The sequence below is a fragment of the Flavobacterium sp. genome, from assembly GCF_027484205.1.
In the GTDB taxonomy this organism is placed as follows: domain Bacteria; phylum Bacteroidota; class Bacteroidia; order Flavobacteriales; family Flavobacteriaceae; genus Flavobacterium.
Genome location: NZ_JAIXUB010000012.1, coordinates 1 through 57,671, shown reverse-complemented (window position 1 = coordinate 57,671; position 57,671 = coordinate 1). Strand labels below are relative to the sequence as shown.

The 57,671-nt window shown below is 29.8% G+C and carries 48 protein-coding genes; 27 read left to right on the top strand and 21 right to left on the bottom strand.

What is annotated here, in order from left to right:
- Window positions 1-413 precede the first annotated feature (413 nt).
- Window positions 414-1,031 (top strand): hypothetical protein, encoded by a 618-nt coding sequence (locus Q0049_RS04090; RefSeq protein WP_298116849.1) that lies wholly within the window; start codon window positions 414-416, stop codon window positions 1,029-1,031.
- A 311-nt stretch (window positions 1,032-1,342) separates the two neighbouring features.
- Here Q0049_RS04090 and mdh read toward each other — a convergent pair whose 3' ends face one another.
- From mdh to Q0049_RS04045, 9 genes are all read right to left on the bottom strand, one after another.
- Window positions 1,343-2,275: a malate dehydrogenase gene (gene mdh / locus Q0049_RS04085; RefSeq protein WP_298116847.1), complete on the bottom strand. Its 933-nt coding sequence runs from the start codon at window positions 2,273-2,275 to the stop codon at window positions 1,343-1,345.
- A gap of 28 nt (window positions 2,276-2,303) precedes the next feature.
- The gene (locus Q0049_RS04080) at window positions 2,304-3,296 is read right to left on the bottom strand and encodes a DUF6588 family protein (RefSeq protein ID WP_298116845.1); all 993 of its coding nucleotides are present in this window, start codon (window positions 3,294-3,296) and stop codon (window positions 2,304-2,306) included.
- A gap of 2 nt (window positions 3,297-3,298) precedes the next feature.
- On the bottom strand, window positions 3,299-5,239 hold the full coding sequence (gene gyrB, locus Q0049_RS04075) for a DNA topoisomerase (ATP-hydrolyzing) subunit B (protein WP_298116843.1): 1,941 nt from the start codon (window positions 5,237-5,239) through the stop codon (window positions 3,299-3,301).
- A gap of 439 nt (window positions 5,240-5,678) precedes the next feature.
- A complete protein-coding gene (gene asnB / locus Q0049_RS04070) occupies window positions 5,679-7,352 on the bottom strand; it encodes an asparagine synthase B (RefSeq protein ID WP_298116841.1) in 1,674 nt (557 codons plus the stop codon).
- Between the two features lie 191 nt (window positions 7,353-7,543).
- Complete coding sequence (locus Q0049_RS04065) at window positions 7,544-8,266, bottom strand: RloB family protein (RefSeq protein ID WP_298116839.1); 723 nt, start codon at window positions 8,264-8,266, stop codon at window positions 7,544-7,546.
- 2 nt (window positions 8,267-8,268) lie between these two features.
- On the bottom strand, window positions 8,269-9,483 hold the full coding sequence (locus Q0049_RS04060) for an ATP/GTP-binding protein (protein WP_298116837.1): 1,215 nt from the start codon (window positions 9,481-9,483) through the stop codon (window positions 8,269-8,271).
- Window positions 9,484-9,586: 103 nt separating this feature from the next.
- The gene (locus Q0049_RS04055) at window positions 9,587-10,030 is read right to left on the bottom strand and encodes a hypothetical protein (protein WP_298116835.1); all 444 of its coding nucleotides are present in this window, start codon (window positions 10,028-10,030) and stop codon (window positions 9,587-9,589) included.
- Window positions 10,031-10,209: 179 nt separating this feature from the next.
- Window positions 10,210-11,973, bottom strand: coding sequence for a TonB-dependent receptor (locus Q0049_RS04050; protein ID WP_298116833.1), 1,764 nt, complete (start codon window positions 11,971-11,973; stop codon window positions 10,210-10,212).
- A gap of 83 nt (window positions 11,974-12,056) precedes the next feature.
- Window positions 12,057-15,071, bottom strand: a complete 3,015-nt coding sequence (locus tag Q0049_RS04045) for a tetratricopeptide repeat protein (protein WP_298116831.1) — start codon at window positions 15,069-15,071, stop codon at window positions 12,057-12,059.
- A gap of 257 nt (window positions 15,072-15,328) precedes the next feature.
- Here Q0049_RS04045 and Q0049_RS04040 point away from each other — a divergent pair, with 257 nt between their 5' ends.
- Window positions 15,329-16,012, top strand: coding sequence for a cell division ATP-binding protein FtsE (locus Q0049_RS04040; protein WP_298116829.1), 684 nt, complete (start codon window positions 15,329-15,331; stop codon window positions 16,010-16,012).
- On the top strand, window positions 16,012-16,893 hold the full coding sequence (locus Q0049_RS04035; RefSeq protein ID WP_298116828.1) for a glycosyltransferase: 882 nt from the start codon (window positions 16,012-16,014) through the stop codon (window positions 16,891-16,893). Before Q0049_RS04040 ends, Q0049_RS04035 begins: the two co-directional genes overlap by 1 nt.
- Here Q0049_RS04035 and Q0049_RS04030 read toward each other — a convergent pair.
- The 3 genes from Q0049_RS04030 to Q0049_RS04020 are packed head-to-tail and all read right to left on the bottom strand — an operon-like array spanning window position 16,890 to window position 19,482.
- Window positions 16,890-17,987: a glycosyltransferase gene (locus tag Q0049_RS04030; RefSeq protein WP_298116826.1), complete on the bottom strand. Its 1,098-nt coding sequence runs from the start codon at window positions 17,985-17,987 to the stop codon at window positions 16,890-16,892. The two genes, Q0049_RS04035 and Q0049_RS04030, sit on opposite strands and share 4 nt — an antisense overlap.
- Window positions 17,984-18,376, bottom strand: coding sequence for an FdtA/QdtA family cupin domain-containing protein (locus tag Q0049_RS04025; protein WP_298116824.1), 393 nt, complete (start codon window positions 18,374-18,376; stop codon window positions 17,984-17,986). Before Q0049_RS04025 ends, Q0049_RS04030 begins: the two co-directional genes overlap by 4 nt.
- The gene (locus Q0049_RS04020) at window positions 18,373-19,482 is read right to left on the bottom strand and encodes a glycosyltransferase (RefSeq protein WP_298116822.1); all 1,110 of its coding nucleotides are present in this window, start codon (window positions 19,480-19,482) and stop codon (window positions 18,373-18,375) included. The genes Q0049_RS04025 and Q0049_RS04020 overlap by 4 nt, the downstream gene beginning before the upstream one ends.
- 35 nt (window positions 19,483-19,517) lie before the next feature.
- On the opposite strand from Q0049_RS04020, the gene Q0049_RS04015 reads away from it, so the two are divergent.
- From Q0049_RS04015 to Q0049_RS04000, 4 genes are read left to right on the top strand one after another with little or no spacing between them, the layout of a single operon-like run.
- Complete coding sequence (locus Q0049_RS04015; RefSeq protein WP_298116820.1) at window positions 19,518-20,654, top strand: glycosyltransferase; 1,137 nt, start codon at window positions 19,518-19,520, stop codon at window positions 20,652-20,654.
- On the top strand, window positions 20,642-22,273 hold the full coding sequence (locus Q0049_RS04010) for a hypothetical protein (RefSeq protein ID WP_298116818.1): 1,632 nt from the start codon (window positions 20,642-20,644) through the stop codon (window positions 22,271-22,273). Before Q0049_RS04015 ends, Q0049_RS04010 begins: the two co-directional genes overlap by 13 nt.
- Window positions 22,257-23,126 carry a decaprenyl-phosphate phosphoribosyltransferase gene (locus tag Q0049_RS04005; protein ID WP_298116816.1) on the top strand — a complete coding sequence of 290 codons (870 nt, stop codon included), beginning with the start codon at window positions 22,257-22,259 and terminating at the stop codon, window positions 23,124-23,126. Before Q0049_RS04010 ends, Q0049_RS04005 begins: the two co-directional genes overlap by 17 nt.
- A 1-nt stretch (window position 23,127) precedes the next feature.
- Window positions 23,128-23,694 carry an HAD family hydrolase gene (locus Q0049_RS04000; RefSeq protein WP_298116814.1) on the top strand — a complete coding sequence of 189 codons (567 nt, stop codon included), beginning with the start codon at window positions 23,128-23,130 and terminating at the stop codon, window positions 23,692-23,694.
- On the opposite strand, the gene Q0049_RS03995 is transcribed toward Q0049_RS04000, so the two are convergent.
- From Q0049_RS03995 to Q0049_RS03985, 3 genes are read right to left on the bottom strand one after another with little or no spacing between them, the layout of a single operon-like run.
- Complete coding sequence (locus Q0049_RS03995; RefSeq protein WP_298116812.1) at window positions 23,683-24,960, bottom strand: O-antigen translocase; 1,278 nt, start codon at window positions 24,958-24,960, stop codon at window positions 23,683-23,685. The two genes, Q0049_RS04000 and Q0049_RS03995, sit on opposite strands and share 12 nt — an antisense overlap.
- Complete coding sequence (locus tag Q0049_RS03990) at window positions 24,961-26,085, bottom strand: DegT/DnrJ/EryC1/StrS aminotransferase family protein (protein WP_298116810.1); 1,125 nt, start codon at window positions 26,083-26,085, stop codon at window positions 24,961-24,963.
- Window positions 26,082-27,059, bottom strand: coding sequence for a GNAT family N-acetyltransferase (locus tag Q0049_RS03985; protein WP_298116808.1), 978 nt, complete (start codon window positions 27,057-27,059; stop codon window positions 26,082-26,084). Before Q0049_RS03985 ends, Q0049_RS03990 begins: the two co-directional genes overlap by 4 nt.
- 150 nt (window positions 27,060-27,209) lie before the next feature.
- Between Q0049_RS03985 and Q0049_RS03980 the strand changes: the two genes are divergently transcribed.
- The 8 genes from Q0049_RS03980 to Q0049_RS03945 all read left to right on the top strand — a co-directional run bounded on the left by Q0049_RS03980 (window position 27,210) and on the right by Q0049_RS03945 (window position 37,065).
- Entirely contained in the window at window positions 27,210-28,979 is a 1,770-nt protein-coding gene (locus Q0049_RS03980; protein WP_298116806.1) for a gliding motility-associated C-terminal domain-containing protein, read from the top strand.
- Window positions 28,980-29,011: 32 nt separating this feature from the next.
- The gene (locus Q0049_RS03975; protein WP_298116804.1) at window positions 29,012-29,821 is read left to right on the top strand and encodes an RNA methyltransferase; all 810 of its coding nucleotides are present in this window, start codon (window positions 29,012-29,014) and stop codon (window positions 29,819-29,821) included.
- Window positions 29,822-29,975: 154 nt separating this feature from the next.
- The gene (locus tag Q0049_RS03970) at window positions 29,976-31,520 is read left to right on the top strand and encodes a serine hydrolase (protein ID WP_298116802.1); all 1,545 of its coding nucleotides are present in this window, start codon (window positions 29,976-29,978) and stop codon (window positions 31,518-31,520) included.
- Between the two features lie 157 nt (window positions 31,521-31,677).
- Window positions 31,678-33,897 (top strand): RelA/SpoT family protein, encoded by a 2,220-nt coding sequence (locus tag Q0049_RS03965; RefSeq protein WP_298116800.1) that lies wholly within the window; start codon window positions 31,678-31,680, stop codon window positions 33,895-33,897.
- Window positions 33,898-33,973: 76 nt separating this feature from the next.
- Window positions 33,974-34,438, top strand: a complete 465-nt coding sequence (locus Q0049_RS03960) for a Fur family transcriptional regulator (protein WP_298116798.1) — start codon at window positions 33,974-33,976, stop codon at window positions 34,436-34,438.
- A 47-nt stretch (window positions 34,439-34,485) separates the two neighbouring features.
- A complete protein-coding gene (locus Q0049_RS03955; protein WP_298116796.1) occupies window positions 34,486-35,757 on the top strand; it encodes an adenylosuccinate synthase in 1,272 nt (423 codons plus the stop codon).
- 98 nt (window positions 35,758-35,855) lie between these two features.
- A complete protein-coding gene (locus Q0049_RS03950) occupies window positions 35,856-36,371 on the top strand; it encodes a hypothetical protein (protein ID WP_298116794.1) in 516 nt (171 codons plus the stop codon).
- A gap of 16 nt (window positions 36,372-36,387) precedes the next feature.
- Window positions 36,388-37,065, top strand: coding sequence for a hypothetical protein (locus Q0049_RS03945; protein WP_298116792.1), 678 nt, complete (start codon window positions 36,388-36,390; stop codon window positions 37,063-37,065).
- A gap of 77 nt (window positions 37,066-37,142) precedes the next feature.
- Here the strand turns inward: Q0049_RS03945 and Q0049_RS03940 are convergent, their stop codons facing one another.
- Window positions 37,143-38,447 (bottom strand): T9SS type A sorting domain-containing protein, encoded by a 1,305-nt coding sequence (locus tag Q0049_RS03940; RefSeq protein ID WP_298116790.1) that lies wholly within the window; start codon window positions 38,445-38,447, stop codon window positions 37,143-37,145.
- Between the two features lie 211 nt (window positions 38,448-38,658).
- Window positions 38,659-40,533 carry an alpha-amylase family glycosyl hydrolase gene (locus Q0049_RS03935; protein ID WP_298116788.1) on the bottom strand — a complete coding sequence of 625 codons (1,875 nt, stop codon included), beginning with the start codon at window positions 40,531-40,533 and terminating at the stop codon, window positions 38,659-38,661.
- A 130-nt stretch (window positions 40,534-40,663) separates the two neighbouring features.
- Here Q0049_RS03935 and Q0049_RS03930 point away from each other — a divergent pair, with 130 nt between their 5' ends.
- The 6 genes from Q0049_RS03930 (at window position 40,664) to hemN (ending at window position 48,775) form a co-directional block, all read left to right on the top strand.
- Complete coding sequence (locus Q0049_RS03930; protein WP_298116786.1) at window positions 40,664-41,056, top strand: lysozyme inhibitor LprI family protein; 393 nt, start codon at window positions 40,664-40,666, stop codon at window positions 41,054-41,056.
- Window positions 41,057-41,064: 8 nt separating this feature from the next.
- Window positions 41,065-42,249, top strand: a complete 1,185-nt coding sequence (locus Q0049_RS03925; RefSeq protein WP_298116784.1) for an aspartate aminotransferase family protein — start codon at window positions 41,065-41,067, stop codon at window positions 42,247-42,249.
- 159 nt (window positions 42,250-42,408) lie between these two features.
- Window positions 42,409-43,803 (top strand): tetratricopeptide repeat protein, encoded by a 1,395-nt coding sequence (locus Q0049_RS03920; RefSeq protein WP_298116782.1) that lies wholly within the window; start codon window positions 42,409-42,411, stop codon window positions 43,801-43,803.
- Window positions 43,804-43,965: 162 nt separating this feature from the next.
- Window positions 43,966-44,709 (top strand): shikimate dehydrogenase, encoded by a 744-nt coding sequence (locus tag Q0049_RS03915; RefSeq protein ID WP_298116780.1) that lies wholly within the window; start codon window positions 43,966-43,968, stop codon window positions 44,707-44,709.
- A gap of 275 nt (window positions 44,710-44,984) precedes the next feature.
- Window positions 44,985-47,150 (top strand): DUF349 domain-containing protein, encoded by a 2,166-nt coding sequence (locus tag Q0049_RS03910; protein ID WP_298116778.1) that lies wholly within the window; start codon window positions 44,985-44,987, stop codon window positions 47,148-47,150.
- Window positions 47,151-47,410: 260 nt separating this feature from the next.
- Window positions 47,411-48,775, top strand: coding sequence for an oxygen-independent coproporphyrinogen III oxidase (hemN, locus tag Q0049_RS03905; protein ID WP_298116776.1), 1,365 nt, complete (start codon window positions 47,411-47,413; stop codon window positions 48,773-48,775).
- A 65-nt stretch (window positions 48,776-48,840) separates the two neighbouring features.
- Here the strand turns inward: hemN and Q0049_RS03900 are convergent, their stop codons facing one another.
- Together Q0049_RS03900 and Q0049_RS03895 are read right to left on the bottom strand one after the other, a co-directional pair.
- A complete protein-coding gene (locus Q0049_RS03900) occupies window positions 48,841-51,207 on the bottom strand; it encodes a hypothetical protein (RefSeq protein WP_298116774.1) in 2,367 nt (788 codons plus the stop codon).
- A complete protein-coding gene (locus Q0049_RS03895; RefSeq protein ID WP_298116773.1) occupies window positions 51,167-52,309 on the bottom strand; it encodes a hypothetical protein in 1,143 nt (380 codons plus the stop codon). Before Q0049_RS03895 ends, Q0049_RS03900 begins: the two co-directional genes overlap by 41 nt.
- Before the next feature lie 134 nt (window positions 52,310-52,443).
- Between Q0049_RS03895 and prmA the strand changes: the two genes are divergently transcribed.
- On the top strand, window positions 52,444-53,277 hold the full coding sequence (gene prmA / locus Q0049_RS03890; protein ID WP_298116770.1) for a 50S ribosomal protein L11 methyltransferase: 834 nt from the start codon (window positions 52,444-52,446) through the stop codon (window positions 53,275-53,277).
- 22 nt (window positions 53,278-53,299) lie between these two features.
- A complete protein-coding gene (locus Q0049_RS03885; protein ID WP_298116768.1) occupies window positions 53,300-53,575 on the top strand; it encodes an ATP-dependent Clp protease adaptor ClpS in 276 nt (91 codons plus the stop codon).
- 39 nt (window positions 53,576-53,614) lie between these two features.
- Here the strand turns inward: Q0049_RS03885 and Q0049_RS03880 are convergent, their stop codons facing one another.
- Together Q0049_RS03880 and Q0049_RS03875 are read right to left on the bottom strand one after the other, a co-directional pair.
- The gene (locus tag Q0049_RS03880; RefSeq protein WP_298116766.1) at window positions 53,615-54,028 is read right to left on the bottom strand and encodes a DUF6691 family protein; all 414 of its coding nucleotides are present in this window, start codon (window positions 54,026-54,028) and stop codon (window positions 53,615-53,617) included.
- 1 nt (window position 54,029) lies between these two features.
- On the bottom strand, window positions 54,030-54,587 hold the full coding sequence (locus Q0049_RS03875; RefSeq protein ID WP_298116764.1) for a YeeE/YedE thiosulfate transporter family protein: 558 nt from the start codon (window positions 54,585-54,587) through the stop codon (window positions 54,030-54,032).
- Between the two features lie 91 nt (window positions 54,588-54,678).
- Here Q0049_RS03875 and Q0049_RS03870 point away from each other — a divergent pair, with 91 nt between their 5' ends.
- The 4 genes from Q0049_RS03870 to Q0049_RS03855 form a co-directional block, all read left to right on the top strand.
- Window positions 54,679-55,134 carry a 2-dehydro-3-deoxyphosphooctonate aldolase gene (locus Q0049_RS03870; protein WP_298116762.1) on the top strand — a complete coding sequence of 152 codons (456 nt, stop codon included), beginning with the start codon at window positions 54,679-54,681 and terminating at the stop codon, window positions 55,132-55,134.
- 98 nt (window positions 55,135-55,232) lie between these two features.
- Complete coding sequence (kdsA, locus tag Q0049_RS03865) at window positions 55,233-56,051, top strand: 3-deoxy-8-phosphooctulonate synthase (RefSeq protein ID WP_298116760.1); 819 nt, start codon at window positions 55,233-55,235, stop codon at window positions 56,049-56,051.
- A 12-nt stretch (window positions 56,052-56,063) separates the two neighbouring features.
- Window positions 56,064-56,909, top strand: coding sequence for a hypothetical protein (locus Q0049_RS03860; RefSeq protein ID WP_298116758.1), 846 nt, complete (start codon window positions 56,064-56,066; stop codon window positions 56,907-56,909).
- A 76-nt stretch (window positions 56,910-56,985) separates the two neighbouring features.
- Window positions 56,986-57,671, top strand: a 686-nt coding sequence (locus tag Q0049_RS03855) for a choice-of-anchor J domain-containing protein (RefSeq protein WP_298116756.1), incomplete at its 3' end; no start/stop codon positions are given.

The following is a 57,671-nucleotide window of genomic DNA, read 5'->3' as shown; positions in this document are numbered from 1 at the left end:
CTAATTTGTAATTCTTCCGTACAGACTTATACTTTTTCAATCCTAATTTGTAATTCTTCCGTACAGACTTATACTTTTTCAATCCTAATTTGTAATTCTTCCGTACAGACTTATACTTTTTGAATCCTAAATTGTAATTCTTTAGCACAGACTTATACTTTTTGAATCTTAATTTGTATTTCTTTCACACTTACTTATACTTTTCTTTTATGTTAGAAGAAAATATCAAAGTAAAGTAAGGAGACATTTACGCTTTTTTTTGGTTTTACTTTCTGTTTAAAATAGACCACTTTGCTTAGAAAGAGTAACTTTTAAAATTAGTCGCCTCTTGATTTTGAAAAATATATTAGGTTAGTACAGATTATTATTATAGTTTTATATATTATAAACAACTCCTAAATAATTTAGAAACTATGAAACAATTTAGAATTTTAATTTTAGCAAGTGTACTGATCTTGTCATCTTGTAAGAACGAAAACAAAAATGAACAAACTAACGAAGAGACTAAGGAAACCACTGCAAGTGTTCAAAGACCAGAGCCAAAAACAACTCAATCTGGTACTTCTTTTATAAATGAAAGTGAGAATACTTATGATGCACAATATCAAACAGGAAGCTACTCAAAAGAAAAATATACTGTTGTAAGTTATACTACTAATGCTAAATTTTCTGAAAAAGAATTCGAAAATGGTGCACCAAATGAAGAGCAACAATTAGTAGCTGTAAACATTGGTCTTGAAAGTCTTGAATGTAAAGGAATATTTTCTGGAATGAATACAAGTTTATCTCTTCATATAGATGATAAAGCAGAAGAAATACAAAAATTTACTTCTTTTACAGCAGATTTTTATAAAGCTAATCCTAATGCAGTAAATCTTGATACAGCAAATAGTTTAGTTGTAAAAAAAGGTGAGAAAGCTGAAAGAACATTTTATTTCATAGTACCTAAAGATGCTGATCTATCTAAAGCATATTTAAGCATGTACAGAGGAAGTGATAAAGAGGAACTTAAGGTACAATTAAATCCATAATTTTTGAAAAAATTTCGCGTGAATAATTGATTTAATAAAGTATTCGCTATTAAATTCAACAGGATAAGATGAAATATTTTATCCTGTTTTTTTTTTACCCAATATTGAGTTAGTTTAAAATTATTTACTTCAATTCGTTTGCTGAAGTTGAAAAATTAGGTATGGAAAGCGGGAAAAAGGAAATCAAGAAATTACTTTCATTCCGTTCCAAAAAGTCATATTTCTGTACTTACACAAAGAATTATTTTATATAAAAAAAGCCAATTTCGTAGCAAACGAAACTGGCTTCTTAAATTATTTTGAAAAATAGACTATAAAACCGATTTCAAATCAGCATTCATAGCTCTAACTGCTTCTGCACTTTTAGCAAATTTTGCTTTCTCGTCTTCATTTAAATTGATATCAACGATTTTTTCAACTCCGTTTTTACCAATAATACATGGAACACCAATACAAATATCGCTTTGTCCATATTCTCCATCAAGCATTACTGAGCAAGGAATCATTTTCTTTTGATCATTTAAAATACTATCCACTAAATAAGCAACAGATGCACCTGGCGCATACCAAGCAGAAGTTCCTAATAAAGCTGTTAAAGTAGCTCCACCAACCATAGTATCTGCTGATACTTTTGCTAATTCATCATCAGATAAAAATTGTGAAACTGGAACACCATTATAGGAAGCTAATCGAGTTAAAGGAATCATTGTAGTATCACCATGACCACCAATAACCATTCCTTGAATATCATTTGCAGGTTTATCTAAAGCTTGTGATAAATAACATTTAAAACGTGAGCTATCTAAAGCACCACCCATTCCGATGATTCTATTTTTTGGTAATCCAGTAGCTTTCAATGTTAAATAAGTCATTGTGTCCATAGGGTTTGAAACTACTACTACAATGGCGTTTGGTGAGTGAGCTAATAAGTTTTCAGCCACACCTTTTACAATTCCTGCATTGATTCCAATTAATTCTTCACGAGTCATTCCTGGTTTTCTTGGAATTCCTGATGTAATAACTACAACATCACTTCCTGCCGTTTTTGAATAATCATTTGTGCTTCCTGAAACTCTTGTATTGTAACCTAAAGTAGTTTGAGTTTGCATGATATCTAGAGCTTTACCTTCAGCAAAACCTTCTCTAATATCTAATAATACGATTTCACTCGCAATTCTTCTGTAAGCGATAGCATCAGCGCATGTTGCACCAACGTTTCCTGCTCCTACTATTGTAACTTTCATTTTATTGTGTGTTTATATTTGAAAAAAATTAAAATTCATATTGAACTGATACGTTTGAGTTTACAAATTTACCAAAAGCAATTGTAGTTTGCACATAAATTTTGCTAAATTGATATCTACCTGAAATTTCTCCCATGAAATTAGTTTTTGTTTTGTAAATTTCTTCTAATCGCTGGTTTAAAAGTTTTTGCAATGGAATTGTTTCTTCAATAGCACCTTTTGGACCTGTAAGTTGGTATTTAAAATCACTAACATTAGCAATAATTCCACCTAAAAATTCAACGTTTTTATACTCTTTTGAAGCGTTAATTTGAAATTGAAAAGTATCAACTAAACCACTTATTTGGTTAATACCTAAATTTCCATAATTTGTTTGAACATCAAGAAAATCAAAACTCACATCTTCATTAGAATAAGAAAGTGAAGTTGATAGATTTATTTTTCTAGTTTCTAAACTCTTAAAATATTGACTGATATTATGTTTTAAACCAAATCCATAAACTTGATATTGACTTTTCTTAAGATTAACTTTTGGAGAATACTTAACAAGTATTTCTGTGCCGTACCAAACTGAAACTGCACCATATAGATGAGGATAAAAAACAATATTTTGATCAATTCCTCTTGGAGTTTCAATACGAATTTGTTCACCATCTAAATCACCTATTAAATCTACTTGATAGTCGTTTCCTAAAGATGTAGGAACTGTTGCTGAAGTTGCACCATCAATAGTCAGTAATGAAAAGTCGCTATTGTTTATTTTAAACTCTCTATCTCTATTAGGAACAAAGAAAAAATTTGAATTAATCCCTAAAGTAACATCCCAAAGTTTCCTCTTTTTTGCAGAAGTAACCCAAGCGGAAGAGGATTGATAAACAGCAGCATCAGTTGCAGGTGTTATATATTTATCAGAAAAAAATAGGGCATCATCAATGAGATACCCTAAATCTTGTAATAATTCCTCTGATTGTGAGAAAGAAAAATTTGTAACAAACAAGAAAAGTATAAAGAACCTTTTCATTGTTATGCATCAATATTTGCGTAAACAGCATTTTTCTCGATAAACTCTCTTCTAGGCGGCACTTCATCACCCATTAGCATTGAAAAAACTCTATCGGCTTCTGTTAAATTATCAATAGTTACTTGACGCAAAGTTCTAAAATTTGGATCCATTGTAGTTTCCCACAATTGTTCTGCGTTCATTTCTCCTAGACCTTTATAACGTTGAATTCCTGCGCTTCCGCCCATTCTTTCGTTAGCCGCATCACGTTGATCGTCTGTCCAAGCGTATTCTTTTTTGTTTCCTTTTTTAACTAAATATAAAGGTGGAGCTGCAATATAAACGTGTCCGCCTTCAATCAATTCACGCATAAAACGGAAGAAGAATGTAAGAATCAAAGTAGCAATGTGACTACCATCGACATCGGCATCACACATGATAATTACTTTATGGTATCTTAATTTTTCTAGGTTTAATGCTTTAGAATCTTCTTCTGTACCAATAGTAACTCCAAGAGCTGTAAAGATATTTCTGATTTCTTCGTTTTCAAAAACTTTGTGATGCATTGCTTTTTCAACGTTCAAAATCTTACCTCTTAAAGGCATAATGGCTTGGAAGTTTCTATCACGACCTTGTTTTGCCGTTCCACCAGCCGAATCTCCTTCGACTAAATAAACTTCACATCTTGCTGGATCTTGCTCTGAACAATCAGATAATTTCCCTGGTAAACCTCCACCACCTAAAACAGTTTTACGTTGTACCATTTCACGTGCTTTTTTAGCAGCATGACGCGCTTGAGCAGCAAGGATTACTTTTTGAACAATGATTTTAGCATCATTTGGATTTTCTTCCAAATAATTTTCAAGCATTTCAGAAACTGCCTGAGAAACTGGAGAAACTACTTCTCTATTTCCTAATTTGGTTTTCGTTTGACCTTCGAACTGAGGTTCAGAAACTTTAACGGAAATAATAGCTGTTAATCCTTCACGGAAGTCATCACCAGCAATTTCGAATTTTAATTTATCTAATAAACCTGAAGCGTCAGCATATTTTTTTAACGTACGAGTCAATCCCATACGGAAACCTTGCAAATGCGTTCCTCCTTCGTGAGTATTGATATTATTTACATAAGAAAAAATATTTTCTGAATAACTAGTATTGTAAACTAAAGCAACCTCAACAGGAATTTCTCCTTTTTCGTGCTCCATACTAATTACGTGAGAAATAATTGGCTCACGACCCATGTCTAAGAACTTAACGAATTCTTTCAATCCTTCTTTTGAATGAAAAACTTCTCCTTCAAACTCGCCTTTGTCATTTGTACGACGTTTGTCCGTAAGTGTAATTGTAATTCCTTTGTTAAGGAAAGACAACTCACGCATACGAGCTGCTAAAGTATCATAAGAATACTCTGTTGTTTGTGTAAAAATAGTTTTATCAGGTTGAAAAGTAACCATTGTACCACGTTTGTCGGTTGTACCAACTTGCTTAACAGGATACATTGCTTTTCCTCTTTCGTATTCTTGCTCGTATATTTTTCCTTCCCTAAAAACAGTTGCTTTTAAATGGTCTGAAAGTGCGTTAACACAAGAAACCCCAACACCGTGAAGTCCTCCAGAAACCTTATAAGAATCTTTATCAAATTTTCCTCCAGCACCAATTTTAGTCATTACTACTTCAAGAGCAGAAACACCTTCTTTTTTGTGCATATCAACCGGAATACCACGACCATTATCTTCTACAGAAATGGAATTATCTTCGTTTATGAAAACGCTAATAGTATCACAATGTCCAGCTAACGCTTCATCAATAGAGTTATCTACTACTTCATAAACTAAATGGTGTAAACCTCTAACGCCAGTATCGCCAATGTACATGGATGGACGCATTCTAACATGCTCCATTCCTTCTAATGCCTGAATACTGTCGGCTGAATAGCTATTTTTTTTAATTTCGTCGCTCATAATAAATTATATCGTATGTATGATTTTTGTCTAACACGCAAATATACAATAATTGAGGTTATTTTAAAGCTTTTTAAAGCGTTTTGTCGCATAAGTTATTAACATTTATCTTTTAATAAATTTTAATTGATTTAAAACGATTTTTTGAAGTTGGACAAAAAGTGTTTTTCACAACTAATTGATATACTGACAAATACTACCTAGCCCTGATTGCAATGTATATCGTCTTTTGGGACGATAGAAATGGAAAGCAGGAATATGGATTAAAGATAATGACCAAGCGATTCGCTTCTATAAAAAAGCAATTATTTTTTTATTGACAACTTTTAGATTAAACAAAAACGCTCATCATTAATGACGAGCGTTAAGAATCTGAAACGTGTTCAGATTAAACAAACAAACTAAACTTCAATCTAAAATCAAGAAACTACGCTTGACTTTAAGCTTTTACATAGGCATCATCATGAACATTTGCCACTGCTCTTCCTGATGGATCATTCATATTTTTGAAAGCTTCATCCCATTCTAATGCAATTTTGGTACTACAAGCAACACTTGCTTCTTGTGGAACACAAAGTGCAGCTGTATCGCTTGGAAAATGTTCTGTAAAAAGGGAACGATAATAATATTCTTCTTTTGATGTAGGCGTTTGAATTGGAAACTTGAATTTTGCATTTGCCAATTGTTCATCGGAAATTTCTTTTGCAACCATTTCTTTTAAAGTATCAATCCAACTGTAACCAACACCATCACTAAATTGTTCTTTTTGCCTCCAAGCTACACTTGCTGGCAACATATCTTCGAATGCTTTACGTAAAACCCATTTTTCCATACGTTCTCCGTTAATCATTTTATCTTGTGGGTTGATGCGCATAGCAACATCCATAAATTCTTTATCTAAAAATGGCACGCGTCCTTCAATTCCCCAAGCTGCTAAACTTTTGTTCGCACGCAAACAATCGTACATGTGTAATTTGCTTAATTTTCGTACTGTTTCTTCATGGAATTCTTTTGCATTTGGAGCTTTATGAAAATACAAATATCCTCCAAATAACTCATCGGAACCTTCACCTGAAAGTACCATTTTTATTCCCATTGATTTAATAACTCTTGCCATTAAATACATTGGTGTTGAAGCGCGAATTGTAGTAACATCATACGTTTCAAGATTGTAAATTACGTCGCGAACCGCATCTAACCCTTCTTGAATTGTGAATTTTATTTCGTGGTGAATTGTTCCTAAATGGTCAGCAACTTTTTGAGCTGCAGCCAAATCTGGTGAACCTTCTAGACCAACTGCAAATGAGTGTAACTGTGGATACCAAGCATCAACAGTATCGCCTGATTCAATACGTTTTTGAGCATATTTTTTGGCTACTGCCGATGTAATTGACGAATCTAATCCACCAGAAAGTAAAACACCATAAGGAACATCGCTCATCAATTGACGATGAACTGCTGCTTCTAAAGCTGCTTTAATTTCTTCAATGCTTGTTTCATTATCTTTTACTGCATCATACTCTGTCCATTCTCTATTGTACCATTTTACGAATTCGCCATCCTTGCTTGACATGTAATGTCCTGGTGGAAATAATTCGATTTTTGTACAATATCCTTCTAATGCTTTTAACTCTGAAGCTACATAAAATGTTCCGTATTGATCCCAACCAATATACAAAGGAATTATTCCCATGTGGTCGCGAGCTACAAAATATTCGTCTTTTTCAACATCATAAATGGCAAATCCGAAGATTCCGTTCATTTCGTCAATAAAATGTACACCTTTTTCTTTGTATAATGCAAGAATTACTTCGCAATCGCTTTCGGTTTGGAATTGGTATTTTCCTTCAAATTGTTTACGCAATTCTCTGTGATTGTAGATTTCTCCATTAGCAGCAAGAACCAAACTTTTATCTTCACTAAATAAAGGTTGTTTACCTGAAGCTGGATCAACAATTGCTAATCTTTCATGAGCTAATATAGCTTTATCATTACTAAAAATTCCGCTCCAATCTGGACCGCGATGACGGATGATTTTAGCCATTTCTAATACTTGAGGTCGCAATGATTCTGATTTTTGTTTTAAATCAAAGGCGCATACAATTCCACACATAATCTTTTTTTTTATTTTTTATTGTGAAGCAAAATTGAGGCAATACTTCTATTATTAAAACCAAAAAAGAATAATTAGTTATAAATTATAACTAAAAAATGATTTTATATGAAAATTATAAAGTAAAATTGTTTTGAATTGTGGTTTTGGGTTAGAGATTGTAAAAAAAGCTATCTATTGATAGCTTTAAGTTATTCATTTCTTTCTTTTATTTGTCTATTTAATTCTTCAGAATCTCCATTTAATTCTTGAACTAATAAATGGATTCTTGTGCAAGGATTATGTATTGAATAATTATTGCAATTATGGTTTTTGATTAATTTTTCAGCATTAGTAATTGCAAATTTTTGATTTCCATACTTCTCTAAAATTGAATACATTTCTTCGCTGTTCTTTTTATAAACAAATTTTTTAGGATTTTTACTTTTTGATTGTTCAACTATTTTATTATTAATTTCTTCTTCAATAGCTTTTTTATAATCAGTTCTAGACATTGAAGTGTTTCTATATTGAAAATGTAATAAGTACCATAATTCAAATGCTTCATTTGACCAACCAACTTTAATATTATTATTATTAGCTAACTCAATTGCTCCATTAAAATTATTTGGGCTAAAACTATCTCTATCAAAAACTGCCCAAATACTATCATATATTTGACTTGAATTATCTCTTGCTTTAATTGTTCTTTTAACCAAATCTTTAGTATTTGATCCTTCACCTAGAGTATCAATTGTGAAAATAAAAGATTTTACATTAGTTTTAAAAGACTTAAAATAATTTGGTTCCGTTTTTTCTCCTTCACAAACTATCAAAAAATAAACTCTTACTTCTCTATTCCTTTCCTTTCGTTTCTTCTCGACACGATTATGTCGTTTTAGGATAGCATTATCAATTTTAATAATATTTGCCATACCTAAATTTCTTGAAAATTAGAAATATATGGTATAGCTCCATAACGACCTCTTATATAATCTTTTTCAAAACTTCTATCTTTACGAATGGTTTTACCATCTTCATCTTTGAATTCTAACAAAGAATATAAATCAGTAGCTTCAAAATCATCTTTTTCAGTAAACCAAACTTGGTCTCTTCTAAAAAGATTTGCACTAAGTAAATTAGTATCATGTGTAGTGAAAACTAATTGAGCTTTTTCAGGATTAGTTTTAGGATCATTGAATAACTTTATTATTTCTTGTGTTAAAATTGGATGTAATTTTGAATCTAGTTCATCAATAATTAAAATCAATCCAAACTTGAGTGTAAAAACTATGTAGCCAGATAAATCAAAAATCTTATTTGTACCTGACGATTCTTGTTCATTCATTTTAAATTCAATGTTGGAAATTATATTTCCTTTGTTATCAAATTTATTATGAATTGTTTGAACCCTATTTCTAAAAGATTTAGACGAGTCTTCATCAATGGAAAAGTTTTTAAAACCTAAATCTAATTTTTTTATGAAGTCCTCAATCGCAGATTTATGATTTTCATTATTATACAATACATTGGTAGCATTAATACTAATCTCATGCTCTATCCCTGATAAAACATTAATAGAACTATTTAGTGTCCACATTACGTTTTTAGCAATTGCACTATTAAATTGGTCTGCAAGAGGTAAAAAAAGAGCATTATCCCTAGTCTTACTTTCTAATCCTTTAGCTTCTTCAAAAATATCGAATACAGCAATACCTTCAATTTTTCTAATAAAATAGACATCTTCTTTTTTATTTTTATCATTCAAAACATATAGCCATTCAGAGTGAATTTTATCATTATCGATTTCAAATCCATATCGATAACGTTTATCTAATCTTGTAAAAAGGATTTCAAAAAATGATGGTTGATTTTCATTTTCAATATTAAGTAAAAATGGCTTTATGTTTAGCTTATCTGTAGAGTTGAGCTTTGAAGAGTTACCAATTGTTGTAACCATAAAATCCAAAGCTTTGATAAAATTACTTTTACCACTTGAGTTAGCGCCATAAATCACTGCTGAACGAAGCACTTTGTATTTTCCTTCTTTTACAACATTTTCTTTGTGTTCAGAAATACTTCCTGCTTCCAAACTGAAAGTTTTCTTTTCTTTAAATGACAAAAAATTCCCTACTGTGAATTCTAATAACATAGTTTATATTTAATTTCTTGAGAAAAAATCTCAAATTATCAACAAAAGTAAATTAAAAATTGTTAACAATGCTTAGATTTGAGAAAATTTCACAAATTTATAACTATAAAATTGACTCAATAGTATATTTTGTTGTGTTAATCTCAAACTCAAAACCCACTTCATTTCCCATCAACTTACTTCCAAGTGGCGATTGTGGTGAAACTGCAATTATGATTTTATCTTCAATAGTGATTTTAGGTAAAGCCGCGCTTATGAATAACAACATTCCATTGGCTTGAACTAAACTTCCTAAAGCGATTTTAGTATGATTTGCGGAAGCGTCAATTTTATCTAGTACCGATTTTTGGTCAAGGATTTCTTTTAGTTTGTGATTGAGTTTTTCTTGTTCGATATGCATCATCGACAAAGCGGTTTCATGCTTATCGCCTGCTGAACCTTTGGCATCATTTTGAGCATCTTCGGTTAATCCGGAAATCATGTCACGAAAGACATCAATTTTGTCTTGAAGTAATTGTTGGTGTTTTTGGAGGATTTGTTGTTTCATGTTTTTTTGCCACTAAGACGCAAAGACTAAAAGTTTATTATATTTTATTTTTTTGATTTGTTTTATATTTTTTTTGGCACAAAGACGCTAAGAAACAAAGATTTTTTAATTTATATTTTTTAAACTAAGCTAATAAGCTTAATACCTTCGTGTCTTTGAGCCTTTGTGGCAAAATCAAATTAAAAATCAAATTTATAATTAGCACCTATCAATCCTTGAACTCCTTGAACTGGATAATTTATCCAACGTTGGTAGTTTTGATTAGCTATGTTATTTCCTTTCAAGAAAAAAGTTAATCTTTCACTGTATTTATAAACAACATTAGCGTTTAAATCGAAATAACTATCTAATGTAACAACCTCATCAACATTGGTAAATGATGGATCAATTGAAGAAATGATGATATTATCTTTTCTTTCACCTACAAAAAACACATTCAAACCTGCTGACCATTTTGATGTGATTTTAAAATCTAAATTAGAAGCTATTTTCAAACCTGGCAAATTCCATGCTTCTTTTTGATCTTTTTCAGCATAACTACTAAAAGTTCCATTAATTCCAAAGGATACGTTTTTAGAAAAATCTGCTTTTAATTCTCCGAAGAAACTCAAAGTTTTTACATTATCATAAACTACACCAAACGAATTTCCAAAAGCATAACCATCAGTATTAGTATTTTCATAACTGTAAACATTGTTTTTGAACAACGCTTTGTTATCTTCATTCATAAAAGAACCACGAATGTTATAGGCAATAGAACTCGCTAACTTTCCTTTCAAACCAACATAAATATCATACTTTTGATCTGTAGGCGCAACTCCTAAAGTAGGTGAAACGAAGAAATTTTCATCAACAAATTCTTTATATGAATTTTGTTTTAAGTTTCCTTCAGCTCCAGCGTAAGCAATCATCAAATCGCCAACAACTTTATAAGAAGCATTAATATTTGGATAAATTAAAAACTGATTATCTCCAGCTTCTGTTGCCGAACTATAGAAAAATCCAACCCCAATATTTACTGATAAGTCTTCTTTATTTATCTGAAAACTTGGCTTGAAACCAAAGTTAGCAAAACCATATTTTAACTCGCCTGAATCGAAGTAATTATTTTTGAAATTTCCGTTTACATAATCCAAAATGAAATCGGCTTTTATATTTTGTTCTACAACATCAAATTCGAAAGATGGCTTTGCAACAAAACGATTTTCACCAGATGAAAAATCATCAGAAAAACGATTAAATTTAATAGTTGCTTGTTTAAAAACACTCTCATTCATTGCTAATTTTCCACCAACAGAAATATTTTGATATACTTGTTTTTCATCAATTCCGTCAATAAAAGTAGCTTTATCTGTTGGCGTCAATGCCTCATACAATACAGAATTTAAACCATACCAATTATAAGATTGTCTTTGATAACCTAAATCGGCATTCCAAGACAATGCATTACTTCTACTTCCGTAAGTCAAATCGAGCGAAGAATTTGCAAAATTATCCTCTAATTCGATATCTTTAATTCCGCCTTGTGAGGAAAGATGACGTAGCATTGCACCAACATAATTCCCACTTTCTAAGGTTTGTGTTACAAATAATTCGGCATTGATATTACCATAATTTCCTGCGGCCAAAGTGGCATAATTACTAAAATATTTTTCTTCCTTTTCTTTGTCAACATTTGCAGCTTTACCTTTTGAAGGCGTAAAAGTTGAAGCTACCGGAAATGAGAAAATATTATATTGAATATCTTCTTTTTTAGAATTATCATCGTCTTCTAAAGATGGCGTTTCTTTCACTTTAAAAGCATCAGATATTGTAGGCGTATATGGTTTTACAACGTTTACAACTTCTGTCCCGATGTTTTCGTCTTTCTTTTGAGCAAAGGTGATTTGAGTTCCTAAAAGAACAGAAACTATTGCGATTTTATATTGGAATTTAATTTTCATATTTTTATTTTTTTTAAAGCACTTCACTTCGATAAACTCAGTGCAAGCTAGCTCAGTGTGACATTGACTTATTAATTAGCCTTTTACTTTTCAACAGAGGAATTCGTTTTACTTTCCTCTGCTTTTATTGTATTTAATTCGGTTTGAGCTTCTTCGACAACATCTGTGAATTCAGCAAAATTTTCTATCACGCTTTCTAGAATTGCTGTTGCTTGAAAACTGTCTTTCAATCCATAATAATTTTTTGCCATGACTACTAAACCTTTAGCACCAAAATACTTGTATCCAGAATAGTCTTTGGCAATTTTTTGAACTACTTTATTAGACTCGGCGAATTTTCCATCTTTATTTTTGAAATAGGCATCATAAAACAACGCTTCTGCGGCTAATTCACCTTTAGCAATTTTTAATAAGTTAGCATAAGCTGTTCTTGCTTTAGCTTCATCATTCGCTTTTATTGCTGAACGTGCTACGATAATTTGTGCATCACTTTTTACTTTATTATCTGTTTTGGGATTTGCCAAAACTTTATCCGCATAAACTACTGAGTTTGGATAATCTTTTTGTGCGTAGTACGCTCGCATTAAATTTGCTTGTGCAAAAGTCACGTTTTGAGGAAAATCTGCTTCTGTTTCTAATCGTTTTAAAACTGGAATTGCTTTACCAAAATCATCTTTTTTCAAATGAATTTCACATAATCTTGCCAAAGATTGTTCTGTAAATTCACTTTTCGATTGTGCAATTACATATTCATAATTTGGAATTGAATTTGTTTCCAATCCATCAGCATAATACGATTGTGCCAAATAAAAATTAGCTTTCAAAGCATGAATACCTTTTGGAAACTTCGCAACATAACCACTCAAAGTAGCAATAGCTTGTTTAGTATTATTTTGTAAATATTGTTTTTCTGCCGCTTCATAAGTATCATTATCTAATTCAGCATCAGAAACTTCTACGAAATCTAAAGTTCTAACCCAAGTAGCATATTCGTCCACTTTTCCGTTATCTACATAAATTAATCTTGCTGTTGAAACTGCCTCCAATGCTTCTGGAGTTCTAGGATAATCGGCAGCAACTTTTTTGAATTTTATAATAGCTTCATTATCTTTATTTGCATTATAATAAATCAATCCTTGACGTAAAACCGCTTTTGACGAATAAGAACCATTTTTAAACTCTGACAATAATTGATCGTAAGTTTTAATTGCTAAATCAGTTTTATTATCAGCAACATAAGTATTTCCTAATTCAAACAAAGCATCATCACGATATTGAGAGGTTTTGAAAGTTGCTAAAAACTTATTAAAGTCTTCAATTTTCTTATCATTTTTACTTACAAATCCATATGAAATTGCTTTTTGAAACGCAGCATAATCAGCATCAACGCTTTTTAATTCGATAGCTTTATTGTAAGCATCCATTGCTGGCCAATACTTAGAGGTTACAAAACGGCTATCACCAAGACGCAAATAAGAATCATTTAATCTAATTTTATCGTCTTTTACAGCATCAATTTGAGCTTGAAAATAATTTCCAGCTTGATCATATTCTTTTTGTTTGAAATAACAATAAGCAATGTTGTAATTTACATTTTTGAATTCAGGTGTATTTTTAGCTTCCGTCATTCCTTCAAATTGTTTGAAACTCAGTAATGCTTCATTGAAATTATCTAAAGTGAATTCGGTTTCAGCTTTCCAGAATGTAGCTCTCGCTGAAAACTTTTCATCTTTTTGTTCTTTCAACGATTTAGCAAACATCTTCTGAGCTTCTTGATAATTTCCATCGGTGTATAATTCTAAACCTCTATAAAAAGTCACTTTTTGATACGCCAATCTGTTTTCTGGATTTTTATTTTTTTCCAATAAAGTCAAAGCTTCTTTATAATTTTTTGAAGTGATGTAAGAATTAATCAATAAGTTTTCAATTTCATTTTTGCTTGGTGAATTTGGATATTTAGCTAAAAATGAAGACAAAACATCTGGAACTGATTGATACGAATTTCCAATTTCATAACTGATTTTAGCATAATTCAAGTTTGCATCTTCTTGAATTTTTTTATCAAAATCCATTTCGGAAGCAATTTTAAAAGCATTTAAAGCTTGTTGCTTCTTATCAGTTTTCATGTAGCTTTCACCCAAATGATAATAGGCATTTTGAGCCACAAAATCATTACCATCAATAATTTTATTGAATTGTGAAATAGCATTTTCGTAATCCTTTTGTTGATAATAAGTATATCCTAATTGATAAAAATCGGTATTATTCCATTTTCCTTTTTTACCTTTATATTCTTTCAAATAAGGCAATGCCTCACCATATTGTTTCAAATTAAAATAGCTTTCTCCGATAATTTTATTCAATTCTGATTTTTCAGAAGCATTAGATTTTTCCATTGCAGCTTTACCTAAATCAATAGCTTTTTGGAAATTTCCAAGTTTGAAATTCATATCTGCTTGAAAATAAGACAATTTTTCTTTATACTTTTCTTCGCCCGAAACTTGGTCAAACTGTTTTGTAGCTTCTTGATAATTATCGTCTTCATAAGCCATAAATCCTAAATAGTATTTAGCTTGCGAACCGTATTCTTTAGAATTTTGAACTTTATTAAAATAGGTAGTTGCTTCTTTTTTCTTTTTAGCGGTGAAATAAGCATATCCTTTTTGGAAATTGAATTTTTCTAATTCTTCATAAGTCAATCCGCTTTCATCCACTTTATCAAAATATTGAAGTGCTTGCGGATAATTTCCTTGCGCAAAATAGTGTTGCGAAACACCAATGTAAGCTTGATTTTGTTTTGAGCTTGTTGGATATTCTTCAACAAATTTTTCCATTAATTGCTCTGCATTGCTTTGATTTAATTTTATAGCACAAAAAGCAATATAGTAAGCACAATCTGACTGAACATCAAGCGAATTGTTCTCTTGTTTTACTTTGTCAAAAAGAATTTGAGCTGCTAAATATTGTTTATCATCATAGAGCGAAATTGCTTTATCAAATTCAGCCAATTGATGATTATAAATTTCAGTCTTTTGCGCCGATAAAGTTGTAAATGCAACTAAAAAATTGAGGAATATAAACGCTGTTATTTTTTGCATTGGTAGTATTTTTATTATTCATTCAAAATTATCACTCTTGTATGTATAACGAGCGTTTGTTTGGTTTTATTATAAACATTTTTCTTAACAATATAATTTTAGAATTTAATTATTAAAATAAGATATAAAAAAAGATTGTAAACAATAAAAATCAACTTGTTAAGTTCTTAAATTAGGAAACTACAAAATTTATATTTCTAAAATCTAATATCTAATATCTAAAATTTATTACTTTTACCCGATAAACAAAATATCCTATGTCACAACCTGTATTATCTTTAAAAAACGTTACCATTTATCAAGAAAATAAAGTGATTTTATCGCAAGTGAATCTTGAAGTAAATCACGGTGAATTCCTTTATATTATTGGAAAAACAGGAACAGGAAAAAGTAGTTTTATGAAAACACTTTATGGAGATTTGCCTTTGACTGAAGGTGAAGGACATATTGTAGAATTTGATTTAAACGGTTTAAAAGATGACGATATTCCTTATTTAAGAAGAAAAATAGGAATTGTATTTCAAGATTTTCAATTGCTTCCTGATAGAAGCGTGAATGACAACATGCTTTTTGTATTGAAAGCAACTGGTTGGACAGATTTAGTTGAAATGCAAAATAAAATTGACGAAGTTTTAGATAAAGTGGGCATGAAAGGTTTTGCAACAAAAATGCCTCACCAACTTTCTGGAGGTGAACAACAACGTGTTGCTATTGCAAGAGCTTTGCTAAACGATCCTGAACTAATTTTAGCAGATGAACCTACAGGAAATCTTGATCCTCAAACAAGTGCAGAAGTGCTTGAAGTATTGAAAAACATTAATGCTAACGGAAAAACCATTATCATGGCAACACACGATTATGCATTGCTTATGAAATTTCCATCAAAAACATTGAAATGTGAAGATGGTTCTATATTTGAAGTGGTTCAAAGAACTGTTTAATGCTTTCCATATTAATTCCTACATATAATTACAATTGTTTTTCATTAGTTGAGGAATTAAAAAATCAAGCTGACCATTTAAGAATTGAATATGAAATTATTGTTCAAGACGATTGTAGTACAGAATTTGTTGAAGAAAATTCAAAAATAAATAATCTTGAGCATTGTTGTCTTCAAACCAACAGCTCAAATTTAGGTAGAACAAGAACACGTCAAATTCTATCGGAAAAAGCGAAATTTGACTGGGTTTTATTATTAGATTCAGATGTTTATCCTACAACAAAAAACTTCCTTTCTAATTATATATCTCATATTAATAACTCTAATTCAGTTGTTATTGGCGGAATAAAATATGAAGACATCGAAGTTTCTATTTCTAAATCATTAAGATATAAATATGGCAAAGAAAGAGAAGAAATTAATTTAAAAAAGAGGAATCAAAAACCTTATAATTATATACTTTCGGCAAATATTTTAATAAAAAAAACAATTTTTGAAAAGTTCAATTATACTGAAAACAATAATTTATATGGTTTAGATATTTATTTTGCTTACCAATTATTTTTAAATAAAATTCCAATACTTCACATTGAAAACGAAGTATATCACAGAGGAATTGAAGACAACGAAGCATTTTTTAAAAAATCACTTAGTGCTGTTGAAACACGAAAAAAAATTCTTGAAAATGAAGTAAATATTGGTGAAGTAAATTCGTTATTGAAGCATTATTTATTTCTAAAAAAATACAAATTAGTTATAATAGTGAAACTACTTTTTAGAGTTTTTGAATCCCTTTTAAAAAAATTAATTTTTAGTAAAAATCCAAGTTTGATGAGTTTAGATTTATATCGTTTGGGCTATTTATGTACGTTAAAAAACTAACTATCAACTTCTTGAAAAAAAGTTTTCCATTTAGTTAAAACATCATCAGAGTTGTACTTTCTTGACAAAAGCATGCTATTTTTCCCAAACTCTTTTCTCAAATCTATATCATCAATCAATTGGATAATTTTATGAGCAAAATCCTCTAAATCATTATCCTTTACCAAAAACCCATTTACATCATTTTCAATCAATGATTTTGGTCCAATAGGACAATCAAAAGCTATAATTGGTAAACCAACACTCATAGCTTCAATTAATACCATTGGCATTCCTTCATCTCTAGAAGTCATTAAATAAATTGAAGATTCAAGATAGCTGTTCAAAATGTTTTTTTCAAAATTTAAAATTCTGACGTTTTTAGATAAATCATTTTTTAAAATAAGTTTATCTAAGTCAAAATAACCCTCTTTTTCAGAATAAAGAAGTAATTCCCAATCTGGATTTTTATCAGTAACTTTTTTCCATATTGGGAACAATCTATCCAAACCTTTTTCGTAGGAATTTCTGGCGATACAGATTACTTTTTTATTTTCACAATAACTAAATTCTTGAGTTTTTATCCAACTACTGTTAGGAATAACCTCATAGTTGTTAATTTCCCATTCGGATTTACTTTCTTCAGACAAAAAAATAGCTTTTGAAAATTTCTTAATTCCTTTTTGACGAAGAAAAACGTGAAGCTTGAAAATTATATTATTAAACGTATTTTTCTTTCTTTCCATTTGAAAATTATACTTCGAGCCATGAATTTCAATATAAACTGGTAAAGTAGTTTTTACAAAATAATTAAATAAAAAACCTTTCAAACCATTGTCTGTAATAACAATACAATCTGGTTTAAAATTTTTTATTACAGTTTCTATTTGCTGTTTGTAAGAATACATAAAACTAAAAATGTTGCCTTTTAATTTTATATCAAAAAGATTTATTTTTTCATTAAAATCGAAAAACAAAGGATTGTTTCCGTCATTTTGAGTTATTATTCCAACTTGATAACCCAAATTAGTAATAAGATAGTTTGTCTTTTCTGAAAGTACTCTTGCCACACCACCTTCATTATTAATTTTTGGAGTTATGTATAAAATTTTCATTTTATATAAGCTAAAAAATCTTGGTAATCTCTGATATAATCATTTTCATCAAAAACTTCAGAAGCTAATACCAAACACACTGAACCTGAAGAAAAATTTTCTAACTCTCTCCAGATATTGGTTTTAATCAACAAACCTTTATTTGGTTTATTTAAAGTAATAATTTGAGTATCAAAACCATCTTTTAGAACTACATCAAAACTTCCCGACAAAGCAATTAGAATTTGATTGAGATTTTTGTGTGCATGACCACCACGTTGGGCAAAACTTGGTACATCATACAAATAATAAACTCTTTTTATCTCAAACGGAATAACATCTTTTTCAATAATTGCTATACTTCCAAATGGGTTTTCAATTTTTGGAATGTCTATAATTTCTACGTTCATTTGCTCAAATCATTAAAAAGTTGCAACCATTGATTACCTATATTTTCGAGAGAAAACCTTTCAACACTTGCTCTTGCATTGCTTTTACAATGTAAATATAAGTCTTTATTTTCAATCATCTCGTTGATAGAATTAATCAATTTCTGTTTATTTTGATTTTCAACTAATATTCCATTTTCATTATTTTGAATTATTTCATTTGGACCAGATTGACAATCGTAAGTAACTACAGGAGTTTGACATGCTAAAGATTCGAGTAAAACTGTTGGAAATCCTTCATTTTTGCTAGTCAAAATTGTAAAAAAAGCCTTTTTGTAGTAAGGGAAAGGATTATTGATTTTACCTAAAAAAACAATCTCACTTTCTAAATTATAAGACTTTACCAATTCCTGATGGCTTTCTTTAAATCTTCCTTCGCCTATTATAATTAACTTTATTTTTTTTATTGGTAAATTAGATTTTGAATAACATTCTATCAAATGGTCAAACTGTTTCACATTAGATTTCATGTTTCCTACAGCAAGAATATAATCAAAATCGATATCAAGTTTTACCGATGATTTTTCATCTATCTCATTAAAATCAATAGGATTGTAAATCGTTTTGGTATTTTTATAACTGTACTCATTTTGAACTTTTGTCTCAATTGATTGTGAAACCGAAATAATTTTATCAAAACTTGAGTAAATATTTCTGGCTAAAAAAGATTTTTTTGGAAAATATAAATGAGTCATAAAACTATGAACCATCTTAATTTTTGGAGCATTATAAATACATTTTGCAATAAAAAACTCCTGCCATTGTCGATTTATTACTCTGGTGTCAATTATAAAATCAAACTTATTTTTGGTAAAAAATTTTCGCAAAACATTAAATCTAAGCAATCTATCGCTCAGCGAAAAAGAATCTTTCTTTAGTTTACCTAAGTTTAAAATCTCTCCTGAATATTGATATTCAATTTTATCAATAACGACAACATGATGAACATTACAATTATTTGCAACAAAAAAATTAGATAAAACCGCCGAACAACGTTCTGCACCACCTTCAGCAAGTTGCTCAGAAACTATGCAAATTCGATATGCTTTTTTTGCTGTGATGGTCAATTTTTTACTTATTTTAGCAACAAATATAAACAAAAGTGAGGATATTATTAATTGGTGAATTCAGTCGTTTGCACAATTCTTTAAAAGAAGGATTGATAGAACTTGGTCACGAAGTTTATATTGTTGGAAATGGTGATGGCTTTAAAAATTATCCTGTTGATTATTCAACAAAAGCATTTTGGTGTGAAACAAAAATAGGCACTTTCATTAGAAAAAGTATTCATAAAATTTTTAAAATTGACATCATTAAAATTGAATTTGGAATCCGATTTTATTTTCATTTAGACAAACTCAAAAACTTTGATATTGTCCAATTAATTAATGAAGCTCCTATTCAAACTCTTCCTTTTTTAGAACGTTTTTTATTGAAAAAAATATTCAAAAACAATAAAAAAATAGTCTTACTCTGTTGTGGCGTTGATTATTTAGTTGCTCAACATTTGATTGAAAAAAAAGAACGCTATTCTATAATGAATCCTTATTTTGAGAAAAGTAAAAACATAAAAGAATATCAATTCATCTTAGACTATTTAAAACCAAGTTCAAAAAAAACGCATGATTTTGTTTATGAAAATATAAATGGCGTCATAGCTTCTGATATTGATTATGTTAATCCGATTAAAAATCAATCAAACTACTTAGGATTAATACCAAATCCAATAAATACCTCTAAAATTGATTTCATTGAAAACAAAATTAATGATACCATTTCAATTTTTCTTGGAATCAATAAAGGAACTTATCACAGCAAAGGAATTGCGTTTTTTGAAAAAACGTTAGAAGTTTTAAAACAAAAGTATCCAGATAAAATTGAAATTATCGTTGCTAAAAATTTGCCATACAACGAATATATTTCTCTATACAATAAAGCCCATATTGTTTTAGATCAGGTATATGCCTTTGATCAAGGTTATAATGCACTTGAAGCTATGGCAAAAGGAAAAGTAGTTTTTACAGGCGCAGAAAAAGAATTTGAAGCATATTATAATCTATCTGAAAAAGTGGCTGTAAATGCTTTACCAAATGTAGATTATTTAGTTGCTGAATTATCTTTTTTAATTGAAAATCCTGATGAAATTATAGCTATTGGGAAGAGAACAAGAACTTTTATTGAAAAGGAACATGATTATTTAAAAGTATCAAAGAAATATTTAATGACATGGGCTATTTAAAAAAAAACAATAGTTATTTTTTACTTTTATTAATTGTAATTCTACTCTATTGCTTAGTTTTAAGTCAATATGGCATGGAAACTTGGGATACAGGATATATGTCGAGTTTTGCGTGGAGAATAGTAAATGGTCAAAATGTATATGAAGATTTTATATATAAATTTCCGCCTGTAACAATTTATTTTCACGCTTTTTTCATGAAAATTCTTCCTGAAACAGGACAGTTTTTTTATTTCAGAATTATTGCCTATTTGAGTTATGTTGCACAAGTTTATTTTTTTATTTCTGGTGCTTATCTAATCTATGACTTGAAAAAAATAAATAAATGGGCGTTAATAATTGTTTGTTTTTTAATATCATGGTTGAACTTTCCGCCTTATCCTTGGCCAACAACTGATGGCTTACTTTTTGCATCAATCGCTTTTTGGATTATCGCAAAAAATAAAAATATTACTTTCATACCTATTTTTTTTATTGCTTTTTTCTCACTTTTATCAGCTTTATCAAAACAATCATTCTATCTATTTCCAATTATAATTTTTGTTTGGATTTATCTTAGACATAACTTTAGAACCGTCTTTTATTACTTATTTAATGTTTCTATTTTACTAGGAATATTTATATTGTTTGTATGTAAAATAACAACTTGGCAAAATTTTATTCAACAAATAAATGGAGAGTTACAGTTAAGAGATTTATACTTTGTTGGTATCCATAATTACATTTTTTTATCAGCAAAATGGTTTATAATTGTTGTTTTAATAATTTCGATTATTGTTTCCTTTTACCTCAAAAAAACAAATCAAACCTTAATCAAATTAGCACCACAACTTAAGAAAATAGCTTTTCTTTTAATGTCAATCGCTATACTTTTATTTTTAATTGGTCAGTTTTTTATAGCATCCTTTATAGCGTTTGACGCAGCTATTATAACAATACTTTATTCTTATTTTGAAAAGAAAAAAACAATAACTTTCTTATTTCCTCTAATAGTTTTAATGAGTATTTCTTGGTCCGTTTCAATAAGCCTTGGTTACCAAACCACATTATTGTTTGCTACAGGAATTATTTTAACTTTTACAACATTAATGGAAAATGAAATTCAATGGAATACAAAAAAATATATTTATGTAGCTTTACCAATCTGTTTAGTTGCTTTTGCTTCAAATAAAAAACCTTACAGAGAAACTTCTATTTTTGAACTTAACTATTCTATGGAAGCCATTTCGCCAAAATTAAAATATATAAAAACTAATAAAAGTACTTTTGAAAAACATTTGGAATTAAAACAATTGATTTCAAAATATGGCGAAAATTTTATTGTAGCACCGAGTATGCCAATGGCAAATTATTTATTCAATTCTAAAAGTGAACTTCCTGGAGATTGGTTGTTAGACCATGAAATCAATAGACAAAGTAAACGATTCATCACGATTTGTTCTGATAAAAAGAATTTTATCTTCATTGAAAAATCATTTGTAAATGGAGAAGATTTTAAAAAATCAACAATTGAAGCAAGTCCTACTGCATGGTTCATTTATAATAAATTCAATAAAATAGATGAAACAAAATATTTTTTAGTTTATAACTCAATAAAAAAGAATGAAAAATTACCTTAAATTAATGCGTGTTGAACAATACATAAAAAATGTTTTTGTTTTTGCTCCGCTTTTTTTTGATAGTCAATTTCAAAATATTGACAACTTAGTAAAAGTTATTTTTACCTTCTTTTGTTTTTGCATTGCATCAAGCAGTATTTACATTTTAAATGATTATTTCGATATTAATGAAGATAGAAATCATCCCCAAAAAAGTTATAGACCAATAGCTTCAGGAAGTATTTCTATAAAAAACGGTTTGTGTTTAATGTTGTTTTTAATGGCTTTAACAATGTTTGCATCATGGATGATTTCTCATGAATTATTTATGGTTATTCATTCATATATCATTTTAAATTTTCTTTATTCTAAATGGTTAAAACATATTGCAATACTTGATGTAAACATTATTGCCATTGGGTTTATACTTAGAATAATTGCAGGTTCAGTTGTAAGTGATGTTGTTCCATCCATTTGGATATTACTTATTACTTACCTTTTGGCATTATTTTTAGGAATTTCAAAAAGAAGAACTGATGTTTTACTTGCTGAAAACGGCAAAGATGTTCGCAAAAATATTGAAGGATATAATTTAGTATTTATAGATACCATACTTGGAATTTTATCATCAATAATAATCGTTTGTTATATTTTTTATTGCATATCTCCAGAAATTCAACTTCACTATCACTCTAATTTATTATACTTATCCATTATTTTTGTTGTGAATGGAATTTTCAGATATTTAAAGTTGGTTTTCGTTGATCAATCAACTTATTCACCAACAAAAATTGTATTAAATGATCGATTTATACAAATTACGATATTAGGATGGCTATTACTAATGAGTTATTTATTATATTTTAGAAATTAAGATGAAAACATTAGTATTAGTTGACTTTGACAAAACACTATACAAGAAAGATAGTTTAATAGAATTCACAAAATTCTACAAAGGAAATTTTTACTTTTTGATAGGTTTTATAAGTTTATTTCCTACGCTGTTCAAATGGAAACTTGGAATGATTTCAAGTGAAGTAACAAAACAAAAATTCATAACTTATTTTTTTAAAGGTGAAGATTATGACTTATTTATAGAAAAAGGAAAAACATTTTCAAATAAAAATATTTCAAAAAATCTCAATACAACCATTTGGAAACAAATAAAAAATCATCAAGAAAATAATGACGAAGTCTATATTGTAACGGCTTCATTTTCTGAATGGATTCTTGATTGGTCAAATAAAAATTCTATTAACATAATAAGTACAAAACTTGAAGTAATCAATAACAAAATTACTGGAAATTTCACTTCTAAAAATTGCAATGGAATTGAAAAAGTAAATCGTATTAAAGAAAAAATTGTGTTGGAAAATTATACGAAAATTTATGTCTATGGAAATGGAAAAGGTGATTTAGAAATGCTGCAATTAAGAAAATAAACTTTTTCTAAAGTAAATACTCAAGGTGATAAAATAGATTGAATAAGTAAAAGCATGAGCCATTACAACTCCTTCAATAGAATATAATTTAATAAAAAACACACTACTACAGTATAAAACTAAAAGCGAAAAAATTTCAGATATTATATATTCTTTAGTGAGTTTTTTTGCAAAAAATTGATACCCTAAAATAATAGATAATGCTTTAAAAACATCTCCTATTAACTGCCAAAAAAACAGTTTTGAAACAGGAAGAAATTCTTTAGTAAAAAGCAACTGAACTATATATTCTTTTAAAAAAAATACAATTATCAACCCAAAAATAAAAAGAGGCATTACGCCTTTATAGTACTTCCAAAAAAGTTTTTTTGTTTCACTATTTGTTTCAGCAACAATCATTTTTGGATAAAAATAAATCCCAATTATTGATGTAATAAATAAAAAATAATAGGAAGAAATTCTTGTAATTGCTTCCCAAAATCCTGCTTCTTGTATTCCAATTTTGTCAATTATAAATGTCCTAATTGCAATCAATACCATTGGTCCAAATACTGCAGAAACCAAAGCCATTAACGAATAGGACGAAATGCTTTTTAAAAAATTAAATTGAAAAGATTTTGTATTAATTTTTTCAAGAATTTTAATTCTCTTATTAAGAAAAAACAATGAAACTAAAAATAAAAGTGATGGAGTAAGTACAATTGATAGTAATGCACCTTCAATTTTAAATTTCCAAATTAACAATCCTGAAACTAATAACCCAATACAATTGCCAATAATATTAATATAAATAACCTTCTTGTATTCATCAAATCCATTGATTGTGGCTACTAGAAAAATATTCCCAATATAAAAGGGCAAGGCTAAAGCAAGAAATTTAAAAATAAATGAGTAATGAAATTCACTACCAAATATTAGGTCATTAAAATAATTAGAGAAAAAAAACAAAAATAAACCTAATATAAAACATGAAATAAAAACCGAAAAAAAAATAGTTGATAACGTGCTCTTTAATTTTTCGTCATCGCTTTTATGTTCTGCAACATATTTAACGATACCATTTTCAAATCCTAATGTCCCAAAAGATTGCACTGTAGTAAGAAAATTTCTCAAGTTTCCCACTAAAGCCATTCCACTTGGTCCAACAAAAACAGCAATTATTTTAGAGGTAATAAATCCAATTGAGATTTTAATTAAAATACTAACTCCATTCAAAGATGTTGCTTTAAATAATGGTTTGGATAGTATTTCAGTTATAAACTTCAATTAATATCTATTTAAAATTTCAATTACAAAACTGACCTCATCATTTGTCAAAGTAGGACTCATTGGTAAACTCAAAACTTCATCATGAATTTTTTCTGTTATGGGAAAGGATAGATTATTCCAACTTGATAATGCTTTTTGCTTGTGTGGCGCAATTGGGTAATGAATCACCGTTTCAATGTTATTTTTCAATAAATAATCTTGCAATTCTTGACGATTTTTAGTTCTAATAACAAACAAATGAAATACATGGTTGTCTATTGAATCAACCCTAGGCAACACAATCTTAATGTTTTTTATTTCAGATAAATAACGTTTTGCTATAACACGTCTTTGATTGTTATCAGAATCTAAATTAGGCAGTTTTTCATTCAAAAAAGCAGCTTGAATTTCATCTAAACGCGAATTTATTCCAAGCAATTCATTATGATATTTTTTTTCTGAACCATAATTTCTCAGAGAAAAAATGACTTTTGCAAGTTCATCATCATTAGTTGTAATAGCTCCACCATCTCCAAGTGCTCCAAGATTTTTGCTTGGATAAAAGCTGTACGCTGATGAGTTACGGGTTGCAAGTTTCAGGTTGCGGGTTTCTGAACACTGAATACTGGATACTGAATACTGAACACCATGCGCTTGAGCTGCATCTTCAATTACAACTAAATCATGTTTTATCGCAATGTCATTAATTGCATCCATTTCACACAATTGACCATATAAATGAACTAGTAAAATGGCTTTAGTCTTTGAGCTAATTTTTTCTTCTATTAAATTAGGATTAATGTTATAGGTTTCAATATTAGGTTCTACTAAAACTGGAACTAAATCTACTTGCAAAATGGCTAAAATAGTAGCAATATAAGTATTTGCAGGAACGATAACCTCATCACCTTTTTGAAGTGTTCCAAGTTCTATATATCCTTTTAAAATCAAGATTAAAGCATCTAAACCATTTCCTACACCAATGCAATGTTTAGTGCCACAGTAGTTAGCAAAATTGGTTTCAAATGTTTTTACTTCATCACCTAAAATAAACCATCCTTTATCTAAAACCAACTTCAATTTTTCTTGAAATTGCTCTTGATATTGGGCATTTATCTTCTGTAAATCGAGGAATTTAATCATATTAAAACCGATTCTAATAATTTATAATTTTTAATTTCCACTTCATAGAAACTTTGCGTAACTGTTTTAGCTCCAAAAGATTCCTTCCAAAAAAGTAATCCTTCATTAATTTTGGTTCCTTGTTGTTCATTGGAAATTCCAAAATCAAAAACATTTTTATCTTTAAAAACTTCTGTAATTAAATGATGATAAAGATAATCTAAACTTCCTAATTCGTTTTTTTGTAAATTTCCTGAAATATATTGCGGATGCGCCACTTTATCCGTTATAAAAACTGTTGTTCCTGCTACAATTTTTCCATCATGATAAACATTAAAATGACGAATATTTTCTGGAAAACGAGTTTGTAATAATTTAATTTCTTCAACAGTATGAACCGGTTTTACTTGGTGTTTTTTATCCAAATTAGGAATTAAAATTTCATTCCAAAATAATTCAAAATTCAACTCTTCTTTAATTACCAAACCGTTTTTTTTACCTCGACGAATACTTTCTTTTCGAGTTTTTGTAATGAAATAAGGTTTTGATAAATCAATAACTGACAATGAATCTTTTCGAACTAATTTTGAATTTAAAATGAAAAGACAATAATCTAATTCATCAGAAAAATTATCACAATAAAAACCAGGTATTTCTTTAATTGTCAAAGTTTTAAGATCTTTTTCATTCAAGAACTCTAAAACACTATGGAATAATGAAATTGTAGTACTTAATTTTGCTTTTTGACCTAAAATCAAACCACCATAAGTCAATCCTTGATGCGAAAAAAGTGCATCTCCTACTCTGTTTGCTGGTAAAACTGAAACAAGTTTTTCTTCATCAAAAACCATCAAAGAATAATCCTGAAATCTATCAGAATGATAGTCCATAAAATTTCTATGGAACAAAAAGGTAGCATTTTTTGCAACACTTATAAAAGCATTCCAAACATCAAAATCACTAGCTTGATAAAGTCTGACTTGGTATTTTTTCACAATGAATTTTAAAACTTTGGAAAATTACGGAATTATTTAATATCATAAAGCAATTTAAAAAATACTTCCATTTAAAAATAAATGCTTAATTTTAAACCTCAAATAATTGATTTGCAGGTGAGGTTAAAACTACATTTCTTCATTTTTAGTATGATACTGTTGACATTTTGTTCAAATTACGGACAAAATGTTTCATTATACAATCAATTCAATGGAAGATATGATTTTACTTTTATCGGAAACACCATGAATGTTGCTGAAAATGGTGCCTTTGATCCTTGTTTAATTTTAACAAGTTCTGCTGCAAATTACACCATGAGTTCAGGTGATATCGTTGAAAGCGCTTATCTCTATTGGGCAGGTTCAGGAACTGGCGATTTTAATGTAAACTTAAACGGAAATCCTATCGTTGCCGAAAGAAACTTTGCGCTGACTTTAGCAAGTTCAGGAATGCCTTTTTTTAGTGCTTTTGCCAATGTTACCTCCATTGTTCAAGCAACAGGAAGTGGAACTTACACACTTTCTGACTTAGATGTTTCAAGTTTTTTAAATACTACAAACTATTGTAATAACGGAACCAATTTTGCTGGTTGGGCAATTGTAATTGTATACAAAAATGATGCTTTACCATTAAACCAACTGAATGTTTATGATGGTTTACAAAATGTTCCAAGTGTTTTAACCATCAATTTAAATAGTTTGAATGTTATTGATAATGAAGATGCAAAAATTGGTTTTGTAGCTTGGGAAGGCGATCGAAATATTGCTGTAAACGAATCACTTTCAATCAATGGAAATATCATTAGTAATCCACCATTAAATCCTTCCAACAATGCATTTAATGGCACAAATAGTATAACAGGAAGTACAACGTTATACAATATGGATTTGGATATTTATAATATTGAAAATAACATTAATATTGGTGATACTTCTGCATTAATTCAGCTTACTTCAGGTCAAGATTTTGTGATGATTAATACCGTTGTAACAAAATTAAATAGTCAATTACCTGATGCCACAATAACTATTGACAACGCCATTCAAGAATGTAATTCTAAAATCATTACTGTTGAATTTACAGTATATAACAATCTGAGTACTAACGAACTTACTGCTGGAATTCCAATTGCAATTTATGTTAATGGTGAATATTATGAATATTCCGAAACCACTTTACCAATTCCGATAGATGGAAGTTGGAGTAGCCAAATTTCAATTGAACTTCCTGATGATTTCACAGAAGGAACTTTACTTTTTAGCGTTGATAATGACGGAACGGGAATTGGCATTGCAACAGAATTGAATGAATTTAATAACTCTGCTGAAACGTATATCATTTTAAATAGTTCGCCATCATTCAATACACTTGAACCATTAATTGCATGCAACCAAGGTTTAACAAGTGGCACGTTTGACTTTTTGAATTATGATGAATTAGTTTTGGCAAATGAAACCGATACTTTTGAAGGTTTTTACGAATCCTATGAAGATGCAGAAAACCAATCCAATCAAATTTTAGAAACAACAAATTATGTTGCAACTTCAACTCCAAAAGAAATTTTCATTCGAGTTGAAAACGAAAATTGCTATAGCATAACTTCCTTTTTATTGACAACAAAAAATTGTCCACCAACGGTTTACAACTATATTTCAGCAAATGATGACCCATACAATGAAACTTTTTTTATAAAAGGATTGCGCGATATTTTTGTCAATTTTAAAATAGAAATATACAATCGTTGGGGAAGAATGATTTGGAAAGGAACAAATAACGATGCCGATTGGAGTGGTTTTTCTAATAAAGGATTCAAACTTGATGATAGTAATTCACCAAAAGGAACTTACTTTTATATACTTTATTTGAATGATGTAGATTATCCTGAACCAATTTATGGTTATTTGTATTTCACAAAATAATTACCTTTGTACCTTTACAAAAAAATAATCATTTGAAACAAATCACTTCCATACAAAATCCCTTTATAAAATCGTTAGTTCAACTTCAAGAAAAAGCTAAATCCCGAAAACAATCAGGTACTTTTTTAATTGAAGGAAAACGTGAAATTGAACTTGCCATCAAAGGAAACTATGAGCTTGAAACAATTTTATTTTTACCCGAATTAATTGCTGAAAATGACTTAAATAAACTTTTTGTCATACCGAGCGCAGTCGAGGTAACTCGAATTGAACTCATCGAAATAAACAAAGAAGTATATCAAAAATTAGCTTATCGAGATACAACCGAAGGAATAATTGCTATTGCTAAAACAAAATCGTTACAATTATCAGATTTAAAATTACCTAAAAATCCTTTGATTCTTGTAATGGAATCTATTGAAAAACCGGGAAACATTGGAGCAATGCTACGAACATGTGATGCTGCAAAAGTGGATGCCGTAATTTTAGCTAATCCAAAAACCGATTTATATAATCCAAATATTGTGCGTTCAAGCGTAGGTTGTTTGTTTACTAATCAAATTGCTTCAGGAACAACTGATGAAGTTATTGCATTTTTAAAACAAAACAACATCAATATATATGGTGCAACGTTGCAAAACTCAAATGCTTATCACGAAATAAATTATACAACTCCAACAGCTTTAATCGTGGGTACAGAAGCGACAGGTTTAACACAAGCTTGGCGCGACAACGCAACTCAAAACATAATAATTCCAATGCAAGGCGAAATCGATTCGATGAATGTTTCAGTAGCTTCGGCAATATTAATTTTTGAAGCCAAAAGACAACGAGGATTTTAGGAAGATGGAAGATGGAAGATGGAAGATGGAAGATGGAAGATGGAAGATGGAAGTTGGAAGATGGAAGTTGGAAGATGGAAGTTGGAAGTTGGAAGACTGAGTTAATATTTAATTATAAACAACATACAATATACAATTATACAATTTCAAAAATATGAACTACAAAATAATTTTAGTTTTCTTACTAACAAGTCTTAGTTTAAATGCACAAATTACAGAACCACAACTTGATTCTCTAGTCGAAAAGACACTTACCACTTTCAATGTTCCTGGAATTGCAGTTGCTATTGTAAAAGATGGAAAAGTGGTCATTTCTAAAGGTTATGGCGTTGCAAACATCAAAACAAAAAAGAAAGTTGACGGTAATACTCTTTTCGGGATTGCTTCTAATAGTAAGGCATTTACATCGGCAGCTTTAGCAATGCTAGTAGATGAAAAAAAAATAAATTGGGATGACAAAGTCATTAAATACCTTCCGGAATTTAAAATGTATAATGATTATGTTACCAATGAGTTTACCATTCGTGATTTACTAACACACAGAAGCGGACTCGGACTTGGTGCAGGCGATTTAATGATTTGGCCTGATGGTCATGATTTTACACCTAAAGATATTGTTAGAAATATTCAATATTTGAAACCTGTTTCAGGATTTAGAGCAAAATATGATTATGATAATTTATTATATGTTATTGCTGGTGAAGTCATTGAAAAAGTTTCGGGTAAATCATGGTGTGATTTTATTGACGAACGCATTCTAAAACCATTGCAAATGAATAATTCTGCAACCAACTGGAATCGATTAAAAGACACAACAAACACCATTGTTCCTCATGTTCCAACGGATGGAAAATTAGAAATCATTCCACGTTATAAAAACTCAATTTTTGATGCTGCTGCCGGAATTTATTCAAGTACGAATGACTTGTCAAAATGGGTGATTGCTCAATTAAATAATGGAAAATACGGCGATAATCAATCGCTTTTCAGTGAGAGACAACACAAAGAAATGTGGACATCACAAACTATTTTACCTAATAGAGAAGGAAAACCTTATTCATGCAATTTTTCTGCTTATGGTTTAGGTTGGCGATTGAATGATTTGAACGGACATTTACAAGTTTCGCATACTGGTGGTTTAGATGGAATTGTAACACAAACCATTATGATTCCTGACCTTCAGCTTGGAATTATTGTATTAACAAATCAGCAAAATGGTGCCGCTTTTAATACCATTTCAAACACAATAAAAGACAGTTATCTTGGTTTACCCTATTTTGATCATTTGGAAAATTTATCAAAAAACAGAAAAGAACAAGAAGAAGATGCAGACAAAGTAACCGATGAAGTATGGGAAACAGTTACTAAAAATATACCCTTAAATTATATCAAAAATAATGCTTCAAAATTTGTTGGAACCTACAAAGACAATTGGTTTGGAGAAGTAACCATAACAGAAAAAAAAGGAAAACTTTACTTTGCTTCCACTCGTTCTAAAAGATTAGTAGGTGAAATTTTCTATTACAAAGACAATTCTTTTGCTGTGAAATGGAACATTAGAAGTTTTCATGCCGATGCCTTTATAAATTTTGATGTAAATGAAAACGGAACGATAAACCATTTCAAAATGGATGCTATTTCACCCATGACCGATTTCAGTTATGACTTTCAAGATTTAGATTTTGAAAGAGTGAAATAAAATTACGGATTATCACACTGAGAAGTTTATACTGTGCGAAGTCTAAGTACAGTCGAAGTCTAAATTCCAAATTCTAATCAATTTCTGTTAGAATTTGGAATTTTTTTATTGTAATTTCAATAATATTTCCTATTTTTAGCTAATTGAAGAATTTGCTATGACAGAAATTGAATTAGAAGAAGAAAAAAAAGCATTAGCACGCGAATACAAAGAATTACTTCGTATTAGTTATCAAACACTTACACCTGAAGACAAAAAAATCATCAGAAAAGCATTTGATGTAGCTGTTGATGCCCACAAAGATCAAAGACGTAAATCAGGCGAGGCATATATTTTTCATCCCATAGGTGTTGCTAAAATTGTAGCTTCACAAATTGGGCTTGGAGCAACAAGTATTGCCGCAGCTTTAATGCACGATGTTGTTGAAGATACTGACATTACTGTAGAAGATATTGAAAAAATGTTCAATCCTAAAATTGCTCAAATTGTGGCAGGATTGACAAAAATATCGCAGGTAAAAAAAGACATGAACATTTCGATGCAAGCGGAAAATTTCCGTAAAATGCTATTGACTTTAAATGATGATGTTCGTGTAATTTTAATAAAAATTGCTGATAGATTGCACAATATGCAAACTATGGATTCCATGCCAGATTATAAACAAGTTAAAATTGCATCGGAAACCTTATACATTTACGCACCACTTGCCCATCGTTTAGGATTATACAACATTAAGACGGAACTTGAAGATTTAGGGCTAAAATATACTGAACCTGAAATTTACAAAGATATTGTTAGTAAAATAAAAGAAACTAAAGAAGAACAAGATGAATACATCAAACTAGTTTCTGGTGTTTTAAAAAAATCATTAGATGAAGAAGGCGTTGATTATGTAATTAAAGGTCGTCCAAAATCTATTTACTCTATTCGTAGAAAAATGTTGGCACAAAATGTAAGCTTTGATGAAGTTTACGACAAATTTGCACTACGAATTATCTATAAATCAAACATGCATGATGAAAAATTTCTTGCATGGAAAATATATTCCTTGATTACAGATCATTATCGTCCTAGTCCAAGTCGTTTGCGCGATTGGATTTCATCGCCAAAATCATCAGGATATGAAGCACTTCATATTACGGTTATGGGACCAAAAGGTCGTTGGGTAGAAATTCAAGTTCGAAGCGAACGTATGGATGAAATTGCCGAAAAAGGATATGCTGCACATTACAAATACAAACAAGGTGCAACTGAAGAAAATGGCTTGGATGTATGGTTAAATCTTCTAAAAGAAGCATTAGAAAATTCAGAAACTAATGCGGTTGATTTTGTAGAAGATTTTAAAATGAATTTGTACGCCAAAGAAATCTTTGTTTTCACACCAAAAGGAGAAATTAAATCACTGCCAAAAGGTGCTACTTCACTCGATTTTGCATTTAGTATTCACTCAGAAATTGGAATTAAAACAAGAGGAACGCGCGTTAACGGAAAATTAGTTCCTTTAAATTATGAACTGAAAAGTGGAGACCAAATAGAAATTATTACTTCTGTAAATCAAAAACCAACAATCAACTGGTTAGACTATGTAACTACTTCGAGAGCAAAAACTAAAATTAGAAATGTTCTAAATGAAAATACTAAGAAAATTGCAGAAGAAGGAAAAGAATTACTAACAAGGAAACTTAAACATTTAAAAATTACTTTAAATGAAACCGTTGTAAATGAATTGGTGAATTTCTTCAAACTGAAAACGAGTTTGGATTTGTTCTATCGTGTAGGAATTGGTTCTATTGAAAATCAACAATTGAAGGATTATGCTGCTCAAAAAAGCAATACGTTAATCAATTTTTTCAAAAATAAAATTAAGCGTACGCCAAATTCAAATCCCGATGAAATTCACAAACAAGAACTCAGTAATAATTACGATTTATTAGTTTTTGGAAAAGAGCAAGACCGATTAGATTATAAACTTTCAACATGTTGTAATCCTATTCCAGGTGATGAAGTTTTTGGTTTTGTAACCATAAATGAAGGCATTAAAGTCCATAAAAAAGACTGCCCTAACGCCATTGCATTGCAATCTAATTACGCTTATCGCATTATGCAAGCTAAATGGATTGACTCCTCACAACAAGAATTTAAAGCTATTTTAAAAATTACCGGAATGGATACTTTAGGATTAACCAATGAATTAACGAAAGTAATTTCTAATCAAATGCATGTGAACATACAAAGTATTTCATTAAGTGGTGAAGCAGGAATATTTAATGGTCAAGTAACTGTTGTGGTTCAGAACAATACTATTTTGAAAAAACTAATCGACAACATTAAGAAAATTGATGGAATTGATAAGGTTTCAAGAGTCAATAAAAATTAACATTATTAACATCGGTTTATAACTTTAAACAGTTAAACTTTTAAATTTTTAAACTAAAAATTTATCTTTGCAAGATATGACACAAATAGCATCAGATAATACTAAAAATCAAGAAACCGTAAAGAACGTTTTTACGGCTTATCTTGAAAACAAAGGACATCGTAAAACGCCTGAACGCTACGCAATTCTTCAAGAGATTTATAACAGTCAAGAGCATTTTGATATTGAAAATTTATATATCAAAATGAAAAACAAAAACTACAGAGTTTCTCGTGCAACACTTTATAATACTATCGAATTACTTTTAGATTGCGGATTGGTAAGAAAACACCAGTTTGGTCAAAATCAAGCGCATTATGAAAAGTCATATTTTGATAAACAACACGATCATATCATTATGACTGATAGTGGTGAAGTTATTGAATTTTGCGATCCAAGAATTCAAACCATAAAACAAACTATGGAAGATATATTTGGAGTTGAAATTCACAACCACTCTTTATACTTTTATGCCACCAAAAAATCAGACGTGGGAAATTAAAAGTAAAAAACAAACACAACTAACTACAAACAATAAACAACAAAAAAATGACCGTAGATTTACTACTCGGATTACAATGGGGTGACGAAGGAAAAGGAAAAATCGTTGACGTACTTACCTCTAAATACGATATTATTGCTCGTTTTCAAGGCGGACCAAATGCAGGACACACTTTAGAATTTGACGGAATTAAACACGTTTTAAGAACCATTCCTTCTGGAATATTTCATGAAAATAATATCAATATTATTGGAAATGGTGTCGTTATCGATCCTGTAGTTTTCAAAAGTGAAATCGATGGTTTGGCAAAATTCAATTTGGATATAAAATCTAAATTAATCATTTCAAGAAAAGCACATTTAATTCTTCCAACACATAGATTACTTGATGCTGCTTCTGAAGCTTCTAAAGGTAAAGCAAAAATTGGTTCTACTTTAAAAGGAATTGGACCAACTTACATGGATAAAACCGGTAGAAACGGAATCCGTGTTGGTGATATCGAATTAGACGATTTTAAAGAACGATACAGAGCATTGGCAAATAAGCATGAAGAAATGATTAAATTCTACAATGTTGCCATACAATATAATTTACCTGAATTAGAAAAAGAATTCTTTGAAGCTATTGAAGATTTGAAGAAATTAGATTTTATAGACAGTGAAGAATATTTAGCACAAGCACAAAAAGCTGGAAAATCAATTCTTTGCGAAGGCGCACAAGGTTCATTATTAGATGTAGATTTTGGAACATATCCTTTTGTAACCTCATCAAATACTACAGCAGCTGGAGCTTGTACAGGTTTAGGAATTGCTCCAAATAAAATCAAAGAAGTTTTCGGAATTTTCAAAGCTTATACTACTCGTGTAGGTTCTGGACCATTTCCTACAGAAGATTTTGGTGATGCTGGCGATGTTATGGCGAGTATTGGAAACGAATTTGGCTCAGTAACCGGAAGAAAAAGACGTTGCGGTTGGTTGGATTTAGTTGCTTTGAAATATGCCATTCAAGTAAATGGTGTAACACAATTAATGATGATGAAAGGCGATGTTTTATCAGGATTTGAAACTTTAAAAGTTTGCACTTCTTATAATTATAAAGGAGAAATTATCCAACATTTACCTTACAATATTGAAGAAGAAAACGTAACACCAGTTTACACCGAATTCAAAGGATGGCAAGCCGACTTAACTGGTTTAACAACCTTTGATAGTTTACCGAAAGAACTAAAAGACTACATCGAGTTTATAGAAAAAGAAGTCGAAGTTCCTATAAAAATAGTGTCTGTTGGACCAGATAGAAAACAGACGATTTTGAAGTAATAAATAGAAATCCCAAATTTTAAGTTTGGGATTTTTTTTATCTAATTTATTTGAAAATGATTTAACTTCGTTCTAATTAATTTTTCAATTATAATTTAATGAGAAAATTGCTCTTGCTGACATTAGTATTATTTGTATCAAACCTAATAAACTCTCAAAATACAATTTCATCAGAAGTTAAGATGAAAGAAAAAGGAGAAAACTATTTAGTTGTAGCTAATGATAAAATGAACGAAAACATGATTGCTGAAGGAGATGAAGCTAAGCAAAAAGCGCATGAAATTTTTTCACAATTAGTATTAGAGTATCCAAAATCTGAGAGTTATACTTATTATTTATTTACAAAAGGTATAACATCATCTAATAAAACAGAAGCAAGAAAATGTTTTGAAGAAGTCATTAGATTAAATAATTGGCAATATTATACAAGAAAATCTTATATGAATTTAGTTTATGATGCCATTGAAGAAAAAGACTTTGAAAACGGTTTAAAATATTTAGAAGAAATAAAAAAAATGAATAAGCCAACTTTTAATTGCGGAGTCGAAAGAGAAACATATGAAGCTCAAATAAAGTATCTCTATCAAGCATGCGAAACTGAGTTAAAAAAATAAACATTAGTAAAAATTCATGAAAATAATCATAACGATTTTAATGTCATTAATTGCAGAATTAATTTTTAGCCAAAATTGTAGTTGTAAAACCCAACCTGAATTAAGTAAAATTATTTCTTGCGAAAAAACTATTTTCAAGAATGGTACAAAAATTTATAGAGAATTTAATTGTGATTCATCTTGGGTAATCTTTGAAACCAAAAACAATAAAAAGAAAATACTTTTCTCACTTGATAAAACTTTGATTAAGTTGACTGGAAGGTTGGGATTTGCAAACTGGTTTGAATACAAAAACACTTTTCTTATAAAATACAAAACTGTTTCAGGATGTTGTGAACCAAATCAATACTTATTATTTAACAAAACTAGTGGTGAAAAAATTGCTAATATTGAGAGAGAATTATTTTATAGTGAAAATTACAAGTATCCTTATTTCATTTCTATCGACAAAGACAATTCAAATTTTTTATCTTTTATGAATTTAGAAACAAACAAAATTTTTAAAATAAATTTACCAAAAGGAAGAATTGAAAAAACTATGAAATTTAATGGAGGTCTTTTTTGTGAAAGTTTATTTCAAAATGGAGAAATTAAAAATGGTATTTTCAAAATCCAATACAAATATAAAAAATCTGAAAAAAGTGAATGGTTGATTGGAAAAGTGTCAGTTAATCTAATAAAAGCATCTAAATAAGTATTTTTTTAAAATAAATTCTCATAAACAAAAAACCCTTTCATCACTGAAAGGGTTTTTATTTTATTGGCAAAATATTAGTTTTTAACAATTTTCATGTTAGTCACTTTATCACCACTATAAACTTTGACAAAATACATACCTGATTGCAATTGACTTAAATCCATAACATTACTTTCAGATTCATCATTCATAACCTTTAATCCACTAAGTGAAAATAATTCTATTTTCGTAATTCTTTTATCTGAACTTAAATGTAACATATCTACAACAGGATTTGGATACATAGCAACCCTTGATTCACCTGAACCTGAGCCACAATCAGAATTAACTTCTGTCAAACTATTATCATTTTGCAAACATTGATTTTGCATATAAACAACTTCATTTGCATCACAACAAATCGCAGCTAAATCTGGATTTCCTGAAAAATCTATGTATTCTTCAATAATATCATTTTTAGTAGATAAACTTGTTAATTGGTTATTATTACAATAAAGTGCCTGTAAATTAAACATACCATCGACATTTAAAGAAGTAAGTAAATTATCATGACAAAAGATAGTTTTAACATAATTTACACCGTCAATATTTAATGTACTGATGTTATTTTGGCTGATTGCTATACTTTCAAGATTTTGACAATTACTCAAATCCAAACTTGTTAGATTATTTCCAGTCAAATCTAAATTAATTAAGTTCACTTGATTAGATAAATCAATAGAAGTTAGACGATTTTCTAAAGGAAATGAATAAGTTCCAGTTGAACCAATACAACTTAAATTCAATAAGTTAACTGAATCTGAAATATCGATTGTTGGCAATTTACCTAAATAACCCAAAGATTTTAGATTAACTAGATTATTAAAATTAACAGAAACAAGAGAAGGACAAAAAATATCAACAACTTTCAAAGCAACATTATTTGATAAATCTAATGAAGTTATTAAATCACCAGAGCATTGAAACTTAACTAAATTAGTATTATTAGAGACATTAACAAAAGCTAACGCTCCCGAACCAACTGAATTCGAAAGACTTAATTCTTCTAAATTAACTAAACTAGGTTGATTAAAAGTGGTAAAGTTAACATAGTAAGAACTAAATACTTTTAAATTAGTAAAATATTGTAAACCTTCTAGGTTAGTAATATCTGTGTAATAAAAACTCAACCCAATTACATTTAATGCCTCAGCTTGGCTAATTTCGCCATCGCCATTAGCATCAATTGGAGGATAAGAAATAATATTGTTTGGATCAGTACTAAAATTAATACTGGAATTTACCAAAAAATTCTTTAAAACGGGATCTGTAAAAGTAATGTTTTGAGCATTACTCATTTGAAACAAGAAAAAGAATAAAAAAAGTAGTTTTGTTTTCATAGTATTTGTTTTTATTTCATAATAAATTAAGAATCACATAATTATCAGAGAATAAATTTACGCCTACTAAATAACTTTTAAACAATATTTAACATTTCAAGACCTTTATACTAACATTTGTTTGACATTTTTTATCAAAAAACACCTTTTTATCAAAATTCATTAAACACTTTTATAAATGATTTTCAAGTGTTTAGAAAAAAATTCTAATCTACATTTTTAAAATAAAACTTTCGCTTGCGCCTAAAACCAATTTTATAATTCCGATGCCATTTTCAACAACCATTGTTTTTTTACTTCCATATAATTGATCAGTCACTTCATAAGTTCCGTCTTTTAATTTCCATTCCGTAATTACTTCGGTTGGAATTCTTAAATCAATTTTAAAGGTTCTATTTTTTGAAAAGTTAGAAGAAATAATTAATTTTTCGTTGTCTGACCAACGTACAAAAGAGTAAATTGTGGTTTCATAACGATTAGTAATGTTTCTGTTTGCCGTTTGCAACTCTTTGAATTTACCCATCAAAGCATCACTTTTAATAGTGAAATTCAATAATCTTGAATAAAAATCACGCAACGCTTTTTCGCTATCAGACAATTGTCCGCCATCAAATTTTCCGCCATTCATCCATCGTTGGTGATTTGGAACTCCTACATAATCAAAAATTGAAGTACGTGAACGTTTTCCAAAACCGCCATCAATATCACCTGCTTCACCTACTTCTTGACCAAAATAAATCATTGTTGGCGAAGTGCTGATTGTGGCAGAAACAACCATTAATGGTTTCCCATTTTCACCACTTCCTGCAAATTCTGGACTTGCTAATCGTTGTTCGTCATGATTATCTAAAAAATGCAACATATTGTGTTCAATATCACTCAAACGATTTTGAATATCAGAAATTCCATCTGTGATTTCTCTTTCTTGAATAATTCCTTTCAGATGATCATAAAATTCTACTTTATCATACAAATAATCCATTTTTCCTAAATGAATGTAATTTCTATATTGCTCAGGATTATAAACTTCTGCCAATAAAAATGCATCTGGATTTTTCATTTTTATTGCCGAATTCATATAACTCCAAAATTCATACGGAACCATTTCTGCCATGTCATATCTAAAGCCATCAACACCTTTTGCAATCCAATATAAAGCAATATCACGGAATTTTATCCAAGAATTAGGCACTTCTTTTCCTTGCCAATATTCAAAATGTTCTTTGTATGACTTTGATTCAAAACCTTCAGGAAGCAATGGAAAATCTTTATCGCCATCAGGTGTAATTCCATAATTAACTTTTACAGTTTCATACCAATCATTAATATCTGGTTTTGCCATTCGTGAACCATTTCCTGTCCATTTTGCAGGATTTTCTACAAATTCACCATCACTCATTGGGTATTCTTGTCCATTCAATGGTTTGTAATTATCAGAAGTAGGCACTTGAAAAGCTTCATTTGGAATATAATAAAAATTATTATGACGAGCATAATCTACATAAGTTGTGTCGTCAGCACCAAAGTCTTTCACACCTTTCGGATTGTTTTTCCCTTCATACTTACGTGCAACGTGATTTGGAACAATATCAATCAACAATTGTAAACCATTAGCATGCGTTCTTGCAATTAATGCTTCAAATTCTTGCAAACGATTAGCCGGATTTACAGCTAAATCTGGATTTACATTATAATAATCTTTTACTGCATAAGGCGAACCTGCACGACCTTTAACTACATCCGGATCATCATTTGAAATTCCAATGTTTGTATAATCTCTAACCACTGCGTGATGCGGAACTCCAGTATACCAAATGTGAGTTACACCAAGTTTTTTAATTTCTTGCAATGCTTTATCTGTAAAATCATTGAACTTACCTACTCCATTCTCTTCAATTGTTCCCCAAGGTTTATTGGTAGTATTTTTATTTCCGAACAATCTTGTAAAAACTTGATAAACAACTTTCTTCTTTTCCACAGTGGCAACTTTTGTATTATTAGGTTTAATATTTGGGACAACTTTTTTTTGCTGAGCGTTTGCATTAATGGACAAACCAAGTATAGCAAACCATAAAAATTTCTTCATAATAAAATAGTATTTATTGTATTCAACAAACCTACATAATTTTTACTATTAATAAAAAATTCTTAATAAACATTTGTGCTGATTCTAATTTCATAAATTTGCATTATTTTAAAATTTTTGAAATCCTACTATGAAAAACATAGCATTTTTATTCTTTCTTCTTTTCAATCTTAATTGTTTTAGTCAAACGCAATCAGAGATTAATATGGAAGCCTACAATAACTACAAAAAAGCAGATAAAGAACTGAATGAAGTTTATCAAAAAATTTTAAAGGAATATAAATCAGATACTGAGTTTCTTAAAAATTTAAAAGCTGCACAAAAAATTTGGATTACTTTTAGAGATGCAGAAATGCTTGCAAAATTCCCAAAAAGAGAGCCAGGATATTATGGAAGTATTCAACCAACTTGTTGGAGTAATCATCTGCAAGAGTTAACCGAAGAACGAACAAAAAGATTAAAAACTTGGCTTACAGGAATTGAAGAAGGAAGTATGTGTTCTGGTTCTGTAACCATTAAATAAAGACTAAATTGAACGATTTTTTAAAATACCAAGCTCAAACGTCACCATATCCATTAGGAATGGAAGTTTCACACGCTGTTGGTTCCTATATTTACGATACAAACAATAAAAAGTATTTAGATTTTGTTGCTGGCGTTTCGGCTTGCTCGCTTGGACATCAACATCCACGAGTAAATCAAGCTATAAAAGATCAATTGGACAAATATTCACACGTGATGGTTTATGGCGAATATTCTCAAAGTCCAGCAGTACAATATTGTAAATTATTAGTTGAGAATTTACCTAAAGAATTAAACAAAATTTATTTAGTAAATTCTGGTACAGAAGCTTGTGAAGGCGCTTTAAAACTTGTTAGAAGAGTAACAGGAAGAAGTCAGTTGATTTCGTGTCATAATGCTTATCATGGAAATACAATGGGTTCGATGAGTGTTATGGGATTTGAAGAACGCAAACAAATTTTTAGACCTTTAATTCCCGATGTTGATTTCATCACCTTTAATAATGAAGACGATTTACAAAAAATAACAACCAAAACCGCTGGAATAATTCTCGAAAGTATTCAAGGTGGCGCAGGTTTTATCCAACCTCAAAATGACTTTTTAGCTAAAGTAAAAAAACGTTGTGAAGAAGTTGGCGCTTTAATGATTGTGGACGAAATCCAACCTGGTTTTGGAAGAACCGGAAAATTATTTGGATTTGAAAATTACAATGTCGTTCCAGATGTTGTCATTATTGGAAAAGGAATGGCTGGCGGAATGCCTGTTGGAGGTTTTATTGCCAACGAAAAACACATGGATTTATTAAGTCATGATCCTAAATTAGGACATATTACCACTTTTGGCGGACATCCTGTTATTGCTGCTGCTTGTTTGGCAACACTACAAGAAGTTTTAGAAAAAGACTACGCCAAACAATCTTTAGAAAAAGAAAAACTCTTTAGAACACTTTTGGTACACCCTTTGATACAAGAAGTTAGAGGAAAAGGATTGATGTTAGCCGCAATGACATCTGATGAAGAAATAACAAATCAGGTAATTTTGCGTTGTCAAGATAGAGGATTGATTCTGTTTTGGTTATTGTTTGAAGGAAAAGCCATCCGAATTACGCCACCATTGACTATTTCTGAGGAAGAAATTAGAGAAGGTTGCAAAATTATTTTAGAGGTGATGGATGAAGTTTTAAAAAGTTTATAGTTATTAGTTTATGGTTAGTTGTTAATTACCAACAATAAACAATAAACCATTAACATCAAACTTAAATGTTAATTAAATTGTTCAAAACAAAAATCAATTTTCCTTAAATAACGACATTAGTTAACTACTTTTATTAAGGATAATTTTAAACAAAAAGCTATGCATTTGGATCACGACGAAGAAGACTACAATCTATCCTTATCGAAGTTTGAATCCATGTTGAAAACCAATAAAGTTTTCTTTTTTGATTCAGAAGAATTTGAAGAAATTATTCTTCATTATCTTGATATGGGCAAAGCTAATTTAGCCAAAAAAGCTTTAAAATTAGGACTTGAACAACATCCTAAATCGACTGGTTTAAAGTTAGTTCAAGTAGAAATGTTAGTTTATGATGACAAACTCGAAATAGCTGAAAAAATGCTTAATGAATTGTATGCTATTGAGCCAACTAACGAAGAAATTTTTATCCAAAAAGCCAATATTTATTCGAAAAGAGATAATCATGTAAAAGCGGTTGAACTTCTTCAAGAAGCTTTAAAATATACCGAAGATTTAGCCGATGTTTACAACCTTATTGGGATGGAATATCTGTTTATGGACAACCTTGAAAAGGCAAAAGAGAATTTTAAAAGTTGTTTAGAAGTAGATATTGAAGACCAATCAGCACTTTATAATGTGGTTTATTGCTACGAATTTTTAGATCAAAATGCAGAAGCTATTGAATATATCAAAACCTATATTGATAGAAATCCTTATTCAGAAATTGCATGGCATCAAAAAGGACGTTTGTATTACGGATTGAAAGATTATGTAAATGCTGTACGCGCTTTTGAATATGCTACCTACATTGACGAAGAATTTATGGGTGCTTTCATGGAGAATGGTAAAGCATTAGAACGACTTAAGCGTTATGAAGAAGCTATTGAAAACTATCAAAGAACAATTGATTTAGACGATCCAACTTCGTATGCTTTGTTACGTATTGGAAAATGTCATGAAAAATTAGGAAATAAAGTGGAAGCATTAAAGTATTTCAATAAAACAGTCCACGAAGATCCATTATTAGATAAAGGTTGGATTGCAATTACAGATTTTTATGTACGCCAAAAGAACTTTCAAAAAGCACTGTTTTATGTAAATAAAGCTTTAGCAATTGACGACCAAAATCGTGCTTATTGGAAACGTTTTGCAACAATAAATAAAGCCATGAATTTCTATGAAGAAGCCGAACTTGGTTTTAGAAAAGCGGTTGAATTTGGTGATAATCATCTAGATACATGGTTGTTCTGGGTTGATATTTTACAGTTTTTAGGTGAATTTGATTCTGCAGTTATGACGTTACTTCAATCTACCGAATTTTTCCCTGAAGAGTATCAAATTGAATACCGTTTGGCAGGATTCTATTTTATATTAAATGATACTGAAAAAGGAACTTTTCATTTGAGTAATGCATTGCGATTAAACTTCAACAATCATACTTTATTAGAAGAATTATTTCCAACGGTTTGGACAATAAAAAAAGTACAGAGTTTGATAAAGAAACACAACAAATAAATTTTCAACACGAATTTCACGAATTTACACGAAATTATAAAACATAAAAAATTACACGAACTTATTTGATACAGATATTAATTCGTGTATTTTTTTTATTCACAACATGAATTCGTGGTAATTAGTGAAATTCGTGTAAACCTTTCATAACATCATTAAAAATTGGAAAACAATAAAAAATTCGGATTAGTAGGTAAAGACATTTCCTATTCCTTTTCTAAAAAATACTTTACAGAAAAATTTTCTAAAGATCTTTTTAATGATTGTACTTACGAGAATTTTGATATTCCAACAATAGAAGAATTTCCGAATGTGTTGAAAAATAATCCCGATTTGAAAGGGTTAAACGTAACAATTCCATACAAAGAAGCTATTATTCCATTTCTTGATACCATGTCGGATAAAGCTTTTAGAATTGGAGCTGTGAATGTAATTCGTTTTACTAAAAAAGGAAATCTAAAAGGTTATAATTCTGATTGGTATGGTTTTAAAAAATCGTTAGAACCACTACTCCAACCACATCACAAAAAAGCCTTAATTCTTGGAACTGGCGGCGCTTCAAAAGCAGTTGCGTTTGCTTTAGATAAACTCGGAATTTTCTACACTTTTGTATCAAGAGAAGCTTCAGAGAATGCTATTGATTATAATAGAATCAACGCTACAACATTTGATAATTTTCAAATTATAATCAATTGTACACCACTTGGAACCAGTCCGAATACAAAAGAGTTTCCTCCTATTCCGTATGAGTTTTTTACAGAAAAACACATTGCATTTGACTTAATTTACAATCCCGAAGAAACGCAATTTTTAAAGAAAGCTAAGAAAAAAGGAGCAACTATTAAAAACGGATACGAGATGTTAGTTTTTCAAGCAGAAAAAGCATGGACAATTTGGAACAAGTAATAGTTTTAGAAATTCTGATTTTATTCAATACAATTGCAATTTAGCCCCGATTGCAGAGAAAATAGCTTTATAAAAGTTTTGAACTTTTACAAAGCTATTGTAACGAAAAGCGGGAAAATGGACCCGAAGTTTCGGGGCAAAAATTCGCGAAACATTCGCTCCTAAAAAAAATATTCTGTTCAGAAACCATTGATTTTCTTTGATTTTTGTTGCTACTTCACTATCTTTCGCCCTCCAAAAAGGAAAATATTGTATAACCTAACACATTCAAACAAATGTTAGAAGAAAAGAATGATAACCTGTCAGTTAACGAAAACGAGACAGATGGAAACGTAAACAATGAATCTCAAGAAGCGTTTCAAGCTGAAAATCAAGAAGTTGAAGCTATTGCAGAAGCTATTGAAAACGAAGTTGAATTGATTCCTGATACCGAAGTTGAAGCACCATTAGTAGCCGAAGCTGAACAAGAAACGGTTCTAGAAGTTGAAGACCTTGTAGGTGAACAAATTACAGAAACGCCTGAAGAAGTTCCAACTATTGAGAATACGACAGAAGAAGTTGTAGAAAATGTTATTGAATTAACAGACGAACAAGTTGCAGATGACACCATCGTTTTAGAAAATGAAAATGATTTTGCAATGAACGCTATTGCAAATGCAAATGCAGAGGAAAGTGAAGATGAAACGGTAAAAGGTCGTTATGATATTCCTTTACAGGATTATGAAGCTTTGCCAATGGAAAAATTGGTTGAAGAGTTGGAAACACTTGTTGCAACTGACCAAGTAATGTCGGTTCGTGAACATGTTGAAGAAGTAAAAAAAGCATTTTTATCTAAATTTCACCATTTTATGGATGAAAAAAGAGATGAATTTAATGCAGAAAATCCAGATACTACTGAGGATTTTCATTATAGTTTTCCGTTAAAAACAAAATTTGATTCGTTATACAATCAATACAGAGATAAGAAAAATGCGCATTTTAAATCGCTTCAAAACAATTTAAAATCGAATTTAGAAAACAGAATGGCGATTGTAGAAGAGTTGAAAAACTTGGTTAACAATTCGACAGGAAATATTGCCAATGCTCTAAAACAGCTAAATGATATTAGAGAACGTTGGAAAAATGCTGGACCAATTCCAAAAGATAAATACAACCACGTTTGGAATAATTATCATTTCCACATTGAGAATTTTTATGATTTCTTGCACTTAGATAGAGATGCTCGTGATCAAGAATTCAAACATAATTTAGAGTTAAAAAACAAAATTATAGCTCGTGTTGGTGAATTAATCAATGAAACTGACATCAACAAATCGTTTCGTGAATTACAAGATTTACACAGAATTTGGAAAGAAGACATCGGACCAGTTTCGAGAGAACATCGTGAAGAATTATGGAAACAATTCAGTGAATTGACCAAACAAATGCACGACAAGCGTGAAACTTTTTATGAAAGTTTTAGAGCAAAAGAAACTGAAAACCTTGAAAAGAAAAACGAAATCATTGCGCAATTAGAAGTTTTAGCTCAAGAGAAAGTAGATTCGCACCAAGCTTGGTTGAACCAAATTGTAAAAGTGGAAGCTTTAAGAAATCAATTCTTTGCTACAGGAAAAGTTCCAAGTGAAGTGAATGAAGCAACTTGGGCAAAATTTAAAAATGCAGTTCGTGATTTTAATGTATTGAAAAACTCTTTCTACAAAGACATTAAGAAAGATCAAAACGATAATTTAAGCAAAAAACAAGCACTTGTAGATAGAGCAAACGAATTGAAAGATAGCGAAGATTTTGCAGCTACAACGCCTTTAATGAAACAAATTCAGGAAGATTGGAAACAAGTTGGACACGTGCCAAGAAAGTTTTCTGATAAACTTTGGGATGAATTTAAAGCGGCTTGTAACCATTATTTTGAACGTTTGAAAGACAGCAAAAAAGAGGAAAATGCTGAAGAAGTTGCTGCTTTTGAAAAGAAAAAAGAATATTTAGAAACGTTACGTTCATTTGAATTAGTTGGTGATCACAAAACCGATTTGGATGCCATAAAAGCGCACATCGAAGCATGGAAATCTATTGGAAGAGTTCCTTTCAACAGAAGACATGTGGAAGGAAAATTCAATAAAATTTTAGATGCTTTGTTTGAAAAATTAAGTTCAAGCAAAAAAGAAAGCGAGCAATTGCGTTTTGCTAATCGTTTGGATAACATTGCTGGATCTGAAGATAGTAGAAAATTAGATAATGAAAAAATCTTCATCATGAGAAAAATTGATGAAGTTCAAAATGAAATTTTCCAATTAGAAAACAACATTCAATTCTTCCAAAACACTAAGAATGCTAAGAAAGAAAATTCAATTGTAACTGAGGTTAGAAAAACTATTGAACGACATAAAGAAGATTTAGTTTCTTGGAAAGACAAGTTAAAACAAATTAGAAATTTGAATAAATAAAAAGAAAGCTCACTTTAATCGGTGAGCTTTTTTTTCTTTTTGCACGAATTGGCACGAATTATTTCAAACACAGATTACACAAATTTCCACAGATTTTTTTTCACACGAATTACACTAATTATTTTGAACATTGATTACACAAATTAAATTTTAGTCTATTCGCAATATTTTTTTTCTATTCTCTTTTCTTTCCCACATGACAATTATCATTTTTTTATGACATAACTCAGGTTACTTTTGAAACTTAAAAGTATTCCATCATGTCAATTTCCTTAATTCAAAAATATAATGTTCCTGGACCAAGATATACAAGTTATCCTACGGTTCCATATTGGGAAGAAAATTTATTTTCATTGGAACAATGGAAAAATACTTTTATAAAATCATTCAACGAATCTAATGCATCTGAAGGTATTAGTTTATACATTCATTTGCCTTTTTGCGAAAGTATGTGTACGTTTTGTGGTTGCAACAAACGAATAACAAAGAATCACGAAGTTGAAAATCCGTATATTTTAGCGGTTTTAAAAGAATGGAATTTATATTGTGATTTATTAACAAATAAACCCATTATTAAAGAAATTCATCTTGGTGGAGGAACGCCAACTTTCTTCTCACCAGAAAATTTAGAAACATTAATAAACGGAATTTTCACGCGTGCTATTAAAGCCAAAGAACACGAATTTAGTTTTGAAGGTCATCCAAACAACACTACACGACGACATTTACAATCACTTTATGATTTAGGATTTAGAAGAGTGAGTTTTGGTGTGCAAGATTATTCCAACAAAGTTCAAACAGCAATTCATAGAATTCAACCATTTCATAATGTGGCGAAGGTTACTTTTTGGGCAAAAGAAATTGGATATACTTCTATTGGTCACGATTTGATTTTTGGATTACCATTTCAAACTTTGAATGATGTAATTGATACGATTGATAAAACCAAATCACTTTCACCAGATAGATTGGCATTTTATAGTTATGCACATGTGCCTTGGATAAAAGGTAACGGACAACGCGGATTTAAAGGTGAAGATTTACCAAAAGATGATGAAAAACGTCAACTTTATGAAGCTGGAAAAAATAGATTATCGCAGAATAATTATCATGAAATTGGAATGGATCATTTTGCTTTAGCAACCGACAGCATGTATGATTCTTTTGAAAAAGGAAATTTGCATCGTAATTTTATGGGATATACTTCTTCCAAAACTCAATTGATGATTGGACTTGGCGTTTCTTCAATAAGCGATAGTTGGTACAGTTTTGCTCAAAATGAAAAAACTATTGAAGACTATTACAAAAGATTAGATGCTAATGAATTACCGGTTTTTCGTGGTCACATTCTAACCGATGAAGATTTAATTATTAGAAAACATATTCTAAATTTGATGTGTCAATTTGAAACTTCTTGGAAAAATGATAACGACTTTTTTCCTGAATTACCTGAAATCATCAATCAACTTCATGAAATGGAAAACGATGGTTTGGTGAAAATAAATAGCCAATCAATAGAAGTTACTGAAAAAGGAAAACCATTTGTGAGAAACATTTGTATGGCATTTGATTTACGTCTAAAACGAAATCTTCCGCAGACAGAATTATTTTCAATGACGGTTTAATTATCAAAACTATAAAAAAATAAGGGAATTAAAATTGACTTTTTAATTCCCTTATTTTTTTATAATTAATTTAAAAACTGCTCTAATAGTGGACAATTATATTGCTTGTATGTTTTGGTATTTTTATAAATCGTTAGGAAATTTTTAATTTCAATTCCTGCTATAAATGGCTTCGGATTTTCCTCATAAGGTTGAGCGAAGGAATAATGTTTGGTTAAATCACATTCAAAAATCATTAAGCTTGCCATTGCTTTAATCTCTTTATTTTTAGCTAATTGCAACGCTTTTTGATAATATTGTCTTGCAATTTCAAGATTGTAATAATTCCCATTTTGAAATTTTACTTCTTGATCTACTCTATTGCCACCAAAAACATAATCTGAATAACTATATTCTCCCGAAGACAAACCATAAGCTGTCATCATCCATGAATTTCCAACAGATGAAACATTATAATAAGCGTGAGCCAATTTCAAATTACTTTCGGCAGTATTTTGTTTTTTTAATTTGATTAAAGTCGCAACAAAATTGGCTTTATCAAATTTGTAATTATACTTTCTATTTTTAGTTCCATAAACTAAAACCTTTGGAACGAATGGATTTTCATTCAAGTAGTATTTAAATTCATACGTTTTTTCGTAGAACTCTTTCGGAATTTCAGCGAAGGTTTTTTTAGCCAATTCCAGATTATTATTTCTAAAAGCAAGCGTTCCTTTTACGTCTTTGTATGCATTTACATCTTGATAAGTTGTTCCCGAACAAATGTATTTTTCAAAAGGTGTTTTGTCTTCTTTTTGAATTAATGCAATCAAGTTATCAATGTCTTTTTCTTTTGCATAACGCTCGAAATAACCAATGTAATAATAGTAGTATTGGTCTTCATAATAGCTATAATATCCATCAAAATTATCTGAATAATACTTTTTATTTTCTGATTTTAAAAACAATAAACCTGCTGTCGCCACGTCGTTTTTGTCGAAATATTGTTTACTCGCTATGCGATATAAAGTATACATACTTTTAAAAAGTGTTGCATCATTTTCAACTATATCTTCGATAGCATTAAAACTTTCGAACAGAATTTGTTTTGTTTTTTCATCCAAAATATTTCCTTGTTTTAAAGCAATTAAAGCCAATTGAATGTGCTTTTGAAGTTGAATACTAGCATTCGCAGTGGATGAAATTTTATCGGAATATTGTTTACCTAAATCAATTTCGTCGTTTATAAAACATAATTGTGCAATGGCCGCATTGTAAAAATCTTTTTGCTCACCAACAGCTTGCGGTTGGATTTCAATTAGATACTCTTTCAACTCATTTAAATAAGCATAATCTTTAATTTCGTTTTCTTTTTTGGCTTTTTCATAATCAGAATACCAATCTTGAGTTTCAAAAACTACCGATGGAGAACTTTCGGTATATTTTGGAGTAAAAATCCAATCTTCTAATTTATTGATTTCTCTTCCAACAAGAAAACTAAAATATTCACTTTGAGGAATTAATTGCTGAATTTCTTTCAAGTCTTTCAGAGCTGGCGATGGATTTCTCATACATTTCAATGCCAAAATTATTCCTTTTTCAAAATCATTTTTTGCATATTTCAATGTTTCCTCAATGATTTTATCATCAAAATTTAGCATTACGGCAAACGCTTTTTCATCACAAGAAACAAAAACTTTGCTTAAATAATAATTACGTAATGCTTTATCTTCTATGGACATAGCAAAATAATGCATTGCCCAAGGATTCAATATAGAATTGTCTTTAGAAGTGAAATATTTTTGATACAATGCTGATATTTCTTTAGAAGTTCCGTTGTTATAGTAATCGTATCGCAACAATAAAAATGCATATCTTTTAATCAGAAAAGCATCTTTAGCAGTTAGTAGTTTATTTTTAAAATTTGAAATTACCGCTTTTGCTTTAGGAGTTTCATCATAATAATCAACTTGAATATCATCCCAAGATTCCCATTTATTTCCTCCTAAATTGTTGTATTCAATCTTTTTAGCTAATGAAATATACTCGAAAAACAATTTGTTCTTTGGTAAAGCCAATGCTTCAATAAAGGAATTGTCTTTAAAAACCTTCTGTAAATTTTTAGATTTTGAAGCATTTTCAAACTTTTCAGATTCGGTATTATATAGAATTTCGTAAATATCATCAATGGAAATTTGGCTTCCAAGTTTGGCTTGCCATTCCTTACAATTTCTAATTTGATCGGCATTTTTTCCCTCTTCTACCGACATGTAATAATCAGCAGAATAACAAAATGGTCGTAATTTTACATTGTTAATTCGTTCGGCACGAAACAATGCTAAACGAGTTGTTTCGGCAGATTCGCTCCATCCACAAGCAAAAATTTGGATGCTAAATAACAGAAAAAAAGCACTAAAAACTTTCATAATACTTTGATATATTTTGAACTCCATAATCGTTTATGTATTTTTTATCGAATGAAAAGAAGGTAACTTTAGTAGTGTTTGAAATTTTTACTTTTTCGGTGATTATATCAATCATATCCTCAATTTCTTCATCTGAAATTTTTTCAATTTTGATTTCATCACCATTTCTTGCATAAAACTTACCTATTTGAATGTCATCTTGTAAAGTGTATTTATTGTCGTCTGTTTTCTTGAAAGTTGTTGGACTTTTTTCAAATTCTTGATATTCAGAAATCACACCTTTAAATTCGCCACCACGAAATAAAACAGACCAACTAAATAATGGTAAAGCAATATCTAATTCTAATGGATAGGTATCGTGCGTAATATAATCTGCTAATTCATCACTTGTTCCAATCGAGTTTTTAGTATTATATTCGGTTGGATTTGTCATGTTGTAACACATTAAAAGTCCTTTATCTACAGGAGGAATTCCTGCTTTTTCATAATATTTATATTGCCAAAGTCGAATGGTTGAAGCAATTTTATAATTTGGAAATTTAGATTTCAATTTTTCTAATAAATAAAAATAATTGTCTTTAGACGATTCTGTCCAATCACAATCAAAAAGAAGTTCTTGAATGTCTTTCTCGAATTTTGGCTTTTCAGCTATTATTATGGAATCTGTACTTAATCTAGATTGAAAAGCATTTCCTTTTTGCCTTTCATAATCTGCATCTGCAATTTTGTATGCTAAAGCAGTCGCTTTTTCAGTTTGATATTTATCAATGATTTTTTTTATGCGAATTGCCATTCGTTCCGATAAAACATCCAATTGAGGTTTTGACGAATTTAGAAGTACATCATTAGTAATGAAAATACCTGGTGTAATATTTAAACCATCAGTAATTCGAATATTATAAACGGTTGCTACAGGTTGCGCTTCTTCTGCGTAAGGATTCCAATCTACATCAAAAAATCGAACATACATATGTTTCAATTTCATTTGTTTAGCAAGAGAATCTTCTTCTTGCCCAAAATAACTATCGGTTTTCCAATAACAAAAAGACTTAATAACATCAATCTTTTTATCTTTTTTACAAGACAAAAATGAAAGAAGAACTAATGAAAATAGAATGATTTTTTTCATCTAAAAATAACTTTTTTATTCTCAACGAAATTAGTATAAATCTAATATCATTTTAAAAAAATAAAGAAAATATTTCAAAGAAAATCAATTTAAAATTTAATTAAGGTTTGCTTACCTTTGCAAAAAAATAATTCATGTCAAATATATATTTAGCCTATCATTTTACTATTGAACCAAAAGATCTTGGTTCGGAAATTTTAATTGCAGAATTAGGAGAAAAAGCTTTTGAAAGTTTCATTGAAACAGAAACAGGAATCAGTGCATTCATTCAGAAAGATTTGTGGACTGAAGATATTTTAGAAGATATTTTCATTCTTGATTCTGATGAATTTACAATAACTCATGTTGTAGAAGAAATTGATCAGGTAAATTGGAATGAAGAATGGGAAAAAAACTTTGAAGCTATTGATGTTGATGGAAAATGTCATGTTAGAGCACCTTTCCATCCAAAAACAGATGCCGAATTTGATATCGTAATCGAACCAAAAATGAGTTTTGGAACAGGTCATCATGAAACTACTCACATGATGATTCAACATTTACTAGAAATGAATGTTGAAGGAATGAAAACATTAGACATGGGTTGTGGAACAGCAATTTTAGCCATTCTTGCTGAAATGAAAGGCGCAAAACCTATTGATGCCATTGATATTGATAATTGGTGTTATTTGAATTCTATTGAAAATGCAGAACGCAATAATTGCAAAGAAATTACCGTTTATGAAGGCGATGCTGCTTTGTTGAAAGACAAAAAATATGATTTGATAATTGCTAATATCAACCGAAATATTTTGTTGAACGATATGCAATCTTACGTAGATTGTTTAAACCCAAACGGAACGATTTTATTCAGCGGATTTTACACTGAAGACATCCCTTTTATTGATGCTTCTTGCACCGAAAAAGGATTAAAATATGTTAAAAAATTTGAAAGAAACAATTGGGTTTCATTGAAATATGTAAATTAGCAATTCAAAAATGCTTTAAAACATGAGTACCATAGAAAAAGTTCAAGAAGAAGTTTTAGTTGAAGAACAAGTTGGAATCAATAATGAAATTATTCTTTATAATGACGATGTCAACACCTTCGACCATGTCATTGACACCTTAGTAAAAGTTTGTGATCACGAACCTTTACAAGCTGAACAATGTGCTATTTTAGTTCACTACAAAGGACAATGTTCTGTAAAAAATGGAAGTTATGAAGAGCTCAAACCGTATTGTTCTGCTCTTTTAGATGCAGGGTTAAGTGCTGAAATACAATAAAAAAAATCGTCTTGTTACAAATAACGAGACGATTTTTTTTTAATGAGGTAATTTGTCTTTAATTAAGCCATAAATGAAAGTTCCAAATAAAGCTCCAAAAAATATAAAAATCACACTAAAAAAACCAGAACCTAAAAGAATAAAAATTGGTCCTGGACATGCGCCAACTAAAGCCCAACCTAACCCAAAAAACAAACCTCCTATCCAATAGCGGAAAGTTCCTTTTTCCTTTTCTTGAATGTAAATAGGATTACCTTTTATGTCTTTTAATTTTTTTCTTTTTATAAGTTGAATTCCAATAACTCCAGTTATGATGGCCGTCATTATTATTCCATACATGTGAAAGGAATCAAATTGAAACATTTCGTAAATTCGATACCAAGAAACTGCCTCTGATTTAGTTAGTACAATTCCAAAAACAAAACCAACAAGTAAATATTTAATTAAATTCATTTTAAAAAATTAATGGTAAAACAAAATGTGCAACGATTAAACCTCCAACAAAAAATCCAATGACTGCTTTCAATGATTGCATTTGAAAATTACTTAAACCAGAAATTGCATGTCCAGAAGTACATCCGCCAGCATATCGAGAACCAAAACCAATTAAAACGCCACCAATAATTAAAAATAATATCATTTTTGGAGATTGAAAAATTTCATTTCCAAAAAGGGCATTAGGTAATAGCTTAGCATTTGGAGCGTCAATTCCTAGTTTTTCTAACTTTTCAATTGTTACAGGATTAATTGCAACGTTAGACGAATCACTCATGTAGTGTGTTGCAACATAACCACCAATCATTGCTCCAAAAACAACAACTAAATTCCATCTTTGTGCTTTCCAGTCCCAATTAAAAAAAGATACTTTCTTTCCAATTCCTGTCATAGAACAAAGACTTCTCAAATTAGAAGACATTCCAAAAACTTTACCAAAATAGATTAAAGCAAGCATTACCATTCCTATTAAAAATCCAGAAACGGACCAATGCCATGTATGTGAAATAATTTCCATAAATTTTATTTTTGACAAAAATAGATAGAGTGGTTTGATTTTTGATTATAATTTAACATATTTGAATAAAAAAATTAATTTAAAACTTAAAATGAAAAGAAACCTATTCCTTCTATCTTTTTTTTCGATTATCCTTTTTACTTCTTGTGGTGGCATAAAATCAACGTTACAAAATGTTGACAATAACGCTGTAAAACCACAAGTAAAAGACAATCGTTTTGTAATTACAGAATATAGTAATGATTCAAAATATGGTTACAATGCCAATTATCCAATCAATATTGGGTTTGAAAACGAAAAAAATTCAACAAAAAACATTACCTATTATTTCAATGCATTACTAGGAAAAAAAGGTGAAAAATTCACTTATGAAAAAATAGAAACCTGTTGTCCTTTCCCAACAAAAAGAACAAAAATGGGAGCAGGAACTTTAGATATTTATGAAATTACCTTTGAAGGAGAATCAAAAAAAGTAAAGTTATACTTCAATATATATGAAAAGGGAAAAATACTTTGTCCAAATGGTTTTTCAATAAAACAGTTCTAGTTTGTTGATAAAATTTTATAACTAAACAATCACAAGACCTTCTAATGAGAAAATTAGAAGGTTTTTTTTGTTATATTTGCTAATCAAATTTAATCATAATGAATCTACAAAATATCCCACAGATTAAACATCTATCAAGTGGTAATTTCTTCATTCTTGCCGGACCATGTGCAATTGAAGGAGAAGAAATGGCATTAAAAATTGCCGAAAAATTAATAACAATTACAGACAAACTTGAAATTCCTTTTGTATTTAAAGGTTCGTTTAAAAAAGCAAATCGTTCAAGAATAGATAGTTTTTCAGGAATTGGTGACGAAAAAGCGCTAAAAATTTTAAGAAAAGTATCCGAAACTTTTAACGTGCCAACTATTACCGATATTCACACTAATGAAGATGCTTCAATGGCAGCAGAATATGTTGATGTGCTTCAAATACCAGCATTTTTAGTTCGTCAAACAGATTTAGTTGTAGCTGCTGCAAAAACAGGAAAAACGGTAAATCTTAAAAAAGGACAATTCATGAGTCCAGAAAGTATGAAGCATGCAGTTCAAAAAGTATTAGATTGTCAAAACGAAAACGTTATGATTACTGACAGAGGAACGATGTTTGGTTACCAAGACATGATTGTTGATTTTAGAGGAATTCCTACTATGCAACATTTCGGAACTACTGTTCTTGATGTTACACATTCACTTCAACAGCCTAATCAAACCATCGGAGTAACTGGTGGAAGACCTGATATGATTGAAACAATTGCTAAAGCCGGAATTGCTGTAGGAGTTGATGGTCTTTTTATTGAAACACATTTTGATCCAGCAAATGCAAAAAGTGATGGAGCAAACATGTTACATCTTGACTATTTTGAAAACTTAATGACTCGTCTTGTTGCCATAAGAAAAACTATCAATCAATTTTAAATACCATTACAAATGTTTTCCAAGTTAAATTCTTTCCTAATTATTATTTTATCTGCCTTATCTCAACTTACTTATGCACAAGAACCTGTAACTCCCGAAAAATTCACTAAACACAATAAAGGTAAATTATACTTCTTTTGGGGTGGAAATCGTGAAAGCTACACAAAATCAGACATACGCTTTAAAGGTGATGATTATGATTTCACTATCCATGATGTAGTTGCAAATGACAAACCAAAAGGTTGGCATATTGATTATTTCAATCCTGCTAGAATTACAATTCCTCAAACAAATTTAAGAATTGGGTATTTCATCAATGACCACTACAATATTTCTATTGGTGTTGATCATATGAAGTATGTTATGGAGCAAAATAGAGCCGTTGACATTAATGGTTTTTATCCAAATGAAGGAACTTATGGAGAATCTTTACCTAACAACCAGGTACTATTAACAGAAGAATTTTTAACATTTGAACATACCGATGGTTTAAATTACGTTAATACAGAATTTTCAAGAGTTGATGATATTTCTAAAATATTCAAAATAAACAACACAGATAAATTCCAAATTAATTTAACCGAAGGTGTTGGAATTGGTTTATTATATCCAAAAACCAATGCAAAATTATTAGGAAAAGAGAGACATGATGATTTTCATGTATCAGGATATGGTTTTTCAGCTAAAGTTGGATTGAATTTTACCTTCTTTAAATACTTTTTTATTGAAACAGAACTCAAAGGAGGATTCATTGACATGAATGATATTAGAACTACAAGTGATGCTTCTGATTCAGCTTCTCAAGAGTTTTTCTTTTTGCAAAGAATAATAGCTTTAGGAGGAATATTCAAAGTTTAATTTAGATAATATTATTTTTTTTTATATTTTTGATAACATTTTTTATAAAATCAACCACTATTTCACAATAACTACTATGAAGAAAATTACTTTATTACTTCTAACATTATTCCTTTCGTTTGCTGGTTATTCACAATTTCCAACACCAGGAACTGAAGGTTTTGAAGGGACAACAGGTCCTAATTTACCTGCTCCTACTACTCCTTCTCCATGGACACTTGGAACTGGAGTTACAGGAAACCAATGGGCTGTTTTTGATAACGGCGTTGGTCCAAATCAACGATGGGGAATTAACAACGCAATTGCTACTCCACCAATTGTTTATGCAGGAACAAATGCTGCTTATATCAACAGAGAGAACATTGGTTTAGGAAATACCTCAGAGGATTATTTAGCAACTCCTTTACTTACAGTACCAGCAAATGGACAATTACGATTTTTTGCTCGAACTTTTACAAATGGAAATACAGGTACTATTTATCAAGTAAAAGTAGCACCTCTTGGTTCAACTCAAACTTCACCTGCTGCATACACAACTTTACTTGCAGAATATAATGAAGATCAATTGACTCTTGATCCTGATGGTGTTCAAAACAACTTTAATATTTATACAGAAAAAGTTATAGATTTCCCTGCTGCATTGATTGGTCAACAAGTTTATGTTGCCTTTGTAATGAAATATACTCAAACTACAACTGGAATTAGTGGTGATAGATGGCTTTTAGACAATGTTAGAATTGCTCAAAAGTGTTTAGACCCAAC

What these genes read in the sequence shown, in the direction of transcription:
- Q0049_RS04025 (WP_298116824.1), bottom strand. Translation starts at nt 18,376, where the DNA reads ATGAACGTAGAAATTATAGACATTCCAAAAATTGAAAACCCATTTGGA.
- Q0049_RS03930 (WP_298116786.1), top strand. Translation starts at nt 40,664, where the DNA reads ATGAAAAACATAGCATTTTTATTCTTTCTTCTTTTCAATCTTAATTGT.
- Q0049_RS03990 (WP_298116810.1), bottom strand. Translation starts at nt 26,085, where the DNA reads ATGATTAAATTCCTCGATTTACAGAAGATAAATGCCCAATATCAAGAG.
- Q0049_RS03970 (WP_298116802.1), top strand. Translation starts at nt 29,976, where the DNA reads ATGAACTACAAAATAATTTTAGTTTTCTTACTAACAAGTCTTAGTTTA.
- hemN (WP_298116776.1), top strand. Translation starts at nt 47,411, where the DNA reads ATGTCAATTTCCTTAATTCAAAAATATAATGTTCCTGGACCAAGATAT.
- gyrB (WP_298116843.1), bottom strand. Translation starts at nt 5,239, where the DNA reads ATGAGCGACGAAATTAAAAAAAATAGCTATTCAGCCGACAGTATTCAG.
- Q0049_RS04005 (WP_298116816.1), top strand. Translation starts at nt 22,257, where the DNA reads ATGAAAAATTACCTTAAATTAATGCGTGTTGAACAATACATAAAAAAT.
- Q0049_RS04050 (WP_298116833.1), bottom strand. Translation starts at nt 11,973, where the DNA reads ATGAAAATTAAATTCCAATATAAAATCGCAATAGTTTCTGTTCTTTTA.
- Q0049_RS03900 (WP_298116774.1), bottom strand. Translation starts at nt 51,207, where the DNA reads ATGGAGTTCAAAATATATCAAAGTATTATGAAAGTTTTTAGTGCTTTT.
- Q0049_RS03880 (WP_298116766.1), bottom strand. Translation starts at nt 54,028, where the DNA reads ATGAATTTAATTAAATATTTACTTGTTGGTTTTGTTTTTGGAATTGTA.
- Q0049_RS03965 (WP_298116800.1), top strand. Translation starts at nt 31,678, where the DNA reads ATGACAGAAATTGAATTAGAAGAAGAAAAAAAAGCATTAGCACGCGAA.
- Q0049_RS04065 (WP_298116839.1), bottom strand. Translation starts at nt 8,266, where the DNA reads ATGGCAAATATTATTAAAATTGATAATGCTATCCTAAAACGACATAAT.
- Q0049_RS03950 (WP_298116794.1), top strand. Translation starts at nt 35,856, where the DNA reads ATGAGAAAATTGCTCTTGCTGACATTAGTATTATTTGTATCAAACCTA.
- Q0049_RS04080 (WP_298116845.1), bottom strand. Translation starts at nt 3,296, where the DNA reads ATGAAAAGGTTCTTTATACTTTTCTTGTTTGTTACAAATTTTTCTTTC.
- Q0049_RS03955 (WP_298116796.1), top strand. Translation starts at nt 34,486, where the DNA reads ATGACCGTAGATTTACTACTCGGATTACAATGGGGTGACGAAGGAAAA.
- asnB (WP_298116841.1), bottom strand. Translation starts at nt 7,352, where the DNA reads ATGTGTGGAATTGTATGCGCCTTTGATTTAAAACAAAAATCAGAATCA.
- Q0049_RS03895 (WP_298116773.1), bottom strand. Translation starts at nt 52,309, where the DNA reads ATGAAAAAAATCATTCTATTTTCATTAGTTCTTCTTTCATTTTTGTCT.
- prmA (WP_298116770.1), top strand. Translation starts at nt 52,444, where the DNA reads ATGTCAAATATATATTTAGCCTATCATTTTACTATTGAACCAAAAGAT.
- Q0049_RS04035 (WP_298116828.1), top strand. Translation starts at nt 16,012, where the DNA reads ATGCTTTCCATATTAATTCCTACATATAATTACAATTGTTTTTCATTA.
- Q0049_RS04090 (WP_298116849.1), top strand. Translation starts at nt 414, where the DNA reads ATGAAACAATTTAGAATTTTAATTTTAGCAAGTGTACTGATCTTGTCA.
- Q0049_RS03860 (WP_298116758.1), top strand. Translation starts at nt 56,064, where the DNA reads ATGTTTTCCAAGTTAAATTCTTTCCTAATTATTATTTTATCTGCCTTA.
- Q0049_RS04055 (WP_298116835.1), bottom strand. Translation starts at nt 10,030, where the DNA reads ATGAAACAACAAATCCTCCAAAAACACCAACAATTACTTCAAGACAAA.
- Q0049_RS03875 (WP_298116764.1), bottom strand. Translation starts at nt 54,587, where the DNA reads ATGGAAATTATTTCACATACATGGCATTGGTCCGTTTCTGGATTTTTA.
- Q0049_RS03885 (WP_298116768.1), top strand. Translation starts at nt 53,300, where the DNA reads ATGAGTACCATAGAAAAAGTTCAAGAAGAAGTTTTAGTTGAAGAACAA.
- Q0049_RS04040 (WP_298116829.1), top strand. Translation starts at nt 15,329, where the DNA reads ATGTCACAACCTGTATTATCTTTAAAAAACGTTACCATTTATCAAGAA.
- Q0049_RS03870 (WP_298116762.1), top strand. Translation starts at nt 54,679, where the DNA reads ATGAAAAGAAACCTATTCCTTCTATCTTTTTTTTCGATTATCCTTTTT.
- Q0049_RS03920 (WP_298116782.1), top strand. Translation starts at nt 42,409, where the DNA reads ATGCATTTGGATCACGACGAAGAAGACTACAATCTATCCTTATCGAAG.
- kdsA (WP_298116760.1), top strand. Translation starts at nt 55,233, where the DNA reads ATGAATCTACAAAATATCCCACAGATTAAACATCTATCAAGTGGTAAT.
- Q0049_RS03935 (WP_298116788.1), bottom strand. Translation starts at nt 40,533, where the DNA reads ATGAAGAAATTTTTATGGTTTGCTATACTTGGTTTGTCCATTAATGCA.
- Q0049_RS04030 (WP_298116826.1), bottom strand. Translation starts at nt 17,987, where the DNA reads ATGAAAATTTTATACATAACTCCAAAAATTAATAATGAAGGTGGTGTG.
- Q0049_RS04000 (WP_298116814.1), top strand. Translation starts at nt 23,128, where the DNA reads ATGAAAACATTAGTATTAGTTGACTTTGACAAAACACTATACAAGAAA.
- Q0049_RS04045 (WP_298116831.1), bottom strand. Translation starts at nt 15,071, where the DNA reads ATGCAAAAAATAACAGCGTTTATATTCCTCAATTTTTTAGTTGCATTT.
- Q0049_RS03910 (WP_298116778.1), top strand. Translation starts at nt 44,985, where the DNA reads ATGTTAGAAGAAAAGAATGATAACCTGTCAGTTAACGAAAACGAGACA.
- Q0049_RS03940 (WP_298116790.1), bottom strand. Translation starts at nt 38,447, where the DNA reads ATGAAAACAAAACTACTTTTTTTATTCTTTTTCTTGTTTCAAATGAGT.
- mdh (WP_298116847.1), bottom strand. Translation starts at nt 2,275, where the DNA reads ATGAAAGTTACAATAGTAGGAGCAGGAAACGTTGGTGCAACATGCGCT.
- Q0049_RS03945 (WP_298116792.1), top strand. Translation starts at nt 36,388, where the DNA reads ATGAAAATAATCATAACGATTTTAATGTCATTAATTGCAGAATTAATT.
- Q0049_RS04010 (WP_298116818.1), top strand. Translation starts at nt 20,642, where the DNA reads ATGGGCTATTTAAAAAAAAACAATAGTTATTTTTTACTTTTATTAATT.
- Q0049_RS03980 (WP_298116806.1), top strand. Translation starts at nt 27,210, where the DNA reads ATGATACTGTTGACATTTTGTTCAAATTACGGACAAAATGTTTCATTA.
- Q0049_RS03960 (WP_298116798.1), top strand. Translation starts at nt 33,974, where the DNA reads ATGACACAAATAGCATCAGATAATACTAAAAATCAAGAAACCGTAAAG.
- Q0049_RS04060 (WP_298116837.1), bottom strand. Translation starts at nt 9,483, where the DNA reads ATGTTATTAGAATTCACAGTAGGGAATTTTTTGTCATTTAAAGAAAAG.